General features: G+C 72.3%; 42 protein-coding genes, 1 tRNA gene and 2 rRNA genes (1 of these 45 running past the window's edge). 34 read left to right on the forward strand and 11 right to left on the reverse strand.

What is annotated here, in order from left to right:
* From AB0M29_RS21825 to AB0M29_RS21840, 4 genes are all read left to right on the forward strand, one after another.
* Window positions 1-1,028: ribosomal RNA gene (locus AB0M29_RS21825) — 23S ribosomal RNA — on the forward strand; the annotation flags it as partial.
* Between the two features lie 88 nt (window positions 1,029-1,116).
* A 5S ribosomal RNA gene (rrf, locus tag AB0M29_RS21830) occupies window positions 1,117-1,233 on the forward strand.
* Between the two features lie 128 nt (window positions 1,234-1,361).
* On the forward strand, window positions 1,362-2,081 hold the full coding sequence (locus AB0M29_RS21835) for a DegT/DnrJ/EryC1/StrS family aminotransferase (RefSeq protein ID WP_365384895.1): 720 nt from the start codon (window positions 1,362-1,364) through the stop codon (window positions 2,079-2,081).
* Between the two features lie 50 nt (window positions 2,082-2,131).
* Window positions 2,132-2,204: transfer RNA gene (locus AB0M29_RS21840), tRNA-Thr, on the forward strand.
* Between the two features lie 72 nt (window positions 2,205-2,276).
* On the opposite strand, the gene AB0M29_RS21845 is transcribed toward AB0M29_RS21840, so the two are convergent.
* On the reverse strand, window positions 2,277-4,940 hold the full coding sequence (locus AB0M29_RS21845; RefSeq protein WP_365385102.1) for a SpoIIE family protein phosphatase: 2,664 nt from the start codon (window positions 4,938-4,940) through the stop codon (window positions 2,277-2,279).
* Between the two features lie 321 nt (window positions 4,941-5,261).
* On the opposite strand from AB0M29_RS21845, the gene AB0M29_RS21850 reads away from it, so the two are divergent.
* The 10 genes from AB0M29_RS21850 (at window position 5,262) to AB0M29_RS21895 (ending at window position 20,498) form a co-directional block, all read left to right on the forward strand.
* A complete protein-coding gene (locus AB0M29_RS21850; RefSeq protein ID WP_365384897.1) occupies window positions 5,262-10,685 on the forward strand; it encodes a HAMP domain-containing protein in 5,424 nt (1,807 codons plus the stop codon).
* Window positions 10,686-10,951: 266 nt separating this feature from the next.
* The gene (locus AB0M29_RS21855; protein WP_365384899.1) at window positions 10,952-11,638 is read left to right on the forward strand and encodes a response regulator; all 687 of its coding nucleotides are present in this window, start codon (window positions 10,952-10,954) and stop codon (window positions 11,636-11,638) included.
* A 127-nt stretch (window positions 11,639-11,765) separates the two neighbouring features.
* Window positions 11,766-14,516 carry a DNA translocase FtsK gene (locus AB0M29_RS21860; protein WP_365384901.1) on the forward strand — a complete coding sequence of 917 codons (2,751 nt, stop codon included), beginning with the start codon at window positions 11,766-11,768 and terminating at the stop codon, window positions 14,514-14,516.
* Between the two features lie 295 nt (window positions 14,517-14,811).
* A complete protein-coding gene (locus AB0M29_RS21865) occupies window positions 14,812-15,618 on the forward strand; it encodes a RodZ domain-containing protein (RefSeq protein ID WP_365385104.1) in 807 nt (268 codons plus the stop codon).
* Between the two features lie 95 nt (window positions 15,619-15,713).
* On the forward strand, window positions 15,714-17,333 hold the full coding sequence (gene rimO, locus AB0M29_RS21870; protein WP_365384903.1) for a 30S ribosomal protein S12 methylthiotransferase RimO: 1,620 nt from the start codon (window positions 15,714-15,716) through the stop codon (window positions 17,331-17,333).
* Entirely contained in the window at window positions 17,330-18,313 is a 984-nt protein-coding gene (gene pgsA, locus AB0M29_RS21875; RefSeq protein ID WP_365384905.1) for a CDP-diacylglycerol--glycerol-3-phosphate 3-phosphatidyltransferase, read from the forward strand. The genes rimO and pgsA overlap by 4 nt, the downstream gene beginning before the upstream one ends.
* Window positions 18,310-18,846: a CinA family protein gene (locus AB0M29_RS21880; RefSeq protein ID WP_365384907.1), complete on the forward strand. Its 537-nt coding sequence runs from the start codon at window positions 18,310-18,312 to the stop codon at window positions 18,844-18,846. Before pgsA ends, AB0M29_RS21880 begins: the two co-directional genes overlap by 4 nt.
* A 112-nt stretch (window positions 18,847-18,958) precedes the next feature.
* A complete protein-coding gene (locus tag AB0M29_RS21885) occupies window positions 18,959-19,360 on the forward strand; it encodes a helix-turn-helix transcriptional regulator (protein WP_365384909.1) in 402 nt (133 codons plus the stop codon).
* A 225-nt stretch (window positions 19,361-19,585) separates the two neighbouring features.
* The gene (locus tag AB0M29_RS21890; protein WP_365384911.1) at window positions 19,586-20,056 is read left to right on the forward strand and encodes a DNA starvation/stationary phase protection protein; all 471 of its coding nucleotides are present in this window, start codon (window positions 19,586-19,588) and stop codon (window positions 20,054-20,056) included.
* Between the two features lie 142 nt (window positions 20,057-20,198).
* Window positions 20,199-20,498 carry a hypothetical protein gene (locus AB0M29_RS21895; RefSeq protein WP_365384913.1) on the forward strand — a complete coding sequence of 100 codons (300 nt, stop codon included), beginning with the start codon at window positions 20,199-20,201 and terminating at the stop codon, window positions 20,496-20,498.
* On the opposite strand, the gene AB0M29_RS21900 is transcribed toward AB0M29_RS21895, so the two are convergent.
* Genes AB0M29_RS21900 through AB0M29_RS21910 form a run of 3 tightly spaced genes read right to left on the reverse strand, consistent with a single transcriptional unit; the run spans window position 20,449 to window position 26,792 of the window.
* On the reverse strand, window positions 20,449-21,246 hold the full coding sequence (locus AB0M29_RS21900; RefSeq protein WP_365384915.1) for an SDR family NAD(P)-dependent oxidoreductase: 798 nt from the start codon (window positions 21,244-21,246) through the stop codon (window positions 20,449-20,451). The genes AB0M29_RS21895 and AB0M29_RS21900 overlap by 50 nt on opposite strands.
* Before the next feature lie 33 nt (window positions 21,247-21,279).
* Window positions 21,280-22,083: a DNA-formamidopyrimidine glycosylase family protein gene (locus AB0M29_RS21905; protein WP_365384917.1), complete on the reverse strand. Its 804-nt coding sequence runs from the start codon at window positions 22,081-22,083 to the stop codon at window positions 21,280-21,282.
* A 59-nt stretch (window positions 22,084-22,142) separates the two neighbouring features.
* Window positions 22,143-26,792, reverse strand: coding sequence for an ATP-dependent helicase (locus tag AB0M29_RS21910; protein ID WP_365384919.1), 4,650 nt, complete (start codon window positions 26,790-26,792; stop codon window positions 22,143-22,145).
* Window positions 26,793-26,920: 128 nt separating this feature from the next.
* Here AB0M29_RS21910 and AB0M29_RS21915 point away from each other — a divergent pair, with 128 nt between their 5' ends.
* The 4 genes from AB0M29_RS21915 (at window position 26,921) to AB0M29_RS21930 (ending at window position 29,115) form a co-directional block, all read left to right on the forward strand.
* The gene (locus tag AB0M29_RS21915; RefSeq protein ID WP_365384921.1) at window positions 26,921-27,772 is read left to right on the forward strand and encodes an AraC family transcriptional regulator; all 852 of its coding nucleotides are present in this window, start codon (window positions 26,921-26,923) and stop codon (window positions 27,770-27,772) included.
* 25 nt (window positions 27,773-27,797) lie between these two features.
* Window positions 27,798-28,532, forward strand: a complete 735-nt coding sequence (locus tag AB0M29_RS21920) for an AzlC family ABC transporter permease (RefSeq protein ID WP_365385106.1) — start codon at window positions 27,798-27,800, stop codon at window positions 28,530-28,532.
* Complete coding sequence (locus tag AB0M29_RS21925; RefSeq protein WP_365384923.1) at window positions 28,529-28,855, forward strand: AzlD domain-containing protein; 327 nt, start codon at window positions 28,529-28,531, stop codon at window positions 28,853-28,855. Before AB0M29_RS21920 ends, AB0M29_RS21925 begins: the two co-directional genes overlap by 4 nt.
* A 65-nt stretch (window positions 28,856-28,920) precedes the next feature.
* On the forward strand, window positions 28,921-29,115 hold the full coding sequence (locus tag AB0M29_RS21930; protein WP_033173851.1) for a DUF3046 domain-containing protein: 195 nt from the start codon (window positions 28,921-28,923) through the stop codon (window positions 29,113-29,115).
* Between the two features lie 10 nt (window positions 29,116-29,125).
* Here AB0M29_RS21930 and AB0M29_RS21935 read toward each other — a convergent pair whose 3' ends face one another.
* Window positions 29,126-29,530 carry a DUF5997 family protein gene (locus AB0M29_RS21935; protein ID WP_365384925.1) on the reverse strand — a complete coding sequence of 135 codons (405 nt, stop codon included), beginning with the start codon at window positions 29,528-29,530 and terminating at the stop codon, window positions 29,126-29,128.
* 58 nt (window positions 29,531-29,588) lie between these two features.
* Here AB0M29_RS21935 and AB0M29_RS21940 point away from each other — a divergent pair, with 58 nt between their 5' ends.
* The 3 genes from AB0M29_RS21940 (at window position 29,589) to recX (ending at window position 32,445) form a co-directional block, all read left to right on the forward strand.
* On the forward strand, window positions 29,589-30,419 hold the full coding sequence (locus AB0M29_RS21940) for a LysR family substrate-binding domain-containing protein (RefSeq protein ID WP_365384928.1): 831 nt from the start codon (window positions 29,589-29,591) through the stop codon (window positions 30,417-30,419).
* 285 nt (window positions 30,420-30,704) lie between these two features.
* A complete protein-coding gene (recA, locus tag AB0M29_RS21945) occupies window positions 30,705-31,856 on the forward strand; it encodes a recombinase RecA (protein WP_365384930.1) in 1,152 nt (383 codons plus the stop codon).
* Between the two features lie 4 nt (window positions 31,857-31,860).
* Window positions 31,861-32,445 carry a recombination regulator RecX gene (gene recX, locus AB0M29_RS21950; protein ID WP_365384932.1) on the forward strand — a complete coding sequence of 195 codons (585 nt, stop codon included), beginning with the start codon at window positions 31,861-31,863 and terminating at the stop codon, window positions 32,443-32,445.
* An 82-nt stretch (window positions 32,446-32,527) separates the two neighbouring features.
* On the opposite strand, the gene AB0M29_RS21955 is transcribed toward recX, so the two are convergent.
* Complete coding sequence (locus tag AB0M29_RS21955; protein ID WP_365384934.1) at window positions 32,528-34,225, reverse strand: FAD-dependent monooxygenase; 1,698 nt, start codon at window positions 34,223-34,225, stop codon at window positions 32,528-32,530.
* Between the two features lie 334 nt (window positions 34,226-34,559).
* Between AB0M29_RS21955 and AB0M29_RS21960 the strand changes: the two genes are divergently transcribed.
* Window positions 34,560-35,327, forward strand: coding sequence for a response regulator transcription factor (locus AB0M29_RS21960; RefSeq protein ID WP_365384936.1), 768 nt, complete (start codon window positions 34,560-34,562; stop codon window positions 35,325-35,327).
* An 18-nt stretch (window positions 35,328-35,345) separates the two neighbouring features.
* Complete coding sequence (locus tag AB0M29_RS21965; protein ID WP_365384938.1) at window positions 35,346-36,797, forward strand: HAMP domain-containing sensor histidine kinase; 1,452 nt, start codon at window positions 35,346-35,348, stop codon at window positions 36,795-36,797.
* Window positions 36,798-36,845: 48 nt separating this feature from the next.
* Here AB0M29_RS21965 and AB0M29_RS21970 read toward each other — a convergent pair whose 3' ends face one another.
* The 4 genes from AB0M29_RS21970 to AB0M29_RS21985 form a co-directional block, all read right to left on the reverse strand.
* Window positions 36,846-37,934 carry a TAXI family TRAP transporter solute-binding subunit gene (locus AB0M29_RS21970; protein ID WP_365384940.1) on the reverse strand — a complete coding sequence of 363 codons (1,089 nt, stop codon included), beginning with the start codon at window positions 37,932-37,934 and terminating at the stop codon, window positions 36,846-36,848.
* 100 nt (window positions 37,935-38,034) lie between these two features.
* Complete coding sequence (locus tag AB0M29_RS21975) at window positions 38,035-39,432, reverse strand: DUF3533 domain-containing protein (RefSeq protein WP_365384942.1); 1,398 nt, start codon at window positions 39,430-39,432, stop codon at window positions 38,035-38,037.
* Between the two features lie 134 nt (window positions 39,433-39,566).
* Window positions 39,567-40,562 carry a hypothetical protein gene (locus AB0M29_RS21980; protein ID WP_365384944.1) on the reverse strand — a complete coding sequence of 332 codons (996 nt, stop codon included), beginning with the start codon at window positions 40,560-40,562 and terminating at the stop codon, window positions 39,567-39,569.
* Window positions 40,563-40,620: 58 nt separating this feature from the next.
* The gene (locus AB0M29_RS21985; RefSeq protein ID WP_365384946.1) at window positions 40,621-41,346 is read right to left on the reverse strand and encodes a VC0807 family protein; all 726 of its coding nucleotides are present in this window, start codon (window positions 41,344-41,346) and stop codon (window positions 40,621-40,623) included.
* 478 nt (window positions 41,347-41,824) lie between these two features.
* Between AB0M29_RS21985 and AB0M29_RS21990 the strand changes: the two genes are divergently transcribed.
* The 3 genes from AB0M29_RS21990 (at window position 41,825) to AB0M29_RS22000 (ending at window position 46,161) form a co-directional block, all read left to right on the forward strand.
* Window positions 41,825-43,750 (forward strand): carbohydrate binding domain-containing protein, encoded by a 1,926-nt coding sequence (locus tag AB0M29_RS21990; RefSeq protein ID WP_365384948.1) that lies wholly within the window; start codon window positions 41,825-41,827, stop codon window positions 43,748-43,750.
* Window positions 43,751-43,831: 81 nt separating this feature from the next.
* The gene (gene miaB, locus AB0M29_RS21995; RefSeq protein WP_365385107.1) at window positions 43,832-45,340 is read left to right on the forward strand and encodes a tRNA (N6-isopentenyl adenosine(37)-C2)-methylthiotransferase MiaB; all 1,509 of its coding nucleotides are present in this window, start codon (window positions 43,832-43,834) and stop codon (window positions 45,338-45,340) included.
* Between the two features lie 83 nt (window positions 45,341-45,423).
* On the forward strand, window positions 45,424-46,161 hold the full coding sequence (locus tag AB0M29_RS22000) for a class III extradiol dioxygenase subunit B-like domain-containing protein (protein WP_365384950.1): 738 nt from the start codon (window positions 45,424-45,426) through the stop codon (window positions 46,159-46,161).
* 231 nt (window positions 46,162-46,392) lie between these two features.
* Here AB0M29_RS22000 and AB0M29_RS22005 read toward each other — a convergent pair whose 3' ends face one another.
* The gene (locus AB0M29_RS22005; protein ID WP_365384952.1) at window positions 46,393-46,608 is read right to left on the reverse strand and encodes an antitoxin; all 216 of its coding nucleotides are present in this window, start codon (window positions 46,606-46,608) and stop codon (window positions 46,393-46,395) included.
* Window positions 46,609-46,727: 119 nt separating this feature from the next.
* Here AB0M29_RS22005 and miaA point away from each other — a divergent pair, with 119 nt between their 5' ends.
* From miaA to AB0M29_RS22045, 8 genes are all read left to right on the forward strand, one after another.
* Entirely contained in the window at window positions 46,728-47,642 is a 915-nt protein-coding gene (gene miaA, locus AB0M29_RS22010) for a tRNA (adenosine(37)-N6)-dimethylallyltransferase MiaA (RefSeq protein ID WP_365384954.1), read from the forward strand.
* A gap of 105 nt (window positions 47,643-47,747) precedes the next feature.
* On the forward strand, window positions 47,748-48,371 hold the full coding sequence (locus AB0M29_RS22015; protein ID WP_365385110.1) for a hypothetical protein: 624 nt from the start codon (window positions 47,748-47,750) through the stop codon (window positions 48,369-48,371).
* A gap of 94 nt (window positions 48,372-48,465) precedes the next feature.
* Complete coding sequence (dapF, locus tag AB0M29_RS22020; protein WP_365384957.1) at window positions 48,466-49,374, forward strand: diaminopimelate epimerase; 909 nt, start codon at window positions 48,466-48,468, stop codon at window positions 49,372-49,374.
* A 230-nt stretch (window positions 49,375-49,604) separates the two neighbouring features.
* Window positions 49,605-51,794 (forward strand): HD domain-containing protein, encoded by a 2,190-nt coding sequence (locus AB0M29_RS22025; protein ID WP_365384959.1) that lies wholly within the window; start codon window positions 49,605-49,607, stop codon window positions 51,792-51,794.
* A 153-nt stretch (window positions 51,795-51,947) separates the two neighbouring features.
* Window positions 51,948-53,447, forward strand: a complete 1,500-nt coding sequence (gene hflX / locus AB0M29_RS22030; RefSeq protein WP_365384961.1) for a GTPase HflX — start codon at window positions 51,948-51,950, stop codon at window positions 53,445-53,447.
* A gap of 329 nt (window positions 53,448-53,776) precedes the next feature.
* A complete protein-coding gene (locus tag AB0M29_RS22035; RefSeq protein WP_365385111.1) occupies window positions 53,777-55,111 on the forward strand; it encodes a diaminobutyrate--2-oxoglutarate transaminase family protein in 1,335 nt (444 codons plus the stop codon).
* Between the two features lie 61 nt (window positions 55,112-55,172).
* Window positions 55,173-57,008 (forward strand): IucA/IucC family protein, encoded by a 1,836-nt coding sequence (locus AB0M29_RS22040; protein ID WP_365384963.1) that lies wholly within the window; start codon window positions 55,173-55,175, stop codon window positions 57,006-57,008.
* Window positions 57,009-57,042: 34 nt separating this feature from the next.
* Window positions 57,043-57,671, forward strand: partial view of a GNAT family N-acetyltransferase gene (locus AB0M29_RS22045; protein ID WP_365384965.1) — the 5' portion only. Its footprint extends 49 nt past the window's final position; 629 of the gene's 678 nt are visible here — the first part of the coding sequence; its start codon is at window positions 57,043-57,045; its stop codon lies beyond the right edge, outside the window.

A 57,671-nucleotide genomic window follows, 5' to 3' on the forward strand; every position in this document is an offset into this window, starting at 1 on the left:
GGCGAAGCTGAGAACTTAAGCGCCAGTAAACGGCGGTGGTAACTATAACCATCCTAAGGTAGCGAAATTCCTTGTCGGGTAAGTTCCGACCTGCACGAATGGCGTAACGACTTCTCGACTGTCTCAACCATAGGCCCGGTGAAATTGCACTACGAGTAAAGATGCTCGTTTCGCGCAGCAGGACGGAAAGACCCCGGGACCTTTACTATAGCTTGATATTGGTGTTCGGTTCGGCTTGTGTAGGATAGGTGGGAGACTGTGAAGCGGTGGCGCCAGCCATTGTGGAGTCGTCGTTGAAATACCACTCTGGTCGTGCTGGATGTCTAACCTCGGTCCGTGATCCGGATCAGGGACAGTGTCTGGTGGGTAGTTTAACTGGGGCGGTTGCCTCCTAAAGGGTAACGGAGGCGCCCAAAGGTTCCCTCAGCCTGGTTGGCAATCAGGTGTTGAGTGTAAGTGCACAAGGGAGCTTGACTGTGAGACTGACGGGTCGAGCAGGTACGAAAGTAGGGACTAGTGATCCGGCGGTGGCTTGTGGAAGCGCCGTCGCTCAACGGATAAAAGGTACCCCGGGGATAACAGGCTGATCTTCCCCAAGAGTCCATATCGACGGGATGGTTTGGCACCTCGATGTCGGCTCGTCGCATCCTGGGGCTGGAGTCGGTCCCAAGGGTTGGGCTGTTCGCCCATTAAAGCGGTACGCGAGCTGGGTTTAGAACGTCGTGAGACAGTTCGGTCCCTATCCGCTGTGCGCGTAGGAGTCTTGAGAAGGGCTGTCCCTAGTACGAGAGGACCGGGACGGACGAACCTCTGGTGTGCCAGTTGTCCTGCCAAGGGCATGGCTGGTTGGCTACGTTCGGGAGGGATAACCGCTGAAAGCATCTAAGCGGGAAGCCTGCTTCGAGATGAGGGCTCCCACCCACTTGATGGGTTAAGGCTCCCAGTAGACGACTGGGTTGATAGGCCAGATGTGGAAGCCTCGTAAGGGGTGGAGCTGACTGGTACTAATAGGCCGAGGGCTTGTCCATTGTTGCTCGCGTTCACTGTGTGGTTCTGAAACAACCAGCCCACCAAACACCCCGCTTCGTGCGGGGGTTGGTGTGTGTTTCATGGTGTTTCGGTGGTCATAGCGTTAGGGAAACGCCCGGTTACATTCCGAACCCGGAAGCTAAGCCTTTCAGCGCCGATGGTACTGCAGGGGGGACCCTGTGGGAGAGTAGGACGCCGCCGAACAATCTTTCGCCCCAACCCCCGAGCTTCGGCTCGGGGGTTGGGGCTTTTTTGTTTTCCGTTACCCCCCGTTCACGTCGTGCCGAGACTCTGGGCGCCCCGACAGGCGGAGGTGTGGAGACGTGCAGCAGATGACGACTGCCGGACGACGGCACAGGATCGCTTCGGACACGACAGCGGCCGCCCTGCGCGCGGCCCTGGTGGAGTTGGGGATCGGCACGGGTGACGAGGTCATCGTGCCGTCGTTCGGTCCCGGAGCGCCCGCCGACGCCGTACGGCTGGCCGGCGCGGTCCCCGTGTTCGCCGACATAGACGCTCGGACGTTCTGCCTCGACCCGGACGCCGTGGCCGCGGGCATCACCTCGCGGACGGCCGCGATCGTCCCCGTGCACGTCTTCGGGCATCCCGCGCCGATGGCGCGGCTCAACGAGCTGGCCGAGCGGTGTGCGCTGGCGCTCGTGGAAGAGGGCGGGGCCGCGGAGGACACCGGGGCGATCGCCCGGCGCAGGGCCCACGCGCGCTTCCTGGACTCGGCGTTGACCAGCGTCGTCGTGCCGTACACCGAGCCGGGGGCGCACCACCTCTACCAGCAGTACGCCGTACGGATTCCCGGCAACGGCCGGCCGGACCGGGACGCCTTCGCCGCCGCCCTGGCGAAGAAGGGCGTACGGGCGACCGTCAGCGTCCCCGTGCCGGTGCACCGGATGCCCGCGCACCGGTCCGGCGCCGTGCTGCCGCAGACCGAGCAGGTGGCCGCGGACAGCCTGTCGCTGCCGGTCCACCCCGGGATGTCGCAGCGGGAGTTGACGCACATCGCGGACGCCTGCAACGCACTCGGCGGACTCATCTGACCGGTTTCCCCGCACGGGCGTTCGTGGGTTAAGATCGTCCCGCCGAACGCGCCCCAATAGCTCAGTCGGTAGAGCGTCTCCATGGTAAGGAGAAGGTCTACGGTTCGATTCCGTATTGGGGCTCAGCACAGAAGAGGCCCCCGCCGCTGGCGGGGGCCTCTGTCGTGTCCGGACCTCGCGTACCGCTGCCCGTCCCTATTCCTTGGGGAGTTGCGGCACCCGCATCGCGAGGATGGCCATGTCGTCGGACGGGGCGTCCGAGGCGAAGCGTTCCACCGCCCGCTGGATCCGGGCGGCCACCGCGCCGGCGGTCAGTCCCGTACAGGTGCGCAGGACGTCGGCGAGGCCGTCGTCGCCCAGCATGCGGCTGCCCTCGCGGCGTTCGGTGACGCCGTCGGTGACGCAGAGCAGGACGTCGCCCGGGTCGAGGGTGACCGTCTGCTCGACCAGCTCGAGGTCGTCGAGCACGCCGAGCAGCGGCTGTGGTTCCGCGGCCGGTTCCACCGACCCGTCCGGGCGCAGTCGCAACGGCAGCGGGTGTCCCGCGCAGACCATGCGCAGGATGGCGCTGCCGTCGTGCTGCGGCCACAACTCGCCGTAGAGAAGGGTGAGGAAGCGGCTGCGGGCGCCCTCGTCGAGGATCGCGGCGTTGAGGCGCTCCAGGACCGCGGGGCCGCCGAAGCCCTCGCGGGCGAGCAGCCGCAGCGCGTGCCGGGCCAGGCCCGTGACGGCGGCGGCCTCCGGGCCCGTACCGCAGACGTCGCCGATGGCGAAGCCCCAGCAGCCGTCGCGGATCGGGAAGAGGTCGTAGAAGTCGCCGCCGACCTCGTTGCCCTCGCCTGCCGCGCGGTAGACCACCTCGACCTCGACGCCGGGCACGCGGGGCAGTTCCGGGGGCAGCAGGCTGCGCTGGAGGGCCTGGCTGATGGCGGTGCGCTCGCTGTAGAGGCGGGCGTTGTCCAGGGCCAGGGCGGCGCGGCGGGACAGGTCCTCGGCGAGTTCGAGGATCTCCTGGCGGAAGCGCTCGTCGGCGGGCTTGCCCAGGGTCAGCAGGCCGATCACACGGTTGCGCGCCACCAGGGGCAGCACCACGGTCTCGCCGCCGACCGCGGCCGCCGTCGCCAGCGCGACACCGGGGGCGCTCGCCGGGCGGCCGCCCTGGTTCGGGGCGGCCGAAGGGGCGGCGGAGGCGGCGGACTTCGCCCCGACGCCGAGGCTGCGCAGCGAGGCGCGCAGGGCGCTGGAGTGCGCCGCGTCGGACGGCGCGGTCCAGAACCGGGCGCCGGGCGTCGGGTCGGGCTCCGGGGGCCGCACCTGGGAGAGCAGCGCCTTGATGCCGTCGATACGGTCCTCGTCCTCGTGCAGGACGAAGGCCAGTTCGGGTTCCGACCGCTCGGCGATGGTGTAGACGGCGCACCAACTCGCCAGCGTCGGCACGGTCATCTGGGCCATCAGCGCCAGCGTCTGGTCCCGCTCCAGCGTTCCGGCGAGCAGGTCGGACGCCTCGACGAGGAAGGACAGCGAGCCGCGGCGCAGCCGCTCCAGCTCGGTGAGCCGGGCGCTCTCCACGGCCAGCGCGATCCGGTCGGCGGCGAACTGCAGCCGCAGCGCCTCCTGGTTCGAGTAGCGGCCCGGGGCCTCGGCGGCGACTCCGAGGGAGCCGGTGAGGCGGCCCTCGACCTTCAGGGGCACGGTGACGACCGACCGCATACCGGTGCCGGACAGCAGCGGTACGGCGCCGGGGACCGCGGTGAGGTCCTCGTGGACGGCCGGCATCCTGGCGCTGCCGTACCGCCCGGTGCCCGCCTCTACGGGGACCCGGGCGAAGCGCTGGCGGGCCGACGGCAGGCCGGTGGAGGCGCGTACCTCCAACTCGGTCTCGTCGTCCGTGGCGAGCAGCAGATACGCGGCGTCGCCGTCGAGCATGTCGCGGGCGCGTTCCACGGTGCGCTGCAGGAGGCTGTCGAGGTCGTCGGGGGCGGGGGAGCCGATGAAGACCTCGAAGGCGTCCGCGGTCTTGCCGCGGTGCACCAGCCCCGAGTCGTTGGCGGACGCGCCGCGGGCCGGGGTCTGCAGTACGGCCCGCTCCTCGGCGCGTACCAGCAGGATGACGGTGGACGGCTCGCCCGCGCTGTCGCGTACCCGCAGATGGGAGCCGTAGACCGGCAGCACCCTGCCGTCGGCGTCGCGCAGCCCGTAGGTGCCCTCCCAGCGGGAGAGCTGGAGCGCCTCGGCCAGGCCGATGCCGGTGCCGGGGGTCTGCGGCCAGGCGGTGAGGTCGGCCAGCGACCTGCCCAGCACGTCGGGGGCGGGGTGGCCAAAGAGGTCGGCGGCGTCGTCGTTCCAGCGGGTGATGCCGCCGCGGCGGTCGACCTGGACGACGGCGACGCGTACCCGCTCGTCGGCGACCGGCAGCTCCTCGGGGGGCAGCAGCGGGCCGGCGGAGCGGGTGCCCGCGGGGCGCTCGGGCAGGTCGAGCTGGAACCAGACGTGCTTGCCCGCGGGCGTGTACTCCACGCCCCAGCGGTTGGCCAGCGCCGAGCAGAGCAGCAGGCCGCGTCCGCCTTCGTTGTCCGGGTCGCGGAACTGCCGGCCGCGGCCCTGGATCGGGATCTCGCGGTCGGGGTAGTGGTCGGCGACCTCGACGCGCACCGCCGTCTCGAAGCGCAGGCACTGCACGTCCGCGGCGGTGCCCGCGTGGACGACAGCATTGGTGACCAGTTCGCTGGTGAGGACGACGGCGTCATCCACGACATCGGCGAACCCCCAGCCGTGCAGGGTGTCGCGGACGAAGGCACGCGCGACGGCCACCGACCGCCCCACCGGTTCGAAGCTGGCCGCTGCGCGCGCCGTGATCACCGGTCTCCTCGTTGCTCGAAGCTGGACGGGTCCGCTGACCGCGCCCGTGGCGGTGCCGCCGCGCTGTTCGACCTTCACCGGCGGCTCCCCAGAGGTGTACGCCCGACGAGGGCGGCCCCCCGAGGACACAGCCAGGTTACTGACCCGCACCCACGGCGCGTGCGCCGGTTGCGGGTGTTTCCACCCCGAACGTGCCACGAGGTCATATGCGATGCTGCCGAACTGTTATGGCCGGGTGGGGCCAGGGTGAAACACTGGGCATGCTCTCAGGGCAGCAATGTTGCACGTATGCAGGTCGATCGACCCTCCAGGAGGGACACGGTGGAGTCAGCCGCATCGGCGCGGGGCACGGCCGCGCGCACGAAGAACGGGCGTTCCCGCGCCAACGGGGCCGTAGAAGTCGATTCCGCCTCGCTGGTGAAGCTCCTGGGGGCGTTGGCCGCGATGCGGGACGGCAACTTCCGCAGGCGGCTCACCGTGTCCGGTGACGGCCCGATGGCGGAGATCGCCGCGGTGTTCAACGAGGTCGCGGACCGTAACCAGCACCTCACAGGGGAGCTGGCCCGGGTGCGGCGGGTGGTCGGCCGGGAGGGCAAGCTCACCGAGCGGCTGGAGACCGGCGCCTGCGAGGGGGCCTGGGCCGCCGCCATCGAGGCGTCGAACGCCCTGGTGGACGATCTCGTACGGCCCGTCTCCGAGGTCGGCAGGGTGCTGTCCGCGGTGGCCGAGGGCGACCTCGAACAGCGGATGGACCTGCGCGCCCAGAACGCGGACGGGTCGGCGCACCCGCTGCGCGGCGAGTTCCTCAAGGTGGGCCGGACCGTCAACGGGCTGGTCGACCAGCTCTCCGCGTTCACCGACGAGGTCACCCGGGTGGCCAGCGAGGTCGGCACCGAGGGCAAGCTCGGCGGCCAGGCGAAGGTGCGCGGCATGGCCGGGTCCTGGAAGGACCTCACCGACTCGGTGAACACCATGGCGTACCGGCTGACGGCCCAGGTGCGCGACATCGCGCTGGTGACGCAGGCGGTGCTCAAGGGCGACCTGTCACGCAAGGTCACCGTGCATGTCGCCGGTGAGATGCTGGAGCTGAAGAACACCGTCAACACGATGGTGGACCAGCTCTCCTCCTTCTCCTCCGAGGTGACCCGGGTCGCCCGCGAGGTGGGCACCGAGGGCGAACTGGGCGGCCAGGCGCAGGTGCCGGGGATGGCGGGGGTCTGGAAGGACCTCACCGACTCGGTGAACCTGATGGCCGGGAATCTCACCGCCCAGGTGCGCGACATCGCGCAGGTGACGACCGCCGTCGCCAACGGCGACCTGACGCAGAAGATCACCATCGGCGCGCGCGGCGAGGTCGCGCAGCTCGCCGAGACGATCAACGCGATGACCGAGACGCTGCGGACGTTCGCCGACGAGGTCACCCGCGTCGCCGGTGAGGTCGGCGCCGAGGGCCTGCTCGGCGGGCAGGCGCAGGTGCCGGGCGCGGCGGGCACCTGGAAGGACCTCACCGACTCGGTGAACACCGCCTTTCGCAACCTGACCGCCCAGGTGCGCGACATCGCGCAGGTGACCACCGCGGTCGCCAACGGCGACCTGTCGCAGAAGGTCACGGTCGACGTCTCCGGCGAGATGCTGGAACTCAAGAACACCGTGAACACCATGGTCGACCAGCTCTCCGCGTTCGGCGCGGAGGTGACCCGGGTGGCCCGCGAGGTCGGCGTCGAGGGCATCCTCGGCGGCCAGTCGCAGGTGCCGGGCGCGGCGGGTACGTGGAAGGACCTCACCGACTCGGTGAACACCGCCTTCCGCAACCTGACGGGCCAGGTCCGCAACATCGCGCAGGTGACCACCGCGGTCGCCAACGGCGACCTGTCGCAGAAGGTCACGGTCGACGTCTCCGGCGAGATGCTGGAACTCAAGAACACCGTGAACCGGATGGTCGACCAACTCGGCTCCTTCGCCGCCCAGGTGACCCGGATGGCGCGGGACGTGGGCACCGAGGGCCGCCTCGGCGGCCAGGCCCGGGTGGACGGCGTCGCGGGCACCTGGAAGGACCTCACGGACTCCGTCAACTTCATGGCGGGGAACCTGACGTCCCAGGTGCGGCAGATCGCCCAGGTGACCACGGCGGTCGCGCGCGGCGACCTGTCGCAGAAGATCGACGTGGACGCGCGCGGCGAGATCCTGGAGCTGAAGAACACCATCAACACGATGGTCGACCAGCTCTCGTCCTTCGCCGAGCAGGTCACCAGGGTGGCCCGCGACGTGGGTACGGAAGGGCGGCTCGGCGGTCAGGCGCAGGTGCCGGGCGTCGCCGGCGTGTGGCGCGACCTGACCGACTCGGTGAACGGCATGGCCGGGAACCTCACCAGCCAGGTGCGCAACATCGCCGAGGTCGCCACGGCGGTCGCCCGCGGCGACCTGTCGCAGAAGATCGACGTGGACGCGCGCGGCGAGATCCTGGAGTTGAAGAACACCCTCAACACGATGGTCGACCAGCTCTCGTCCTTCGCCGAGCAGGTCACCAGGGTGGCCCGCGAGGTCGGCACCGAGGGCATCCTGGGCGGCCAGGCCGAGGTGCAGGGCGTCAGCGGCACCTGGAAGGACCTCACCCAGTCCGTCAACTTCATGGCGAACAACCTGACATCGCAGGTGCGCAACATCGCCGACGTCACCTCCGCGGTCGCCCAGGGCGACCTGTCCAAGAAGATCACCGTCGACGCCAAGGGCGAGATCCTGGCGCTGGTCACCACGGTGAACACGATGGTGGACACGCTGTCCGCCTTCGGTGACGAGGTCACCCGCGTGTCCCGGGAGGTGGGCACCGACGGCCAGTTGGGCGGCCAGGCCCGTGTGCGCGACGCGCAGGGCCTGTGGAAGAACCTCACCGACAACGTCAACCTGATGGCCAACAACCTGACCAGCCAGGTGCGTTCGATCTCCTCGGTGGCCACGGCGGTCGCCAACGGCGACCTGACGAAGAAGATCACCGTCGACGCGCGCGGCGAGGTCGCGCAGCTCGCGGAGACCATCAACACCATGGTCGACACGCTGTCCGCGTTCGGTGACGAGGTCACCCGCGTGGCCCGCGAGGTGGGTACCGAGGGCATCCTCGGCGGCCAGGCCCGCGTGCCCGGCGTCGCGGGCACCTGGAAGGACCTCACCGAGTCGGTGAACGGCATGGCCTCCAACCTCACCGGCCAGGTGCGGCAGATCGCCCAGGTGACCACGGCGGTCGCCCGCGGTGACCTGTCCAAGAAGATCGACGTGGACGCGCGCGGCGAGATCCTGGAGCTGAAGACCACCATCAACACCATGGTCGGCCAGCTGTCGGCCTTCGGTGACGAGGTGACCCGGGTGGCCCGCGAGGTGGGTACGGAAGGGCGGCTGGGCGGCCAGGCCCGGGTGCCGGACGTCTCCGGCATCTGGAAGGACCTCACCGAGTCGGTGAACCTGATGGCCAACAACCTGACCAGCCAGGTCCGCAACATCGCCCAGGTCGCCACCGCGGTGACCCGCGGCGACCTCAACCTGCGGATCGACGTGGACGCGGCGGGCGAGATCCTGGAGCTCCAGGACTACATCAACACGATGATCGTCCGCCTGCGGGAGACGACGCACGCCAACCGCGAGCAGGACTGGCTCAAGGGCAACCTGGCCCGTATCTCCGGTGTGATGCAGGGCCGCCGCGACCTCGGCGACGTGGCCGCGCTGATCATGAGCGAGCTGACACCGGTGGTCTCCGCGCAGCACGGCGCGTTCTTCCTCGCCGAGGACACCACCGAGGTCGGCGAGGAGTACGAGCTGCGGCTGATCGGCAGCTACGGCTTCTCCCGGCGCAGCATGTCCACGGTGTTCCTGCCCGGGGAGGGACTGATCGGGCAGGCCGCGGTGGAGAAGCGTTCCATCCTGGTCGAGCACGTGCCGCCGGGCTATCTGAAGATCACCTCGGGTCTCGGTGAGGCACCGCCGTCGCATGTGATCGTGCTGCCGGTGCTCTTCGAGGGCCGCGTGCTGGGCGTGATCGAACTGGCCGCGTTCCAGCCGTTCACCCAGATCCAGAAGGACTTCCTCAACCAGATCACCGACATCATCGCTATCAGCGTCAACACCATCAGCGTCAACACCAAGACCGAGGGCCTGCTCAAGCAGTCCCAGGAGCTGACCGAACAGCTCCAGGAGCGGTCGGCGGAGCTGGAGAACCGGCAGCGCGCGCTGGAGCTGTCCAACGGCGAGCTGGAGGAGAAGGCAGAACTCCTCTTCCGGCAGAACCGCGACATCGAGGTGAAGAACACCGAGATCGAGGAGGCCCGGCAGGTCCTGGAGGAGCGCGCCGAGCAGCTCGCGGTCTCGATGCGCTACAAGTCGGAGTTCCTGGCCAACATGTCGCACGAGCTGCGCACCCCGCTCAACTCGCTGCTGATCCTGGCCAAGTTGCTCGCGGACAACGCCGACGGAAACCTGTCGCCGAAGCAGGTGGAGTTCGCCGAGACCATCCACGGCGCCGGTTCCGACCTGCTGCAGCTCATCAACGACATCCTCGACCTGTCCAAGGTCGAGGCGGGCAAGATGGACGTCTCCCCGACCCGTATCGCCCTGGTGCAGCTGGTGGACTACGTGGAGGCCACCTTCCGCCCGCTGACCGCGGAGAAGGGCCTGGACTTCTCGGTGCGGGTCTCGCCCGAACTGCCCGTCACCCTGCACACCGACGAGCAGCGGCTGCTCCAGGTGCTGCGCAATCTGCTGTCCAACGCGGTGAAGTTCACCGACAGCGGCTCGGTGGAGCTGGTGATCAGGCCGGCCGGCGCCGAGGTGCCGCAGTCCATCCGCGAGCAGTTGCTGGAGGCGGGCACCCTGCGCGACCCGGACCAGCCGCTGATCGCGTTCTCCGTGACCGACACGGGTATCGGTATCGCCGCCAGCAAGATGCGGGTGATCTTCGAGGCGTTCAAGCAGGCCGACGGCACCACCAGCCGCAAGTACGGCGGTACGGGCCTGGGGCTGTCGATCAGCCGCGAGATCGCCCGGCTGCTCGGCGGTGAGATCCACGCCGACAGCCAGCCGGGCCGCGGCTCCACCTTCACGCTGTATCTGCCGCTCAGCCTGGGCGACTTCCCGCAGGCGCTGCCGCAACTCCCGGCCGGGGGCCACGGCATCGAGTCGGAGTCGGGCACCGGGGGCCGCACCCGCAGTCCTGGCAGCAGCCTGGCACGGCTGCGCCGCCGCTCGGCCCAGCCCACCCCGCTGCCGCCCTCCTCGGGGCTGCCCGGGATGTCGGGGAACGGCAACGGCGCCGGCGCGGCCGGCCACGGCGACTCCTGGCTGGACGCGGCGCACCCGGACGCGTACACGGGCTTCTCCGGCGGCTTCAGCGGCGAGAAGGTGCTGATCGTCGACGACGACATCCGCAACGTCTTCGCCCTCACCAGCGTCCTGGAACAGCACGGGCTGACCGTGCTGTACGCCGAGAACGGCCGGGAGGGCATCGAGGTGCTCGAACAGCACGACGACATCGCGGTCGTGCTGATGGACATCATGATGCCGGAGATGGACGGCTACGCGACGACGACGGCGATCCGCAAGATGCCGCAGTTCGCCGGGCTGCCGATCATCGCGCTGACGGCGAAGGCCATGAAGGGCGACCGGGAGAAGAGCATCGAGTCCGGGGCGTCGGACTACGTGACCAAGCCCGTCGACACCGACCACCTGCTGACGCTGATGGAGGAGTGGATGCACGCCCGGTGACCGGGGCGGGCCCGCATTCCGCGGGCAGCCCCTTGACCGGCGCGGGGACGGGAAGACTCGTGCGCACGATGAGGTGTGAGAGCCCCCGATCCAGGGAACCTTCTGGTCTCCGCCTACGTTTCCGGTGTGTGTTGAGTGACCTGGCGGTGACAGGGTGTGGCGAACGGCGGGGTGCGGCTACCATGACCGGCACAAGTACGGGCGGCGTGACGGAGTCGTCCCCGGGGGCGGCGACCGGTGTAGTGCCGGGGCGAGGAGGGCGGGCCATGGTGCAGAAGGCCAAGATCCTCCTGGTCGATGACCGGCCGGAGAATCTGCTGGCGCTTGAGGCGATCCTCTCTGCGCTCGATCAGACCCTGGTGCGGGCATCGTCCGGGGAGGAAGCGCTGAAGGCGCTGCTCACCGATGACTTCGCGGTGATCCTGCTCGATGTCCAGATGCCGGGCATGGACGGGTTCGAGACCGCGGCGCACATCAAGCGGCGGGAGCGGACGCGGGACATCCCGATCATCTTCCTGACCGCGATCAACCACGGGCCGCACCACACCTTCCGCGGTTACGCCGCGGGTGCGGTCGACTACATCTCCAAGCCCTTCGACCCCTGGGTGCTGCGCGCCAAGGTGTCGGTCTTCGTCGACCTCTACACCAAGAACTGCCAGCTCAGGGAGCAGGCGGCACTGCTGCGACTGCAGTTGGAGCAGGGTGTGCACGTCGGCGCCGGGTCGAACGGCTCCAAGGAGCCCGCCGGGCTGCTCGCCGAACTCTCCGCCCGGCTCGCCGCGGTGGAGGAGCAGGCCGAGGCGCTCAGCAAGCAGCTCAACGAGTCGGCGGACGCCGCGGCGGTGGCCACCGCCGCCCATCTGGAGCGCAAACTCACCGGGTTGCGGCGGGCGCTGGACGCCCTGGAACCGGGCACCAGCGACTCCAACGTCAAACTGCCGACCCAGGACTAACCCGTACGGCGGAGGCCATGCGGCACGGTTGACGCTGCGTCAGCCTCGCGCCTGGGGCCGGGCGACACGAACGGGCGTACTCTCAGGCACGCGTGTCCCCGATGACAAGGGCGGTAACCTCGGCACCATGGCCTCACGTACGTCCGGCACCGCCAGGAAAGCCACGGCGAAGCCTGCGGCCAAGAAGGCCGCGGCAAAGAAGCCGGCGCCGAAGAGCGCCGCCAGACCGCCCGCCAAGACCGCCAAGTCCGCCAAGAAGGCCGCGGCGGCCAAACCCGCGCCCAGACCCGCCCCTTCACCCACCGGCGGCCTCTACCGGATGGTCAGGGCGCTGTGGCTGGGCCTCGCCCACACCGTCGGCGCGATCCTGCGCGGTATAGGGCGCGGCGCGCGCGGACTCGACCCGGCGCACCGCAAGGACGGTCTGGCACTGCTGCTGCTCGGCCTCACCCTGGTGGTGGCCGCGGGCACCTGGTCGAATCTGCACGGCCCCGTGGGCGATCTGGTCGAGATGCTGGTCACCGGCGCCTTCGGCCGCCTCGACCTGCTCGTGCCGCTGCTGCTGGGCGCCGTCGCCGTACGCCTGATGCGCCACCCCGAGCAGCCCGAGGCCAACGGCCGCATCGTGATCGGCCTGTCCGCCCTGGTGATCGGCGCGCTCGGCCTGGTCCACATGGCGTGCGGCTCCCCGCAGCGCGACGCCGGGGCGACCGCCCTGCGCGACGCGGGCGGCCTCATCGGCTGGGCCGCCGCCTCCCCGCTGCTCTACACCGTCGGCTCGGCGCTCGCCTTCCCGCTGCTGCTGCTCTTCACCGTCTTCGGCCTGCTGGTGGTCACCGCCACCCCGGTCAACGCGATCCCGCAGCGGCTGCGCCACGCGGGCACCAGGCTGGGCCTGTACGCCCCGCCGCCGGACCCCGACGCCGTACCCCTGGAGGACTTCTTCTCCGAGGACGACGAGGCCGCCGCCGAGGACGAGGACGAGTCGCCGGTACGCCGGGTGCCGCTGCGGTTCAGCAAGTCGGCCGCGGAGCCGTACGACGTCGACCGCGACGCGTCGCTGGACGAGCCCGCGGAGGAGCCCAAGCCGCGCCGCCGCCCCCGGCGCCGCGCCGAGCCGCTGCCCGGTGCGCAGGGCCAGGACGGTCCGGACGCGGTGGACGTGGCCGCCGCGGCGGCCGCCGCGCTCGACGGCGCCGTGCTGCACGGCGTGCAGCCCTCCCCGCTGGTCGCCGACCTGACCAGCCGGATCAGGAAGCCGGTGCCCGCGGCGCGTGCCGAGGACGAGCAGCCGGAGCAGGAGCCCGGGGCCGACGCCTCCGGCGGCGTACCCGACCTCACCAAGAAGGCGGTGGAGACCGGCCCGCCGCTGCCGCCGCGCGCCGAGCAGCTCCAGCTCTCCGGCGACATCACCTACGCGCTGCCCTCGCTCGACCTGCTGGAGCGCGGCGGCCCCGGACGCACCCGCAGCGCCGCCAACGACGCGGTGGTCGCCTCGCTCGGCCAGGTCTTCAAGGAGTTCAAGGTCGACGCGGTCGTCACCGGCTTCACCCGCGGCCCGACGGTCACCCGCTACGAGATCGAGCTGGGCCCCGCGGTCAAGGTCGAGCGGATCACCGCGCTCGCCAAGAACATCGCCTACTCGGTGGCCAGCCCCGACGTGCGGATCATCAGCCCGATCCCCGGCAAGTCCGCGGTCGGCATCGAGATCCCCAACAGCGACCGCGAGATGGTCAATCTCGGCGACGTGCTGCGCTCGGCGGAGGCCGCGGGCGAGGACCACCCGATGACGGTCGCGCTCGGCAAGGACGTCGAGGGCGGCTATGTGATGGCCAACCTCGCCAAGATGCCGCACGTCCTGGTGGCCGGCGCCACCGGCTCCGGCAAGTCGTCCAACATCAACTGCCTGATCACCTCGATCATGGCCCGTGCCACCCCCGACGAGGTGCGGATGGTGCTGGTCGACCCCAAGCGGGTCGAGCTGACCGCGTACGAGGGCATCCCGCACCTGATCACCCCGATCATCACCAACCCCAAGCGGGCCGCCGAGGCCCTGCAGTGGGTGGTGCGCGAGATGGACCTGCGCTACGACGACCTCGCCGCGTACGGCTTCCGGCACATCGACGACTTCAACGCCGCGGTGCGTTCCGGCAAGGCCAAGACGCCCGAGGGCAGCGAGCGCGAGCTGGCGCCGTACCCGTACCTGCTGGTGATCGTGGACGAGCTGGCCGACCTGATGATGGTCGCGCCCCGCGACGTGGAGGACTCCATCGTCCGCATCACCCAGCTCGCCCGCGCCGCCGGTATCCACCTGGTGCTGGCCACGCAGCGCCCGAGCGTCGACGTGGTGACCGGTCTGATCAAGGCGAACGTCCCGTCGCGGCTGGCCTTCGCCACCTCCTCGCTCGCCGACAGCCGGGTCATCCTCGACCAGCCGGGCGCGGAGAAGCTGATCGGCAAGGGCGACGGGCTCTTCCTGCCGATGGGCGCGAACAAGCCGATCCGCATGCAGGGCGCCTTCGTGACCGAGGACGAGGTCGCCAAGGTCGTCGAGCACTGCAAGGCGCAGCTCACGCCCTCCTACCGCTCGGACGTCACCGTCGGCAGCGGTCCCAAGAAGGAGATCGACGAGGAGATCGGCGACGATCTCGACCTGTTGTGCCAGGCCGCCGAGCTGGTGGTCTCCACGCAGTTCGGCTCGACCTCGATGCTCCAGCGCAAGTTGCGTGTCGGCTTCGCCAAGGCGGGCAGGCTCATGGACCTCATGGAGTCGCGCGGCATCGTCGGCCCGAGCGAGGGCTCCAAGGCGCGCGACGTCCTGGTGAAGGCGGACGAGTTGGACGGTGTCCTGATGGTGATCCGCGGCGACGCTTCCTAGCTCCGGCGGAGCCAGAAGGGCCCATTCTGGCCCCGGGAAGGCGTAAGTCCCGGGACAGTGGGAAAGTTCTGGGGCAACCGTTTCTCCTGTTCGTACGTCAAGTTGTGCAGGAGGGCGAACCCGTCTGACTGTCCGTCGTCTCCGGATCCGTCCGGTGCCACCGGGACCCGCGGACCCGGTCTCCGGCTGGCGATCCCGTTGCCGGAAACAAACACGTCATCCGCATGATCCCGCGTTCCACAACCCCCCTAGACTGATCCCACAGCAGGTGGCTGCACCCTCGAAAGGCGCCCTCGTGTCCGTCGGCAACTCGCCATCCGAAGACCGGCCTTCGGTCGGCCACGCCCTCGCCCAGGCCCGTATCGCGGCGGGGCTCTCCATCGACGAGGTCAGCACCAGCACCCGGGTGCGTGTGCCGATCCTGCAGGCCATCGAGCAGGACGACTTCTCCCGGTGCGGCGGCGACGTGTACGCGCGCGGCCATATCCGTACCCTGGCGCGCGCGGTCGGCGTCGACCCGGAACCGCTGGTGGAGCAGTACGCGGCGGAGCATGTCGGCGAGACCCCCAAGGTAGCCGTCGCGCCGATGTACGAGGCGCAGAAGATCCGCTCCGAGCCGCGCCGGGCCAACTGGACCGCCGCGATGATCGCGGCGATCGTCGCCGTCATCGGCTTCGTCGGCTACACCGTCGCCACCAGCGGCGGCGACAGCGGCAAGACCACGGCCGACTCCGGCACCCCGACGCCGTCCGCGACCACCCCCTCGACCTCCCCGTCCCCGCAGCGCAACGGCGCGGACCCGAAGCCCAACCCGTCCAACAGCGCCATCGCCGCCGCGCCGCCCGGCAAGGTGACGGTGAAGATCAGCGCCGAGGGCACCAGCTGGGTCCAGGCCACCGACCACAACGGCAAGCAGCTGTTCCAGGGCTCGCTGAAGAAGGACCAGTCCGAGACCTTCACCGACGACAAGAAGATCAAACTGGTCGTCGGCAACGCGGGCGCGGTCAAGCTCTTCGTGAACGGCAAGGACCTCGGCGCCGCGGGCACCGACGGCCAGGTGGTCCGGCTGACCTACACCCCGGGCGACCCCACCCAGGGCTGACGCACCACCGATCCGATCGCTGAGGGCGTCATCCGGGGCCACGCTTCCGGGTCGGCGCGGAAGGGCGGCGGATACGGGCCGGGTACGCTGAGCGTATGCCCGAACCCCGTACCGTCGCCCTTGTCACGCTCGGCTGCGCCCGCAATGAGGTGGACTCCGAGGAACTCGCTGGACGACTCGCGGCGGACGGCTGGCAGCTGGTCGACGACGCCTCCGACGCCGATGTGGCCGTCGTGAACACCTGCGGGTTCGTCGAGGCCGCCAAGAAGGACTCCGTGGACGCCCTGCTGGAGGCCAACGACCTCAAGGGCCAGTCCCGCACCCAGGCCGTGGTCGCGGTGGGCTGCATGGCCGAGCGGTACGGCAAGGAGCTGGCCGAGGCGCTGCCCGAGGCGGACGGCGTGCTCGGCTTCGACGACTACGCCGACATCTCCGACCGGCTGCGCACCATCCTGGCCGGTGGCGTCCACGCCTCCCACACCCCGCGCGACCGCCGCAAGCTGCTGCCGATCAGCCCGGCCGAGCGCCAGACGGCGTCGGTGGCGCTGCCCGGCCACGCGCAGGCGCCCGCCGCGGACTCCGCCATCGGCGGGGACACCCCGGCCGCCACGGGCACCACTGGGGTCGCAGAGGCCCCTGAGGCGCCCGGTGAGGTCCCCGCGGACCTCCCGGAGGGTCTGGCGCCCGCCTCGGGCCCGCGGGCGCCGCTGCGCCGCCGTCTGGACTCCGGACCGGTCGCCTCCGTGAAGCTGGCCTCCGGCTGCGACCGGCGCTGCACCTTCTGCGCGATCCCGTCCTTCCGCGGCTCCTTCATCTCCCGGCGGCCCTCCGACGTGCTCGGCGAGACCCGCTGGCTGGCCGCGCAGGGCGTCAAGGAGGTGATGCTCGTCAGCGAGAACAACACCTCCTACGGCAAGGACCTCGGCGACATCCGGCTGCTGGAGACCCTGCTGCCCGAGCTGGCGGCGGTCGACGGCATCGAGCGGGTGCGGGTCAGCTACCTGCAGCCCGCCGAGATGCGCCCGGGGCTGATCGACGCGCTCACCGGCACGCCCGGCGTGGTGCCGTACTTCGACCTGTCCTTCCAGCACTCCGCGCCCGGTGTGCTGCGCGCGATGCGCCGCTTCGGCGACACCGACAGGTTCCTGGAACTGCTGGACACCATCCGCGCCAAGGCCCCCGAGGCGGGCGTCCGCTCCAACTTCATCGTCGGCTTCCCCGGCGAGACCGAGGCCGACCTCGCGGAGCTGGAGCGCTTCCTCGGCTCCGCCAGGCTCGACGCCATCGGCGTCTTCGGCTACTCCGACGAGGACGGCACCGAGGCGGCCACGTACGGGGACAAGGTCGACGAGGAGGTGGTCGCCGCCCGTCTCGCCCGTGTCTCGCGGCTCGCCGAGGAGCTCACCGCGCAGCGCGCCGAGGAGCGGCTGGGCGCCACCGTGCGGGTGCTGGTCGAGTCGGTGGACGAGGAGACCGGCGAGATCACCGGCCGGGCCGACCACCAGGCTCCCGAGACCGACGGCCAGGTCGTCCTGGTGACGGCCGACGGCGAGCCGTTCGCGCCGGACGCGCCGCGGCCCGGGATGTTCGTCACGGCGAAGGTCACCGCGACCGAGGGCGTCGACCTGATCGCCGAGCCGCTGCCCGCCGACCTGCCGGCGGCGGCCGTGCCGGGCTCCCGTCACGCGCACAGCCTGGAGGAGGTGGCCAGATGACCGGAGTCCCCGCGCACGCCGCACCCGCCGCCTCGGCCCCCGACCATCTGGGCGACCCGGTGCAGCCCAAGGCCGGTCTGTGGAACATCGCGAATCTGCTCACCATGGCGCGGCTCGTGCTGGTGCCCGGCTTCGTGCTGCTCCTGCTGCACGGCGACGGGCACGACCCTGCCTGGCGCTCGTTCGCCTGGGCGGCGTTCGCCATCGCGATGATCACCGACCTCTTCGACGGGGAACTGGCCAGGCGGTACGGCCTCGTCACCGACTTCGGCAAGATCGCCGACCCCATCGCCGACAAGGCGATCATGGGCGCGGCGCTCGTCGGCCTGTCGGCCCTGGGCGACCTGCCCTGGTGGGTGACGGTCGTCATCCTCGTCCGCGAGCTGGGCATCACCCTGCTGCGCTTCTGGGTCATCCGGCACGCGGTGATCCCGGCCAGCCGCGGCGGCAAGATGAAGACCCTCGCGCAGGGCATCGCCGTCGGCATGTACATCCTCATGCTCACCGGCCCACTGGCCACCGTCCGCGCCTGGATGATGGCCATCGCCGTCATCCTCACCGTCGCCACCGGCCTCGACTACGTCCGGCAGGCGATCGTCCTGCGCCGGGCGGGCCTCGCGGCGGAGCGGGCCGCGGCGGTGGCGGCGGCAGCGGCGGTGCCGGACGGCGCGGAAGCGGGCGCGAGCGCGGGGGCGAAGGCGATCGGGGTCGGCGCGGTGCCTGGCGCGGCTCCTCCGGTGGCCACGGCGGCGGCTACGGCGGCGGCTGGGACCGCGGCTGCTGCGGCCGCGGAGTCCGGTGCGGGCGCCGGCGCGGGTGGCGCGGGAACGGCCGCCGGTGCGGACGACTCCGACGCGGATGACCTCGACTCAGGTGTGAGCGCCGAGCTGAGCGCCGGTGCGGGCGCGGGCGCGGGCGTCGGCGCGGACGCCGACTTCGCCGCCGAGACCCCGGCCGCCGAGCGGCAGCACGGCGTATGACCGGCTCCGGCGCCGCGGACGTCCTGCGGCTGCTGGACGAGCGCGGCTGGACGCTGGCCGTCGCGGAGTCCCTGACCGGCGGCCTGGTGGCCGCGGAGCTGACCGGGGTTCCCGGCGCCTCGCGGACCTTCCGCGGCTCCGTCACCGCCTACGCGACCGGGATCAAGCACGAACTGCTCGGCGTGGACGCCGCCCTGCTGGCCGCCCGTGGTGCCGTCGACCCTGACGTGGCCCGGGCGATGGCCGAGGGCGTACGGGACCGGCTGGGCGCCGACTGGGGTGTGGCGACCACCGGGGTGGCTGGGCCCGATCCGCAGGACGGCCGGCCGGTCGGCACGGTTTTCGTGGCCGTCGCCGGACCGGCGGGAGCCGCCGTCAGCCCGCTGCTGCTGTCCGGAGGGCGGGCGGAGATCCGCGCCGCCTCCGTCACCGCCGTACTGGCCCTGCTGGCGGCACAGCTGCAGGACAGCCCGGCGACAGGCGGCCCCGGGAGGGGTCCGGAGGCGCCGGAGAGGGAAGAAGACGGGGAGTAGGGATGTTTGCAGCCCTGAGTGAACACGTCATCGCTCCCCGCACGGCCGGTGCCCGAGGCGGTACGGTGGGGCGAGAAGGATGCGGTTTCGCGGTCCGAGGAGGGAGCCACCGATGATCCTGCTCCGTCGCCTGCTTGGTGACGTGCTGCGTCGGCAGCGCCAGCGCCAGGGCCGCACCCTGCGTGAGGTCTCTTCGTCCGCCCGGGTTTCCCTGGGCTATCTGTCGGAGGTCGAACGGGGGCAGAAAGAGGCGTCGTCCGAGCTGCTCTCGGCGATCTGCGATGCCTTGGACGTACCGATGTCCGAGGTGATGCGCGAGGTCAGCGATGATCTGTCGCTCGCCGAGCTGGCAGATTCCGCGGCGTCCGAGACCACTGCCGCGCCGATGCGGCCCCTGCTGGGCGCGGTCACGTCTGTCACATCCGTCACATCCGTGGCTTCCAGTCCGGACGAACGGATCACCATCAAGGCGCCCAAGAAATCGGCGGAAGCGGTCGACGTCGTCGCCGCCTGACCGCCCACGAGTCCGACCGCGGCCCCCGCCGGGATTTCCCGGCGGGGGCCGCGTTTTTCCCGTGGCGGCGGTCGCGTTCCCGCCCGCCGTCCCGTGCGCATTTCTGCCGGGTTCGCACGTCAGTCGTCGCTTTGCCATGTGTACGACGCCGGGAGAGGGTAGGCGGAGAAGGGCCGACGGGGGAGAAACGATTCTGATGGTGTCTATCCGCTAGGAGAGAACCGCATGACTGTCGTGAAGAGCCCGCTGTCCGACCAGGACCGCAAGACCACGGGCGACGCCCTGCAGGGCGCGCTGGTGGACCTGATCGACCTCTCACTGCTCGCCAAGCAGGTGCACTGGAACGTGATCGGGCCGCGCTTCCGCTCGATCCACCTGCAGCTCGACGAGGTCGTGGACACCGCTCGGCTGCACTCCGACACCGTCGCGGAGCGCGCCTCGGCGATCGGCGTGACCCCTGACGGGCGGCCGGGCACCGTGGCCAGCACGAGCGGCATCGACACCGTGACCGACGGCTGGGTCAAGGACACCGAGGTGGTCGAGATCATGGTCGCCGCCCTCGACGCCACGATCACCCGGATGCGTGAACGCATCGGGGCCACCGAGCAGCCGGACCCGGTCAGCCAGGACATCATCATCGGGATCACCGCGGATCTGGAGAAGTTCCACTGGATGTTCCAGGCGGAGAACGCCTGACCGCCCAGAATTCCCCCATTCGGGTGAACGTCGTCCGGGCCCAGACCCGAGTGATCACACGGCCGGGGCATCGCACCTGAGTACGGGAGTCCCCCCGGGGCTTCCGCGGCGATCTGGGAGTCCGAAGGAGGAGGCGGCGGTCATGCGTGCACTCCGGAATCCTCGGGGCCCGAAGAACGGGCAAGGCGTGCGGGGTGCGCGGCGGGCGGTCCGCTGGGGCGGGGCGTGCTTCGCGCTCGCCGCCGGCGCCCTGTGGTGGTGGGCGGTGCTGCGGCTCGCGGTGCGGCCGGACGGTACGGGCGCCTGGGAAGGCGCGGTGGCCGCGGGCGGCTGGGGCCTCGGGCTCATACCCCTGCACGCCGTACCGAAGGGCGGGCTCGCCCGCATACGCCCTACCAGGGCATGGACACTCCGCCGTTGGGCCGGACGATCTGGCCGGTGACGAACGCCGACGCGTCGGAGGCGAGGAAGAGCACCGCGGGCGCCACGTCCTCGGGCAGCCCGACCCGGCCGAGCGGGGACATCCGCGCCAGCGACTCCTCCGCCCGGGCCTGCGCCAACTCGTCGAACACCCCGTCCGCGCCGGTGCCGTAGTGCTGGGTCATCGGGGTGCGGATGAAGCCGGGCGCGACGGTGTTGGCCCGGATGCCGAGCGGCCCCAGTTCGGTGGCCAGCGTCTTGGTGAGCTGTACGACGGCCGCCTTGGAGACGCTGTAGCAGAGCAGGCCGCGCGCGCCGGTGTCGATGGCGCCCGAGGCCATGGTGATGATGCTGCCGCCACCGCGGTCGGCCATCGCGCGGGCCGCCTCCTGGGCGCAGTGCAGCACACCGCGGAAGTTGACGGCGAGCACCCGGTCCAGATCCTCGTCGGCGGTGTCGAGCACACCGCTGCTGTGCATGATCCCCGCCACCGCGGCTAGTACGTCCAGGCCGCCGTGGTCCTGGACGATGTCCGCCACCGTCCGCGCGATGGCCGCCTTGTCGGTGACGTCGAGGGTCCTCGCCTCCGCGCTGCCGCCCGCCTTCTCGATCAGCGCGACCGTCTCGCGCGCGCCCGGCCCGTCCCGGTCGGCGCACACCACCAACGCGCCTGCCCCCGCCAGTGACCGCGCGCTGGCCCGGCCGATCCCGCTGGCCGCTCCGGTGACCAGGGCGACCCGCCCACTGAGGTCGTACGCCGTGGTGGTCATGGACCTGACCGTACGACCACTTCTGACGGTGCGTCAATTGCCGTGCGGGGAAGGACCTTTCTGGCAGCGCGGGCACCAGTACGCCACCCGGGCCTGCTCCGGCGCGCCGTGCTCGCCGGTCCTGACCGGGGTCCCGCAGCGCAGGCACGGCCGGTGCGCCCGGTCGTACACCCAGTGCGTACGGCCGCGCCGCGTGTCGCCGGTGGTGATGTGGCCGGGGCGCGCCTTGTTGGCCTTCAGCAGCCGCTTGGCCAGCGCCACCAGCCGCTCCGGCGCCGCCACCTCCCCGTACGGCGTCCAGGGCGTCACCCCGCGCAGGAAGCACAGCTCCGCCACATAGACGTTGCCGATCCCGGCGAGATTGCGCTGGTCGAGCAGCGCCTCGCCGACCGGGCGGCCGGGGTCGGCGGCCAGCCGCTCCAGCGCCGCGACCGGGTCCCATCCGGGACCGAGCAGGTCAGGGCCGAGATGCCCGACCACATCCTGCTCCTCGGCGGTCGGCAGCAGCGCGAGCACCGGCAGCCGGTACCCGACAGCGGTCCGCTCCGCCGTCTCCAGCACCGCCCTGACCTGGTGCGGGGGCCCTCCGCGCCAGCGCTCGCCGGGCGCGTAGAGATGCCAGGAGCCGTCCATCCGCAGATGCGAGTGCAGCGTCAGACCGCCCTCGATCCGGGTCAGCAGATGCTTGCCCCGCGGTGCCACCTCCAGCACCTGCCGCCCCGCCAGATCGACCGTCGCCAACCGCGGCACCCGCAGATCCGCCCGCACCAGCGCCCGCCCCGCCAGGGCCTCGTTCAACCGGTGCGCGGTCAGCCAGACCGTGTCTCCTTCAGGCACCCCTCCATCATGCCGCCCCGGCAGCCGGGCAACCGCCGGAGGGGCCCGGCCGCCAGGCCCTATCCGCCGTCGCGCAGGCGGAGGCCGCGCGGGGTGGGGTGGAAGCCCGCGGCTTCCAGGGCGGTGCCGAGGGGGGAGGTCAGGGCGGACTCGCCGTTGGTGCGCTCCACCGTCAGGCGGCCGAGCGCGCCCTCCCGGACCGCCAGGGCGAGAGCGTCTACAGCCGCCTGCAGGCGTATCTCGTCCACGGGCCAGGCCAGCAGCGTCTTGCCGCCGCGCTCGACGTAGAGCGCGGGCTCGCCGTCGCTCAGGACGACCAGGGCGCCCGCCTTGCGCCCCGGCCTGTGGGTGACGCCCGCGGGCTGCTCGGGCCAGGGCAGCGCGGCGCCGTACGGGTTGGCCGGGTCGGCGGCGGCGAGCACCACCGCGCGGCTGCGGTGGGTGTGCTCCTCCTCGCGCTCGCGGGCGGTGCTCAGCGCGCGCAGCCGGTCCACGGCGCCGTCCATCGCGAACTGCGCCGCTCCCAGCCCCTCCACCACATAGCCGCGCCGCGCCTGCCCCGTCTCCTCGAACGCGGCCAGCACCCGATACGCCGCCGAGAAGCCGCCCGAGACCCCCTCGGCGGCCACCGCGCCCCGGGTGACCACGCCGTGCCGGTCCAGCAGGGTGTGGGTGAGCGCGTGCGCCCGCAGTGTGGGATCGGGCTCGGACACCGGGACCAGCGACCAGCGCCCCGCGGTGGTCGGCGGGCCGGTACGCGACGCCGTGGCCCGCGGCGCCCGCGCCAGCGAGCTGTACCTGCCGCGGGGGACCGCACGCGGCGCCCGATGCGCGGTCGACCCCGCGGTGCGGCCGGAACCGAGCAGCGCCCTGAGCGGCGACAGGGTGTCGTTGGTGAGCCTGCCCGACCAGGCCAGATCCCATACGGTGTCGGCCAGTTGGGGATCGCCGGCCTCCAGCCCGGCGGCCCGCACCTGCTCGGCGATCTGCCGGAAGAAGAGCCCGTACCCCCCGGACAGCGCCGACAGCACCGCCTCGTGCAGCGGCGACAACTCCAGCGGCTGCGGCGCGGGAAGCAGCAGCGGGGCGCTGTCGGCGAGATAGAGCGAGACCCAGCCGTCCTTGCCCGGCAGGGCGCCCGCACCCGCCCACAGCACCTCCCCGGACGCCGTCAACTCGTCCAGCATCGCCGGCGCGTACCCCGTCACCCGCGACGGGAGCACCAGCTTCTCCAGGGCCGACGCGGGCACCGCGGCGCCCTGCAACTGCTCGATCGCCCGCGCCAGCCCGTCCATGCCGCGCAGCGAATGGGTGCCCACATGCTGCCACTGGGGCAGGAAGACCCCCAGCGTGGCGGGCGGCACCGGCTCCAGCTCCTGCCGCAGCGCGGCCAGCGAACGCCGCCGCAGCCTGCGCAGCACCCCCGCGTCGCACCACTCCTGGCCCGCCCCGCCGGGCCGGAATTCACCCTGCACGGTGCGGCCCGCCGCCGTCAGCCGGTGCAGCGTCCCGTCCACCACCGCGGACCCCAGACCGAACCGCGCCGCCGCCTCACCCGTGGTGAACGGGCCGTGCGTCCGGGCATACCGCGCCAGCAGGTCGCCCAGCGGGTCCTTGACCGGCTCGGTGAACGCCACCGGCACACCCACCGGCAGCGCCGTACCGAGCGCGTCCCGCAGCCGCCCGGCGTCCTCCACCGCCGCCCAGTGCTCCGCCCCGGCCAGCCGCACCCGGATCGCCCGCCGCGCCGACTCCAGCTCCGCCGCCCACTCCGGCCGCGCCCCGCGCACCGCCAACTCGGCGTCGGTGAGCGGACCGAGCAGCCGCAGCAGGTCCGCGACCCCCTCGGCGTCCTTGATGTGGCGGTCCTCGGTCAGCCACTGCAGCTCGGTGTCCAGTCCGGCGAGCACCCCGGCGTCCAGCAGCTCCCGCAGCTCCGCCTGGCCCAGCAGCTCCGCCAGCAGCCGCGAGTCCAGCGACAGCGCCGCGGCCCGCCGCTCCGCCAGCGGCGAGTCGCCCTCGTACAGGAACTGCGCCACATAGCCGAAGAGCAGGGAGCGGGCGAAGGGCGACGGCTCCGGGGTGGTGACCTCCACCAGCCGGACCCGGCGGGCCTCGATGTCCCCCATGAGCTCGACCAGACCCGGCACGTCGAAGACGTCTTGCAGGCACTCGCGGACGGCTTCCAGGACGATCGGGAACGAGCCGTACTCGGAGGCGACCTGCAGCAGTTGGGAAGCGCGCTGGCGCTGCTGCCACAGCGGGGTGCGCTTGCCGGGGTTGCGGCGCGGCAGCAGCAGCGCGCGGGCGGCGCACTCGCGGAACCGGGAGGCGAACAGCGCAGAGCCGCCCACCTGGTCGGTGACGAGCTGCTCGACCTCGCCCTTGTCGAAGGCGACGTCGGCGGCCCCGACCGGCGACTGCTCGGGGTCGAACTCCGCGCCGCGCAGCGCCGGATCGGAGTCCAGCAGATCCAGGCCCATCAGCTCGGCGTCGGGCAGCCGCAGCACTATCCCGTCGTCGGCGTGCATCGCCTGGGCGTCCAGGCCGTACCGCTCCTGGAGCCTGGCCCCCAGCGCCAGCGCCCACGGGGCGTGCACCTGGGCGCCGAAGGGGGAGTGGATGACCACCCGCCAGTCGCCCAGCTCGTCACGGAACCGCTCCACCACGATCGTCCGGTCGTCCGGCACATGGCCGCACGCCTGCCGCTGCTCGGCCAGATACGCCAGCACATTGTCCGTGGCCCAGGTGTCGAGCCCGGCCGCCGACAGCCGCTCCCTGGCCCGCTCGGGTGCCAGCGCGCCCACCTCGCGCAGGAACGCGCCCAGCGCCCGGCCGAGTTCGAGCGGACGCCCGAGCTGGTCGCCCTTCCAGAACGGCAGCCTGCCCGGGACGCCGGGCGCGGGCGACACCAGCACCCGGTCCCTGGTGATGTCCTCGATCCGCCACGAGGTGGTGCCCAGGGTGAAGACGTCCCCGACCCGGGACTCATAGACCATCTCCTCGTCCAGCTCCCCGACCCGGCCGCCGCCCTTCTTGGGGTCGGCCCCCGCGAGGAAGACGCCGAACAGCCCGCGGTCGGGAATGGTGCCGCCCGAGGTGACGGCCAACCGCTGGGCGCCGGGCCGCCCGGCGACCGTGTTCGCCACCCGGTCCCACACCAGGCGCGGCCGCAGCTCCGCGAAGGCGTCCGACGGGTAGCGCCCCGCCAGCATGTCGAGCACCGCGGTGTACGCCGAGTGCGGCAGCGCGGCGAAGGGCGCCGCGCGGCGCACCACGGCGAGCAGCTCGTCCACGTCCCAGGTGTCCAGCGCGGTCATCGCCACGATCTGCTGGGCCAGCACGTCCAGCGGGTTCGCGGGCACCCGCAGTGCCTCGATCGCCCCCTGGCGCATCCGCTCGGTGACCACCGCGGACTGCACCAGGTCGCCGCGGTACTTGGGGAAGACGATCCCCTTGGAGACCGCCCCCACCTGGTGCCCGGCCCGGCCGACGCGCTGCAGCCCGGAGGCGACCGACGGCGGTGACTCCACCTGCACCACCAGGTCGACCGCGCCCATGTCGATGCCCAGTTCGAGACTGGAGGTGGCCACGACCGCGGGCAGCCGTCCCGCCTTGAGGTCCTCCTCGACCAGGGCGCGCTGCTCCTTCGACACCGAACCGTGGTGCGCGCGGGCCAGCACCGGCGGGGCGCCGCGGGCCGCCCCCGACTCGGCCATGATCTCGGCGGGGGAGTGCGCCTCCGGCAGCGCCTCGCCCTCCGCCCGCTCGTACCCGATCTCGTTGAGCCGGTTGCACAGCCGCTCCGCCAGGCGGCGGGAGTTGGCGAACACGATGGTCGAGCGGTGCGCCTGCACCAGGTCGGCGACCCGCTCCTCGACATGCGGCCAGATCGACGGGCGCTCCGCCGGCCCGGCCGCCGGTCCGCTGTGCTCGGCGACCGGGGAGCCGCCCAGCTCGCCCAGATCCTCCACGGGCACGACCACCGACAGGTCGAACTCCTTCTGCGACGGCGGCTGCACGATCGTCACCTTGCGGCGCGGCGACAGATAGCGGGCGATCTCCTCCACCGGCCGCACGGTCGCCGACAGCCCGATCCGGCGGGCGGGCCGGTCCAGGATCTCGTCGAGCCGCTCCAGCGACAGCGCCAGGTGCGCGCCGCGCTTGGTGCCCGCCACCGCGTGCACCTCGTCGAGGATCACCGTCTCCACCCCGCTCAGCGCCTCCCGGGCGGCGGAGGTGAGCATCAGGAAGAGCGACTCGGGGGTGGTGATGAGGATGTCCGGCGGCCGGGTGACCAGGGCCCGCCGCTCGGCCGGGGGAGTGTCCCCCGACCTGATCCCGACCCGCACCTCCGGCTCCGGCAGCCCGAGGCGCACCGACTCCTGCCGCAATCCCGCGAGCGGCCCGCGCAGATTGCGCTCCACGTCCACCGCCAGCGCCTTCAGCGGCGAGATGTAGAGGACCCGGCAGCGGCGCCTGGACTCGGCCGGCGGCGGGGTGCTCGCCAGCCGGTCCAGCGAGGCCAGGAACGCCGCAAGCGTCTTGCCCGATCCGGTCGGCGCCACGACCAGGACGTCCGACTCCTCGGCGATGGCCGTCCACGCCCCGTCCTGGGCCGCGGTGGGCTCGCTGAACGCCCCCGTGAACCACGCGCGGGTGGCGGGGGTGAACGTGTCGAGGCTGCTTCGTCGAGACATGCCATCCATCCTGCCTCGCCCCACCGACATCGCCGGGCAGCCTGTGGATAACTCGCCTGAGGCGGTCCCGACCAGTCCCGACGCCGGGGCGGAAAACCCGGCCGCGTGACACCGCGTCGCCGGGTCACAATAGGCCCATGGCGGCACGTGAGCAGGCGAGACACTGGGAGCACCCCGGGCTGCCGGGCGTCGACCTGCTGCGGGCCCGCTACGTATGGCACACCTTCACCCGGCACGCCCACGACGGCTACGTCATCGCGGCGGTCACCTCCGGCGTCGAGGGCATCGGGCTGCCGGACGGGGCGACCCGCGCGGGACCGGGCGACGTCGTCCTGATCAACCCCGAGACACCGCACACCGCCTACGCGGGCGCCGAGGAGGGCTGGAGCTACCGGGTGCTCTACCCGGCCCCCGAAGTCGTCGCGGCCGTGGCCGCCGAGACCTCGTCACTGCGCGGCACCCCCTGGTTCAACGCCTCCGTCCTCGACGACCCCGCCACCGCGGGCATGATCGCCGACGTCCACCGCGCCGCGGAACACGACAACGCGCTCGCCGCCGACACGTTTCTGCGCATGGTCGTCGCCCGGCTGCTGGCCCGGCACGGCTCCTCGCCCGCGGCGCCCGGCCGGGCCGCCGGCGGCGGACCCGGCGCCGCGGCCCGGGCCCGCGACCTGCTGGCGGCACGGCTCACCGACCCGCCCAGCCTGGAACAGCTCGCAGCCGAGGTCGGCACCACACCGTTCGCGCTGCTGCGCGCCTTCAAGAACGCCTACGGCCTGCCGCCGCACGCCTGGCTCACCGGCGCGCGCGTCCGGACCGCCCGCCGCCTCCTGGAACAGGGCGTCACCCCCGCCGACACCGCGGCCACCGTCGGCTTCACCGACCAGCCGCACCTCAACCGGCACTTCACCCGTATCGTCGGCGTCCCGCCGGGTGCCTACCAGCGCGAGCGCAAGAACGTACAAGACCCGCCGCCCGCCGCTCCCTAGCCTCGTCCGTGTGACCGCACCAGCGATACCTCCTCCGACCACCGACCGGGACGCCCCCGGCGCCCGCTCCCAGGTCGTCCGCGACGCCCTCGGTGTGGGCGTGGCCGTCGGGCTCTCCGGCTTCGCCTTCGGCGTGACCTCGGCGGGCGCCGGACTCGGACTCCTGCAGACCTGCGCCCTGTCCCTGCTGGTCTTCACCGGCGCCTCGCAGTTCGCCCTGGTCAGCGCGCTCGGCTCGGGCGGCAACCCCTTCGCCGCGGCGGCCGGCGCCTTCTTCCTGGGCACGCGCAACGCCTTCTACGGGCTGCGGCTCTCGCAGCTCCTGCGGCTGCCCGCGCCGCTGCGGCCGCTGGCCGCGCAATGGGTGATCGACGAGACCTCCGCCGTCGCACTGGCGCACAAGGACACCCGCAGCGCCCGGCTGGGGTTCACCGTCACCGGGGCGAGCCTCTACGCGCTGTGGAACCTCACCACCCTGCTCGGCGCGCTGGGCGCCTCCGCGCTCGGCGACCCGGCGGCCTGGGGCCTCGACGCGGCGGGCCCCGCGGTCTTCCTGGCACTGCTGGCCCCGATGGTCAAGGGCCGCACCGAGCGCGTGGTGGCCGCCCTCGCGGTGCTGCTCGCCCTGGTCTGCCTGCCCCTGCTGCCCGCGGGGGTCCCCGTACTGGTCGCGGCCCTGGCGGCGCCGCTCGCCCTGGCCGCCACCAGGAACCGCCCGGCGAAGGACGCACCGGACCCACGACAAGGAGTGACGAAATGAGCGGCGGCGCGAGCACCTGGGTGGCGATCGGCGTCACCGCGATCGGCTGCTACGGGGTCAAACTGCTGGGCCTGTCCGTCCCCGCGGGGCTGCTGGAACGCCCCCTGGTCAAGCGGCTCGCGGCCCTGGTGCCGATCGCGCTGCTCGCCGCGCTCACCGCACTGCAGACGTTCGGCACCAGCGGGCTGCGCCTGGCGGTCGACGCGAGGTCGGCGGGTCTGGCGGCGGCTGCCGTGGCCCTGCTGCTGCGGGCACCCTTCCTGGTGGTGATCGCGGCGGCGGTGCTGGTGACAGCGGCCGTACGGGCATTCGCCGGGATGTGAGGCGCGGTCCCGGAAGGCGCCTCCCGCGCGACGGCTCGCCCCACCGGCGCGGGATACTTGCCGTCATGCGGTTGACGATTTTCTGGGAGCGGATGCGCGCGCACTTCGGCGACGCCTATGCCGACTCCTTCGCACGTGACCATGTGATGGCCGAACTCGGCGGCCGTACGGTGCACCAGGCGCTGGACGACGGCTGGGAGGCCAAGGACGTCTGGCGCGCCGTCTGCGCCGCGATGGACGTCCCCGCCGCCCGGCGCTGAGCCGGCCGGATCAGGAACGCGGGCCGCGGCCCTGCTCGGCGCGGGCTGCGTTCCGCTCCTTGATGCGCACCGCTTCCTTGCGGACCTCGGCCTGGGTGGCGCGCTCCTTCTGCAGCCACTCCGGGGACTCCTGCTTCAGCTCCTCGATCTGCTCCGTGGTGAGGGCGTCGGCGACCCCGCCGCGCGCGAGCCCGGCGATGGAGACACCCAGCTTCGCCGCGACCACGGGCCGGGGGTGCGGGCCGTTGCGGCGCAGCTCCTGCAGCCACTCGGGCGGATCGGCCTGCAGGGCGTTCAGCTCGGCGCGCGAGACCACGCCCTCCCGGAACTCGGCGGGGGTGGCCTCGAGGTACACACCCAGCTTCTTCGCCGCGGTAGCGGGCTTCATCGTCTGGGTGGTCTGGTGCGACGTCATGACGTCAAGGGTATCGAGCGTGTGCGCGCCTCCCGACCACGGTCGGTAACCTGGCCGCGTGACAGACTCCGAAACGCCCCCGTCGTTCCGGCTCGCGTACGTGCCGGGAGTGACACCCGCCAAATGGGTGCGGATCTGGAACGAGCGGCTGCCAGAGGTCCCGCTGACCCTTGTCGCGGTGCCCGCCGGTGAGGCCTCCGACCTGCTGCGGGACGGCGCCGCCGACGCCGGGTTCGTCCGGCTGCCGATCGACCGGACGGACCTCAGCGCGATCCCGCTCTACGTGGAGACGACCGTCGTCGTGGTCCCGAAGGACCACCTCGTGGCGGCGGCCGAGGAGGTGTCGGCGGCGGACCTGGCCGACGAGATCGTGCTGCATCCCCTCGACGACACCCTGGACTGGGAACGGCCGCCGGGCCTGCCCGCGAACGAGCGCCCCGCCACGACGGCGGACGCCGTCGAGCTGGTGGCCGCCGGGATCGGGCTGCTCGTGGTCCCGCAGTCGCTCGCCCGCCTGCACCACCGCAGGGACCTCACCTACCGCCCGGTCGCGGACGCCCCCGGGTCGCGCGTGGCGCTGTCGTGGCCCGAGGAGAAGACCACCGACCTGGTGGAGGAGTTCATCGGGATCGTCCGCGGGCGCACCGTCAACAGCACGCGGGGCCGCCCGCCGACCCCGCCGCAGCCGAAGGGCAAGCGCGCGGACAAGGCGGGCGGCGCACAGCGCAAGCCCGCACCCGGGAAGTCGTCGGGCAAGGCGTCCGCCTCGTCCGGCAAGACCTCGGGGAAGTCGTCCGGCAAACCGACCGGCAGGAACCCGCGGAGCGGCTCCGGCGGCTCGGGCAGCCCCAAGGGCGGCAGGCGCGGCAAGCCCCGCGGGCGGTCGTAGGACGGTGTCGGCCGCGTCCCGTCCGGCTCGCCCCACCGCGTCCTGAGGCCCCCATACCACCCTCGTACCCGCCGCGCCGGTGCTTCGGCGGGTCGCTTGACACAAAAATCGAACATCCATTCTTATGGGGGTATCGGGCGGATTTCCGCGGCGGAAGCACCGGCGGAAGCGCGGTCTCCCGCCCGAGTTATCCACAGCCCGGGACGACGTCCGGGCGCATTGTCAGTGGCACGCGCTAGCGTCGTGGACGTGAAGCGATCGAACCAGACATCCCGGGTGGAACCCATGGCAGCAAACGACCGCGACAAGGCGCTCGACGCCGCGCTCGCGCAGATTGAACGGCAGTTCGGCAAGGGCGCGGTCATGCGCCTGGGCGACCGGCCGAACGACCCCATCGAAGTCATCCCCACCGGGTCGACCGCTCTGGACGTGGCGCTCGGCGTCGGCGGACTGCCGCGCGGCCGTGTGGTGGAGGTCTACGGACCGGAGTCCTCCGGTAAGACCACCCTCACCCTGCACGCGGTGGCCAACGCGCAGAAGGCGGGCGGCACGGTCGCGTTCGTGGACGCCGAGCACGCGCTCGACCCCGACTACGCCAAGGCGCTCGGCGTCGACACCGACAACCTCCTGCTCTCCCAGCCGGACACCGGCGAACAGGCGCTGGAGATCGTGGACATGCTGGTCCGCTCCGGCGCGATCGACCTGATCGTGATCGACTCCGTGGCAGCCCTCGTGCCGCGGGCCGAGATCGAGGGCGAGATGGGCGACTCGCACGTGGGTCTGCAGGCCCGTCTGATGAGCCAGGCGCTCCGCAAGATCACCAGCGCGCTCAACCAGTCGAAGACCACCGCGATCTTCATCAACCAGCTCCGCGAGAAGATCGGCGTGATGTTCGGCTCGCCGGAGACCACCACCGGTGGCCGCGCGCTGAAGTTCTACGCCTCCGTCCGGCTCGACATCCGCCGGATCGAGACGCTCAAGGACGGCACGGACGCGGTCGGCAACCGCACCCGCGTCAAGGTCGTCAAGAACAAGGTCGCGCCGCCCTTCAAGCAGGCCGAGTTCGACATCCTCTACGGCCACGGCATCAGCCGCGAGGGCGGCCTGATCGACATGGGCGTCGAGCACGGCTTCGTCCGCAAGTCCGGCGCCTGGTACACCTACGAGGGCGACCAGCTCGGCCAGGGCAAGGAAAACGTCCGCAATTTCCTCAAGGACAACCCCGACCTGGCCGACGAGATCGAGAAGCGGATCAAGGAGAAGCTCGGCGTCGGCGTGCCGAAGGCCGTCGAGGCTCCCGGAGCGGAGCCCGGCGCTGACGCGGCCGGTGCGGCAGGGGCGGCCAAGACCGACGCCCCGAAGACCGACGCCCCCAAGGCCGAGGTCCCGGCGCCGAAGGGCGCGAAGGCGGCCAAGGTCACTGCCGCCAAGGCCTGACGCCATGGCGCGCAGGTCCCAGGAGCGCGGCGGCTCTTCCGAGTCGAGGGCCTCGCGAGAGCCGCCGCTCGATCCCGAGGAGCAGGCGCGGGCGTTGTGCCTGCGCCTGCTCACCGGGACTCCGCGCACCCGCAGACAGCTCGCCGACGCGATGCGCAAGCGGGAGATCCCGGAGGAAGTCGCCGAGCACGTCCTGGAGCGGTTCCAGGACGTGGGGCTGATCGACGACCAGGCGTTCGCCAACTCATGGGTGGAGTCCAGGCACCGCGGCCGGGGCCTGGCCCGCCGGGCACTCGCCCAGGAGCTGCGCCATCGCGGTGTGGAGCCCGAGTTGGTGAACGAAGCGGTGGGCCTGCTCGACCATGAGCAGGAGGAGGAGACGGCCCGCGACCTGGTACGCCGCAAGCTCCCCGGCACCCGCGGCCTGGAGCGCGACAAGCGGATCCGCCGCCTCGCCGGAATGCTCGCCCGCAAGGGCTACTCGGAGGGCCTCGCCCTCAGGGTGGTCCGGGACGCCCTCGCCGCCGAAGCCACCGATGCGGACTCCGACGATGACGCCTACCCGGCCCTCGACGACCCCTGGCAGTGAGACCAAGGGCCACCGCGGCCGCCACCGGCACGGCCACCGCCACCGCACGGGCGGCACCCGCGCGCCACGCCACCGCCCCGCGTCAGCGGGTGCGACCGCTGACCGGTGCCTCCGCCGGACCGCCACCCGGTTCGGCATCGGCGTCGTTCACACCGTCGTCGGCTCCCGCGGGCACCGGGGGACCGCCGCGGGCCAGGTCGGCGTAGGAGTAGAGCTCTGCCGGGCGGCAGCCGACCATGGCGGTCACCAGGCGCCCGTCGGGGCGGATGAGCAGCACACTGTGCGCGGTCGCGCCCGGATAGGTCTCGGCGACGAGCAGTTCCGCCGGGGTCGGGAGCGCGGCGACCGCCGAGGCCAGCCGGGGCATCAGCCCGGCCGTCAGCCAGTGGCGGCTGTCCCACACACCGGTCCCCGGGGCGATCAGCACCACCACCAGCCCACGCCCGAGCCGGTCGCGCAGCCGTCCGACGGTGCCGTCCAGCGCCGTGACCCGCACATCGGAGACCGACCCGCCGGGCGGGGTGTCGCACCCGGCGACCAGGGGCGACGCCCCGGTCTTGCCGCCGCCCGTACGCGGCGCGGGCAGGGTGAGCGGGGAGCGGCCGTAGACGGACGAGGCGGCCGCGGAGCCCAGGCCGAGGTGGCTGTCGGTCAGCAGCTCCGCCTGGCCGCGCCCCGAGCCGGACAGCACCACCTGCCGTACGGTCTGCCACGCGCCGGTGGCCCGCAGCAGCGGCAGGGCCTGGTCGGTGGCGCGCAACCGGGCGCCGACCGCGCCGCGCCGTTCGGCTTCGTAGCTGTCGAGCAGGGTCTTCGAGGCCCCGTCGTGCCAGGCGAGGGACAGCTTCCAGGACAGGTTCTCGGCGTCCCGCAGCCCTTCCTCGACGCTCTGCGTGCCGAGCGCGCCCATCAGGTGCGCGGCGTCACCGGCGAGGAAGACCCGGCGGAAGCGCCACTGCCTGGCGAGGCGCTGGTGCACCGGGTAGTCGGCCGAGCCCACCAGCTCGTACGGCACGACGCTGCCACACCAGGCGGTCAGCGCGCCCCGCAGCCGCTCCACGAGGGCGTCGGAGGTGAGCAGGCGTCCCTGGGTGGGCAGCAGCCAGTCGAGCCGCCACAGCCCGTCGGGCAGCGGCCTGGCGGTCAGTTCCTGCCCGGCCGGCGCACCCGGCGGATCACGGTGCAGCAGCGCCACGCCCGGTTCCGGCAGTTCGGTCCTGAGTACCGCCACCGCGTGCCGGTCGACCGAGGTGCGGCCGGGGAAGCGGACGCCCAGGAGTTTGCGTACCGTCGACCGCGGACCGTCGCAGCCCACCAGATAGCTGCCACGCCACCAGGTGTCGTGCGCGCCGCGGGTGTGCACGGTGACCCCGCGCTCGTCCTGCTCGAAGGCGTCCACCCGGCAGCCCGCGACCATCCGGACCGCCCCGCAGGCCAGCAGCGCCTCCCGCAAGCCGTGCTCCAGCCGGTGCTGGGCGATGTGCACCGGGGACATCGGCCCGGAACCGCCGAAGTCGACCCGCAGCACCTCGGAGCGGCGGCGCAGGGTGCGCCAGGCCGTCCAGGAGGCGCCGTCCTCATGGATCCCGGAGTAGCCCAGGCGCTCCACGAGCGCGGCCGTGTCGGGGCCGAGAACGGCGGTGCGGGGGCGTCGCAGTTCCTCGGAGTCGGTGAGGGTCTCGGCCTCGTCGAGGACGATGACGGGGACGTCGCGGCGGGCCAGAGCGAGAGCGAGGGCCAGGCCCACGGGACCCGCCCCCGCGACGATCACCGGGTCCATCGTGCGGCTCCCGGAAGAATTGCGGTCACAAAGCGTATGCAACCCACTGCGCCTGCCCACGTCAAGCGACGGACCTTCCTCGGCGCGGTGCGCCGGTCCGCGCGCCCCACCCGTGCGCCCCGCCCGGGTCGCACGCCCGGCCCGCGCCCCCGCGCCTGTCCGGACGGCACCCGTCCACCACGCCCCGTGCGACGCCTGGCGCCACCGATGCGTACCGGGTAGATAACGGTCCGGCGTGCGGGCCGGTACGCACTTGACGCACGCCGTGCCGATCGGCGTGGATTCGGTCGACAGGATCCGGAGAACTTCATCGGGGACACAGAGGAGGTTACGCATGCGACTGCTGCTCGTGGAGGACGACGACCGGGTCGCCGCCGCCCTCTCCGCCGTTCTCGGCAAGCACGGCTTCGAGGTCAGGCACGCCCGCAGCGGCGAGGAGGCGATCCAGGCGCTGCTGCCCGCGGAGGGCCCCGGCTTCGACTGTGTACTGCTCGATCTCGGCCTGCCGGATCAGGACGGTTTCGAGGTGTGCAGCCGCATCCGGCGCCGTACCGCCACGCCCGTGATCATGGTCACCGCGCGGTCCGACGTACGCTCCCGCATCCACGGCCTCAATCTGGGCGCCGACGACTACGTGGTGAAGCCGTACGACACCGGGGAGCTGCTGGCGCGCATCCACGCGGTCAGCCGCCGCCCGCCGCTGCAGCCGCCCCGCCCCGCCGGGCAGCCCGCCGCCGGGCCCACGGTCACCGGGACCGGCGTGCTCACCGCCCCGCCCGCCCCGGAGCCGGTCCCGCCGGAGAGCGCCCAACTGATGCTCGGCCCGGTCGCCATAGAGCTGTCCACCCGCCGCGTCACCGTCGGCGGCGACCTGATCGCGCTCACCCGCAAGGAGTTCGATCTGCTGGCCCTGCTCGCCAAGCGGCCGGGCGTTGTCTTCCGGCGCGAGCAGATCATCAGCGAGGTGTGGCGTACGGCGTGGGAAGGTACGGGGCGCACCCTGGAAGTGCATGTCGCGTCACTGCGCTCCAAACTGCGGACCCCGGCCATGATCGAGACGGTGCGGGGAGTCGGCTACCGGCTCGTCGTCCCGGTCGGCTGACCCGCCAGGGCCCGCGTCTTGCGCTCTCGACTGCTCCCGCTGCTCATCGTGCTGATGGCCGGCGTCCTGCTGGCCCTCGGCTTCCCGCTGGCCGCCAGTCAGGCCGCGGCCCAGCAGCAGCGTGTCGTCGTCGACCGGATCGACGACACCACCCGCTTCGCGGCGCTCGCGCAGTACGTCACCGCCCGGGACGAGAAGACCGCGGTCGACAGCGAGGACGACGAGCGGCTGCACACCCTGCGCACCGAACTCGCCCGCTACCAGCAGCTCTACGGCATCAGCGCGGGTGTCTTCTACCGCGACCGTACCGCCATGGCCGCGTCCCCCGCGGGCTGGGGCGTACCCAAGGAGGGCGAGCTGTACGACGCCTACCTTTCCGCCCTGCTCGGCCGCCGCACCCATGACCCGCAGCAGGTGTGGCCCTGGCAGCGGCGCAAGCTCGCCATCGCCTCGCCGATCGTGCGGGATGGCGACGTCGTCGCGGTGGTCGTCACCGAGTCGCCGACCGGCGCGCTGCGCTCGCGCATCCTGCACGGCTGGCTGCTGCTGGCGGCGGGCGAGTTCGCCGCGATGGCGATCGCCGTGCTGTGCGCGGTACGGCTGACCGGCTGGGTGCTGCTGCCGGTCGCCACCCTGGACCGGGTCACGCACGACATCGCCACCGGCCGGATGAAGTCCCGGGTCGGCACGGCAGGGGGGCCGCCGGAACTACGGCGCCTGGTGCGGTCCTTCAACGAGATGGCCGACAACGTCGAGGAAGTGCTGGAACAGCAGCGGGCCTTCGTCGCCGACGCCTCCCACCAATTGCGCAACCCGCTGGCGGCGCTGCTGCTGCGGATCGAACTGCTCGGCCTGGAGCTGCCCGACGGCCACACCGAGGCCGAGTCGGTGAAGGAGGAGGGCCACCGGCTGGCCCAGGTGCTCGACGACCTGCTCGGCCTGGCGCTGGCCGAGCACGCGGGCACGCACCTCGCGCTCACCGACATCGCGGCGCTGGCCCGTACCCGCGCCGCATCCTGGCGCCCGGTCGCCGAGCGGGCGGGCACCGTCGTGGAGTTCACCGAGCCCGCGCCCGGCCTCGGTGACCCGGTGGACGAACCCGTGGAGGTCGTGGCGTGGGCGGACGCGGTCGCCCTTTCCAGTGCCCTGGACGCGGTGATCGACAACGCGATCAAATTCACGCCCCATGGTGAGGTCGTCCATGTGCGGGTCGGCGTGGACGCGGAGCACGCGGTGATCACCGTCGCCGACAGCGGCCCCGGACTCACCGAGGACGAGCTGGCCAGGATCGGCGACCGCTTCTGGCGCAGTAACCGGCACCAGAATGTGCACGGTTCCGGGCTCGGCCTCTCCATCGCCCGCGCACTGCTCAGCCAGGGCGGCGGCGCCATCACCTACAGCCACCGCGAACCGCACGGCCTGGAGGTCACGCTCGCCGTGCCGAGCAGCGCGTCCGCCGCCTACAGGTGATGCCCGCGCGGAGGGCGCCCGCCGTTTTCGTACGCCAAGAGGTGCGGCTCAGGGCTTGACCGAGCGGTAGTAGCGCGCCGCGCCCGCGTGCAACGGCAGCGGGTCGGTGAACACCGCGGTACGCAGGTCCACCAGCTGCGCCGCGTGCACCTTCTTGCCGATCGCGTCCCGGCTGTCGATGACGGCTCGGGTCAGCCGCTCCACCAGGTTGTTGTCGGCCCGGTCGGTGGTGACCAGCAGGTTCGCCACGGCGATGGTCGCCACCGCCTGCCCGTTCTGAGCCTTTGGATAGGCGTCGGCGGGCATCACGGCCTGCCGGTAGTACGCCATCTGCGGACCCATGCTGTGCAGTTTCGCCACCAGGTCACCGAGCTGCACCAGCTTGATCCGCGCCACGGGGGTGGCCATCGCGGCCACCGCGGCGGTGGGCAGGCCGCCGGACCAGAAGAAGGCGTCGAGCTGGCCGCTGAGCAGCATCCGGGGCGCCTTGTCGATGCCGACCTGCACCGCCGTGACGTCCTTGCTCATGTTCAGCCCGGCGGCGGCGAACAGCCGCCGGGTGATGAGGTTGACGCCGGAGTCCGCCTGCCCCACACCGACCCGCAGCCCGCGCAGGTCGCGCGCCGAGGCCACCTTGGAGTCGCTCGGTACGACGAGCTGCATGTAGTCGTCGTAGAGGCGGGCGCAGGCCCGCAGGTCGGACTTGCCCGGCCCGTTGTAGTTGGCCACCGCGTCCGCCGCCGCGATCGTGAAATCGGACCGGCCGGACACGACCCTCTTGATGTTGTCGACGGACCCCTGGGTGTGCACCAGATTCACCGGCACACCGGGCAGCGCGGTCCGCAGGTCGCTCTTCAGCAGGAGCCCGTACTTCTCGTAGACGCCGTTGGCCACGCCGGTGGCCAGCGAGAGCGGTGCCTTGGGGTACGACGACCCGCCGGTGGGGACCAGCCACCACACGAGCAGCGCCAGCGCGGACACCGCGGCGAGCAGCACCTGGACCAGGCGCCGCCGCCCGCCGGGCGCGTCGGCGTTCAGCCGGCTCAGGGCGCCGCGCACACCGACCGCGCCGACGAGGCCGGCCAGCCGGCGTCGCAGGCGGGCGGCGAGGCGTCTGCCGAGGTGGGACAGGTCCATGCGAGGGGATCCTGCCAGCCTGCGGCGATCCGGGGAAGGGCGGTCCACAGCAGGTGACGGCGGGGGGACGGTCAGTGGGCGGGGTGCGCGGCGCCCGCGCTCACGCGGCTGGGGGATTCGCCCGGTGCAGGCCGCGGCGGTCGTACCAGTGGGTGACGCCGAAGCCGAGGACCAGGGAGATCACCAGGCCGATGGCGAGCATCACCCAGGCCCGGGCGAGCCCGGCGTCGGCCCGCGCGTCGAAGTAGATGATCGCCCGCACTCCGCCGCTGATCTGCCGCATCGGCTCGAACCTGGCCAGCCAGCGGTAGAAGCCGGGCACGGCCTCCAGCGGGACGGTGGCGCCCGCGGAGGGGATGGCGAGGGCGACGAAGAAGAACATGCTCACGATCTGCCCGAGGCCGCCGAAGGCCGCGAGGAGGGCCTGTACGCCCAGCCCCACGATCGCGCTGGCGCACACCGAGAACACCCAGAGCTGCCAGAGGTGCGGCAGGTCCAGGCGGATGATCACCGCGGTGGCCAGCACCACCACCGAGGCCGACACCACCGACAGGACGGCCGACATCACCATCTTCGCCAGCAGCGTCTGGGTGCGGCTGATGGCCACCGCGGACCGCATGCGCCACCAGGGGCCCAGCTCGCTCGGCGCGTGCCCCAGCGCGGCGTCCACACCGTTGCTGATGATGTTCGCGCCCAGGAAGCCGGACATCACGATCAGCAGCGTGAAGTAGAAGGCGGTCAGCCCCAGCCCGGTCCGCGCGCCGATCGGGTGGCCCGGCGCCGTCACCGAGGAGACCGGGTCGGCCAGCAGCATCCGCTGGGCGGTGGTCGGCTGCGCCCCCGTGGAGCGGAGCTGCCCGGCCAGATCCGCTCCGAGCTGCCTGGAGGCGGCGCGCTGCGCCTTCTGCTCGACGCCGGCGGCCAGCGAGGACGCCAGGCTGCCCGCTCCGGGGTTCGTCAGCAGCCGGACGTACGGCCGGGGGACGGCGGCGCTCCCGCTCCCCGACGCGGCCGCGGGCGGGCTGATGATGGCCGTCAGGGAGGCGGTGAAGCCCGGGGGGACCTCGATGGCGCCGTAGACCTTGCCGGAGTCCAGGGCGTCCTGGGCGCCGGCCGGGGTCAGCACCTTCCATGCCACGCGGTGCTGGGGGTCGGGCGCATGGGCGATGCCCTGCACGAACTGGGCGCCGAGCTGCCCGGCGTCCTGGTTGACCAGCGCCACCGGCAGATTGCGCACCGACCCCTGGGGGTCGGCGATACCGCCGGCGTACACCAGCGCCAGCACGAAGGCGACCAGTGTCGACAGGACCGCGGGGAACGCCCACACCGGCCACTTGCCGAGCAGTTGGCGGGCGGTGATCGTCCGCGTCCCGCCCGGCGGCCCGGGGGACTCCGGCGCGCTCCCGGCCGCGTCCCTGGGCGCCTCCTCCGATGAGCCCTTCCTCGGGCCCTTCGACGCGTCCCCGGACCCGTCCTCGGGTGTGTCCTCCGGCGACATGGATGCGTCCCTTCACGTCGGCGGATATGCCGCGGTATCGCCATGAATGTGCGGTCACTGTAATGCGCCGCGCACACCGTGGCGCCGACATGGGCAGCGGTCGGCGCGGCGCAGGTCGCGGCCTGCCCCCGCCCTCACGTGCGATAGGCGTCCGCGAGGGCGTGGAAGACCTCCTTGGGCTCCTGGCCGCCGTCCGCCAGCACCTTCATGACGCCGTACGCGGCCATGTCCAGGTCCAGCTCCGGGTCCGTGGGGTGGTGGGGGAGCCCGAACCCGGCGAAGGTGAACCAGAAGGCGCTGTCCACGCCCGCTTCCTCGAACACCGCGAGCAGCTCCCGCAGATAGCGCACCTGCTCGCCCTCGTCGCGCACATAGGCGCCGTCGATCCGGCCGTCCTTGGTGATGGCCCAGCCCAGACCGCCGCGGTCACCGGCGCCCTGGTAGGTGCAGCAGCCGAACTCGGACACCACCAGCGGCTTGCCGTGCCGCACATGGGCACGTATCTCGTCACCATAGGTGCCGGCGTTGTGCGCGTCGCGGTAGGCGTCGACGGCGACGTAGTCGAAGGGCGTCCAGTCCACGTGCTCCCAGACACCGGAGGCGTACGTGAGCGGCCCGCCGAACTCCTCGCGGGCGTCGGCCGCGCAGCGCGCGAGGAAGGCCCCGAGCGCGGCGCCGATCTCCGGGATACGCCGGTAGAGGTCCTGGTCGCCTGAGGTCAGCGCGGCGATCCGGTCGTATCCGGTGGCCCCGGGGATGAACCCGTGGGCGAAGAGGGTCAGTTCGCAGCCGAGGACGAGGACGACCTCGGACCCGGCGCGGCGCACCGCCTCGCTGCGGCGGATCTCCTCAGCGCGCCGCGCGCAGTCGGCGAAGAAGGGCCGCAGCTCGTCGGTGTCCAGCTCGCAGGGGAACGGCGAGAACCACACGTCGAGTCCGGCCTCGGCGGCGGCCCGCGCCGCCGCCGACAGCCGCTCGGGAACGCCGCCGGAGATCCGTACGGCCGTGCAGTGCAGCTCCTCGGCGATCACCCGCATCTCCTCGCGGGCGGCCTGGGCGGTGAAGCCGGGGCGGGAGTCCTTGCCGCCGGGGGAGAAGCCGGTGTCGTAGTTGATGCCTTTGCCTCGCATGGCGATCCCTTCGGTGGTGGCCGCTCTGGCGCTGCTGCCTGGGGTGGGCCGGCGCGGGTCAGGCGGTGGCGGCCGAGGTGGCGTCGGGCGTGGCGTTTGCCTGGGCGTCGAGTGCGGTGGCCCCGTCGGCGATCATCTGCTCCATGCGGTTGGCGGCCAGGATTCCGCCGAGGACGATGCCGAGACCGATCGCGGCCAGCAGGAAGAGCGTCCCCATCCAGACCATCGTGGAGACCGGCAGCGTGTAGGCGCCGATGATCCTGGCCACGCACTCGGCGAGCAGCACGCTGCCCCATACCCCGCTGAACACCCGCTCCAGGCGCTGGAATCCGGTGTCGTCCGCGGTCAGCCGGTCCCAGGCGGCCGTGCGGTCCGGCTTCCCCTTGGTGAGCATCGGCTTGAGCCCGGCGGACATCATGGGTGTGCCGCGGAAGGCCGAGGCGAGGATCACCAGCCCGACCACACTGCTGATCCCGGAGTCCTTGGCGATCATCAGCCGCGGGTCGCCGGTCAGGAAGCTGAGCGCGATACCGACCAGGTTGACCACGAGCATCAGCCCGGCGAGGCCGTTGAACGAGCGGTCGCGCAGCGCGGCGGTGATCGTACGGACGGCCGGGACGACGCTGCTCAGCGCCAGCGACATCACCAGGCCCACGCCGAATCCGGCGTGCAGCAGGTAGTAGCCGCCGACCGGGATGGCGATGTCCAGCAGCAGCGGCTTGAAGGTGGCCACCAGCGGCGACTCCTGACCGGCCGCCGCGGCTGTCGGAGCCGCCTTCGCCACGGCCGCACCCTTTGTCGCCGTTTCCGCTGTGGCGGTGGTCCCGGTGTCTTCTGCCGCTACTGCGCCGACTGCCCGCGTCATGTCCGTCTCCCCGTGGTGATCGTCCGTCCTTGTGGTCTCCAGCTTTCCTGATCAGCGGGTCCACGCAGCAGAGCGGTTGGTCCACTCCTGGCCATGACAAATGTCATGGCCAGGAGGTACGCCAAGCAGCCAGGACGGAGGGACGGCCTGACCCGGTGTCACGGCAGGAGGCGCCGCGGGACCTCCGGACGGGCGGGCCACGAACATTCCTCCCGGTAAAGGGAGTTCGCGGGGAGCGGTCCCGGTGGCGGCTCCACGGCCACTCCTTGACAGCCCGCATTGGTCTGTACCATTTTTGTCGTGAGCAGAACATCGGCACCTTCCCCCCACACCGCCGTGCGTGCGACCCGCCACCTTGTGACCGGCCGCCGCCCCGGCACCCACTGGAGTCGCATTCATGTCAGCTCACCGGCATCGCCTTCGCGCACCCCATAGAGCGGCCGCCCTGCTCGGGACCGCGGCACTCGGCATCGGCGGCCTCGTCGCCATCAGCGGCGGCGCGCACGCGGCCGACACCAACCTCGTCGTCAACGGCGGATTCGAGAGCGGGTCACTGTCCAACTGGACCTGCGACGCGGGTACCGGAAGCGTGGTGGGGTCACCGGCGCACTCCGGCACGCACTCCCTGGCGGGCGCCGCCACCGCCTCCGACACCGCCCAGTGCACCCAGACCGTGAGCGTGCAGCCCAACTCGGCGTACTCCCTGTCCGCCTACGTCCAGGGCAGCTACGTCTACCTGGGCGCCAACGGCTACAACTCCACCTGGACGCCGTCCGCGACGAGTTGGCAGCAGCTCTCCACGTCCTTCACCACCGGCGCGTCCACCACCTCGGTCACGCTCTATGTGCACGGCTGGTACGCGCAGGGCACGTACCACGCGGACGACGTCACCCTGACCGGCCCCGGCGGCGGCACCTCCACGCCGACCGCCACGCCCACCCAGACGCCCACGGCAACCCCCACGGCCACGCCCACCGGCACTCCCACCGCGACGGCCACCCCCACTCCCACCCCGACCCAGACCGGGCCGGGCGGCGGCACCTCCTGGCACCCGCCGTATCTGTCCATCGGGAGCGTCTACACCCCCGGCGGCACCGTCGACTCCTTCTTCACCACGCTCAAGTCGCACGGGAAGCTGCCCGACTACGGATACGAGTACCTGATCGGCAGCGACTTCCCGAACTGGGCCGCCACGACCACCACCATGGTCACGCACTCCGAGCAGTTCGGCATGACGCCGGTCATGGTCGAGTACGGCATGAACGGCAACATCGACGGCACCAGCGTCGACTTCACCAACATGCAGAGCGCGAGCTGGCTCACCTCGTACTTCCAGGCGCTGAAGAACTCCGCCGCGGCGGCCAACGCGGCGGCTCCCGGCAAGCCCGTCGGCTGGGTCGTCGAACCCGACATGCTCGGCTACCTGCAGCAGAACTACGCCGCGACCTACGGCAACGACGCCGCGCGCATGCCCGCCGCCACCAGTGCCGCCTACTCCTCGGGCGTGCTCGCCAGTGGCAGCGACCCGGCCTTCGGGAACAACCTCAAGGGCCTGGTCGAGGCGATCGACTTCACCATCAAGAAGTACGACCCCACGGCGTTCCTGGGCTGGCAGATCAACACCTGGGGCGTACGCGACGCGCTCAAGGACACCGACACCCAGGGCTGGACCGCGGGCCGCCAGTCGGTGGTCGCCAACGCGACCCAGGTGGCGAATTTCGCCAAGACCGCCGACATCGGCTACCGCGCCGACTTCGCCGCCTTCGACCAGTGGGGCCAGGACTTCGGCATTCTGCGCGACCCCAACCCGGCGGCGGACATCCGCTACCTGAACGCCGCGCACTGGAGCAACTACCTGCTCTATGTGCAGACGATTCGGCAGTCACTCGGCCTGCCCGCGGTGCTGTGGCAGATCCCGGCCGGCCATCTGAACTCCACCAGGACGGCCAGCCCCACCTACTGGAACGCCTCGGGCACCTTCCCCGACCTCGACGACGTGACCGCCAACCAGGACGAGGACTCCGCCGCCACCTTCTTCTACGGCGACTCCTTCACCTCCAGCGGGAACAACCTGTCCTTCTACGCCAGCAACCCGGGCGCCGACCCCAAGATCACCACGAGCGGCTCCACCGTCACCTGGGGCTCCCACCTGCCGGAAGCCGCCTCGGCCGGTGTGGTCGCCATCCTCTTTGGTGCGGGGACCGGAACCGGCACCTATGGGGTGCCGGAAATGGTCGGCGCCAACCAGACGCACCCGGCCGACTTCGACTACTGGGTCACCCGCACCCAGTCCTACCTGGCCCACCCGACGCCGCTGCCCTGACGCCCGCGGCGCCCGCTCCGCCCGGCCCCCCCGGCCGTGATCGGGAGGGCCGGGCGGAGCGCTTACCCTGGACGGGTGAGCGTGAGCGAGGTCGGCGGTTTGAGAACGTACGAGGTGCGTACCTACGGGTGCCAGATGAACGTCCACGACTCCGAGCGGCTGTCCGGGCTGCTGGAGGACGCGGGCTATGTACGGGCGACCGCGGACGCCGACGGGTCGGTGTCCGCGGACGTGGTCGTGTTCAACACGTGCGCCGTCCGGGAGAACGCCGACAACCGGCTCTACGGAAACCTCGGCCAGCTGGTGCCGCGCAAGGCCGCGCGCCCCGGTATGCAGATCGCCGTCGGCGGCTGCCTGGCGCAGAAGGACCGCGACACCATCGTGAAGCGCGCGCCCTGGGTGGACGTCGTCTTCGGCACCCACAACATCGGGCAGCTTCCCGTCCTCCTGGAACGCGCCAGGATCGCCGAAGAGGCGCAGGTCGAGATCGTCGAGTCGCTGGAGACCTTCCCCTCGACGCTGCCGTCCCGACGGGAGTCCGCGTACGCCGCCTGGGTCGCGATCTCGGTGGGCTGCAACAACACCTGCACCTTCTGCATCGTGCCCGCGCTGCGCGGCAAGGAAAAGGACCGGCGCCCCGGTGACCTGCTCGCCGAGGTCGAGGCCCTGGTCGCCGAGGGCGTCATCGAGGTCACCCTGCTCGGCCAGAACGTGAACGCGTACGGCTCGGACATCGGCGACCGCGAGGCGTTCAGCAAGCTGCTGCGTGCCGCAGGCAATATCGACGGCCTGGAGCGGGTTCGCTTCACCTCGCCGCACCCGCGCGACTTCACCGACGACGTGATCGCCGCCATGGCGCAGACGCCGAACGTGATGCACCAGCTCCACATGCCGCTGCAGTCCGGCTCCGACACCGTGCTGAAGGCGATGCGCCGGTCGTACCGGCAGGACCGCTACCTCGGGATCATCGAGAAGGTGCGCGCCGCGATGCCGGACGCCGCCATCACCACTGACATCATCGTGGGCTTCCCCGGCGAGACCGAGGAGGACTTCGAGCAGACCCTGCGGGTGGTCCGCGAGGCCCGCTTCGCGCAGGCCTTCACCTTCCAGTACAGCAAGCGGCCCGGCACCCCGGCCGCCGAGATGGACGGCCAGATCCCGAAGGCCGTCGTCCAGGAGCGGTACGAGCGGCTGGTCGCCCTCCAGGAGGAGATCTCCTGGGAGGAGAACAAGAAGCAGGTCGGCCGCACCCTGGAGGTGCTGGTCGCCGAGGGCGAGGGCCGCAAGGACGACGCCACCCGGCGGCTGTCCGGCCGCGCCCCCGACAACCGCCTCGTGCACTTCGAGCGTCCCGCGGAGCCGGTCAGGCCCGGTGACATGGTGATTGTCGAGATCACCTACGCCGCCCCGCACCACCTGCTCGCCGAGCGGCCCGCCCTCGGGGTGCGCCGCACCCGGGCGGGCGACGCCTGGGAGCGCCGCAACGCCGCCCCGGCCGCCCCGGCGGGCGTGATGCTCGGGCTGCCGACGATCGGCGCTCCGGCCGCCGCGGCGGCACCCGCGGGCGCGAGCGGCTGCGGCTGCGACTGAGGTCCCGCTTCGCCCCGGCCCGCCCCCTTCTTGTCCGGCGGGCGGGCAGCGGCGCGTACGGCGGCGCCGGTAGGGTCTCGATCATGCTGGTCGCCGCTGCCGTCTGTCCCTGCCCGCCGCTGCTGGTCCCCGAGGTGGCCGCGGGCGCCGCTCCCGAGCTGGACGATCTGCGGGCCGCCTGCGCGGACGCGGTCGGTGTGCTCGCCGCTTCCCGCCCGGACCGGCTGGTGGTGGTCGGCCCGGCCGAGCGCTCCGGCCGGGGCGCCTACGCCGAGGGCACGCCGGGTTCCTTCCGGCCGTTCGGCGTCGCGCTCGACGTACGCCTCGGCAGGAGCGCCGCCGATGACGGCACCAAAGGTGCGGCCGCCGAGGCCGGACCCGTACGCGCGCTGCCGCCGTCCCTCGCGGTCGGTGCCTGGCTGCTGCGCGGGTGGAGTGCCTCGCCCGTGACCGCGCTCGCCGTGGGGGAGCCGCTGGAGCAGGAGCGCTGCGCGGCGGCCGGACGTCAGCTCGCGGCCGCCGAGGGACGGCTCGCCCTGCTGGTCATGGGGGACGGCAGCGCCTGCCGCACCCTGAAGGCGCCCGGCTATCTCGACGCGCGCGCCGAACCCTTCGACGCCGCCGTGGCGGCGGCTCTCGCGGCGGCCGACACTGCCGCCCTGGCCGCCCTGGACGCCGAACTCGCGGAGGCTCTTAAGGTGTCGGGGCGGGCTCCCTGGCAGGTGCTCGCCGGGGCGGCGCAGGACGCGGCGCTCAGCGGCGAACTGCTCCACGAGACGGCCCCGTACGGCGTCGGCTACTACGTGGCGACCTGGACGTAGCACGGGGCGGCGGCGTAACCCGGCCTCTGGACGTAGCACCGCCTCTGGACGTAGCACCGCCTCTGGACGTAGCACCGCCTCTGGACGTAGCACCGCCTCTGGACGTAGCACCGCCTCTGGACGTAGCCCCGCCTCCGGACGCCGCACCGGACCCGGACGCGGACGAGCCGCGGATGGTGGGGTCCGCGGCTGTCCCGTCTTCGATGCCGGCTCAGGCCGGTCGCGCGTACGTCAGTCGCCCTTGTCCTTGAGGTTCCCCAGGGCGCCCGTCGCCTTGTGCACGCCGGTGCCGATCTTGTCGCTGTACTTGCCGTGGGTCTTCGAGTCGACCGTGTGGGCGGCCTTGAGGATTCCGGACTCGATCTTGCCGCCGTGCTGCTGCGCGAGATTGCCCGCCTTGGTCTTCGCCAGGCCGAGCTTGTCCTTGAACGTGTCCTTGAAGCTCATCCGACACCTACCAAACCCTCGGAAATCGCTCTCCTGCTTCAGACGATACTCGTGCCCCCGCCGTCGCGCGTCATGCCGATCGATCGAGGTCAGCCGCCAATGTTTGCGAGACTGATCTCGTGAAGAACCGTGTGATCGCCGTCGTCGGCCCGACCGCTGCGGGCAAGTCCGACCTGGGTGTCGCCCTGGCCAGGCGACTGGGCGGCGAGGTGATCAACGCCGACTCCATGCAGCTCTACCGCGGTATGGACATCGGCACCGCGAAGCTCACCGAGGAGGAGCGGCAGGGCGTTCCGCACCGGCTGCTGGACATCTGGGACGTCACCGAGGCGGCCAATGTCGCCGACTACCAGCGGCTGGCCCGCGCCGAGATCGACCGGATGCACACCGCCGGCCTCGTCCCCGTCCTGGTCGGCGGCTCCGGGCTGTACGTACGCGCCGCGCTCGACGCGCTGGAGTTCCCGGGCACGGACGCGGAGGTACGGGCCCGGCTGGAGGCCGAACTCGACATGCGGGGCTCCGGCGCGCTGCACGCCCGGCTGGCCGCCGTCGACCCCGAGGCGGCCCGCGCCATCCTGCCCAGCAACGGCCGCCGCATCGTCCGGGCCCTGGAGGTCGTGGAGATCACCGGGCGCCCCTTCGTCGCCAATCTGCCGGGACCCGAGGCGGTCTACGACACCGTGCAGATCGGCGTCGACGTACCGCGCGCCGAACTCGACGAGCGGATCGCCCAGCGCGTCGACCGGATGTGGGAGGCGGGTCTGGTCGCGGAGGTCCGCGAACTGGAGGCCGTCGGACTGCGCGAGGGCCGTACCGCCTCGCGCGCGCTCGGCTACCAGCAGATTCTCGCCGCCTTCGCGGGGGAGTGCTCGCACGAGGAGGCGCGCGCCGCCACCGTGCGCGCCACCAAACGCTTCGCGCGCCGCCAGGATTCGTGGTTCCGCCGTGACGAGCGTGTGCACTGGCTCACTGCCAGGGGTACGGAACTCGCAGACCAGGCGCTGACGTTGCTCGAAGAAGCGGTTACAGCCTGATCACGTGATGGCATCGGGACGCGCAGGCGTCCCGGAGCTGCCCCTGGACCGTGCCATCATCGACCATCGAGCTACGGTGACGGAGAAACGGGAGGGCGCGTGGCGATGGAAGCCGGCCCACGCGACAACCCGCCCCGACGCGACACCGCGGCGGAACCGGAACTTCCGTCGGAACTCTCGTCGGAGCTTCCGGCCGAGCTGCTGGAGAGCGCGTCGGTCCCCGAATCGCGCGGCTCCCTGGAGCCTTTCGACGAGCTGGTGCCCGGGGATCCCCTCGACTCACTGGACTCGCTCGACCGCCTCGAACCGCTCACCTCCCTCGAGCCCTTCGACCCGCTCGAGCCGCTCGGCACACTGGCGTCGGCCGAGTCGATCCCGCCCATGGAGGACGGCCAGTCCTTCCGCGAACTGCGGCCGCAACGGCGGCTGCGCGTCTGGCAACTGGCGCCGATCATCGCCCTGGCCGTGAGCGGCTCGCTGATGTTCGCCTTCCCCCTGGCGTTCGAGTCCGGCGACGCGGGACCCGTCGTCGCCATGCTCGGCCTGCTGCTGTGCAGCTGCTCCGCGGGCTGGGGCCTGATGGCCGCCCGCCGGGTCGGCCACACCTGGCCCGGTCTGCCCGCCCGCGGCTCCGGCGCCCGCGCCGACTGGCGCTTCGTGGTCGGCTACACCGCCGTGATCGCGGTGCTGGCCGTGCTCGCGGTCTGGCGCGTCGCCCGGCTGCGCTGATCCGTACGGCGGCCGCGGCCGCCACGGCGGACCGCTGATCCGCGCGCGGGTCCCCGTACCGCTCCCGCCCCGCCGCCCGCGTACGATCGAATACGTGACTGACGCGCACCACGGGACCACTGCCCCGCTCGCCTTCCTCAAGGGACACGGGACCGAGAACGACTTCGTGATCGTCCACGACCCGGACGGTCTGGTCGAGCTGTCCGCGGCGGACGTCGCCCGGCTGTGCGACCGGCGCGCCGGGATCGGCGCCGACGGTCTGCTGCGCGCGGTCAGGTCCGCCGCCCACCCGGAGGCGGCCGGGCAGGCCGCCGAGGCCGAGTGGTTCATGGACTACCGCAACAGCGACGGCAGCATCGCCGAGATGTGCGGCAACGGGGTACGCGTCTTCGCCCGCCACCTGCAGCGCGCCGGGCTCACCGGTGCCGGCGACCTGGCCGTCGCCACCCGTGCCGGAGTCCGGCACGCGCACATCGCCAAGGACGGCGACGACGGGACCCCCGGCGACGTGACCGTCCGGATGGGCCGCGCCGAGGTGCCCGAGGGCGCCGTCACCGTCACCGTGGGCGCCCACAGCTGGCCCGCCGTGCACGTGAGCATGGGCAATCCGCACGCCGTCGCCTTCGTGGACGACCTCGACCAGGCGGGCGATCTGCTGCGCGCCCCCGGCGTCGCCCCCGCGTCCGCCTACCCCAACGGCACCAACGTCGAGTTCGTCGTCGACCGCGGCCCCCGGCACGTGGCCCTGCGCGTCCACGAGCGCGGCTCCGGCGAGACCCGCTCCTGCGGCACCGGCGCCTGCGCCGTGATGGCCGCCGCGGCACGGCGGGACGGCGCCGACCCGGCCGTCACCGGCCACCCCGTCACCTACACGGTCGACGTCCCCGGCGGCCGCCTGGTGATCACCGAGCGCACCGACGGCCAGATCGAAATGACCGGCCCCGCCGTGATCGTCGCCGAGGGCGTCATCGACCCCGCCTGGCTGGCGGCCGCCGGCCGCTGAGCGGCACCGCCCGCCTCCGCTCCTGCGCACTTCCGCTTACGCGAGAAGCGGAGGTTTCGGGCGGTATCCGACCGCGATTCCCGCACACGTTCCCTCGAACGGGTGATGGGGATCACTCTCGGCGAGAGTGTGACTGCCGCACGTGGTGGGCTCGGTAGCATCAATCACCGGCGCGGCCCCACGATTCGTGGAGAGCGTCAGCAGCCGGTCCACGCTGCTGGAGGTGCCCGATGAGCGCAGACAACGCACTGGACGCCGCCCTCGCGGCCGGGACTCCCGGGACCACCCCCCGACGCGGACTGCGCCGCATCGATCTGCGCCGGCTGGGCCGCGCGGCACTGCTCGGCCCCAGCGCCAGGGACCGCGTGCCCGACGCCATCGAACACCTCACCAAAGTGCATCGCGCCCGCCATCCCAAAGCGGGACCCGAGGCGATCGAGACCCTGCGGCGGGCGTACGTCCTCGCCGAGTCCTCGCATCGCGGACAAATGCGCAAGAGCGGTGAGCCGTACATCACGCACCCGCTGGCCGTCACCCTGATCCTGGCCGAACTGGGCGCGGAGACAACGACATTGACGGCCTCTCTGCTGCACGACACCGTCGAGGACACCGAGGTGACCCTCGATCAGGTACGGGCCGAGTTCGGCGAGGCCGTCGCCTATCTGGTCGACGGCGTCACCAAACTGGAGAAGGTCGACTACGGTGCCGCGGCGGAGCCCGAGACCTTCCGGAAGATGCTGGTCGCCACCGGCAGCGACGTCCGGGTGATGTCGATCAAGCTCGCCGACCGGCTGCACAATATGCGCACGCTCGGGGTGATGCGCCCGGAGAAGCAGGCGCGGATCGCGAATGTCACCCGCGACGTCCTCATCCCGCTCGCCGAGCGCCTGGGCGTCCAGGCGCTCAAGACCGAGCTGGAGGACCTGGTCTTCGCGATCCTGCACCCCGAGGAGCACGCCCGCACCCGCGAGATGATCGCCCGCAACGCCGAGGGGCCCGACGTGCTCGCGGGCGTCGCCGAGGACCTGCGGGGCGTGCTGCGCGAGGCGGGGATCGCCGCCGAGGTCGCCATCCGGCCCCGCCACGCCGTCTCCGTCCACCGGGTGCTGCTCAAGCGCGGCGGCGAGGAGCTCGGCAGCTGCGACTTCGGCCGGCTGCTCGTCCTGGTCGGCGAGGACGCCGACTGCTACGCGGTCCTCGGCGAGCTGCACACCTGCTTCACCCCCGTCATCGCGGAGTTCAAGGACTTCATCGCCGCCCCCAAGTTCAACCTCTACCAGTCGCTGCACACCGCCATCGCCGACGACCACGGCCGGATCGCCGAAGTCCTGGTCCGTACCCGGCAGATGCACCGTGTCGCGGAGGCCGGAGTGATCGCGCTGGGCGACCCCGACGCCGTGCCGGAGGCCGCCCAGGGCGCCGACGGAAGACGTGGGGAGGCCGCCGTGCCCACCGCCGAGGGGGAGCGCGTCGACCCCACACAGCCGGGCTGGCTGGCACGGCTGCTGGAGTGGCAGCGCGAGGCGCCCGACCCCGACACCTTCTGGACGGCGCTGCGGGCCGACCTCGCCCAGGACCGCGAGATCACCGTCTTCGCCGAGGAGGCGGGCGACGCCTCGGGCACCATCAGGCTGCCCGCGGGCGCCAGCTGTGTGGACGCCGCCTACGCGGTGCACGGCGAGGCCGGGCACAACTGCGTCGGCGCCCGCGTCAACGGCCGGCTGGCGCCGCTGGGCACCCGGCTGCGCGACGGCGACACCCTCCAGCTCCTGATGGACGACACCGCCACCTCGGGCCCGGGCACCGACTGGCTGGAGCACGCCACCACCCCCGCCGCCCGGCTCGCCGTCACCCGCTGGCTCGCCCAGCACCCGGGCGCGGCCGCCGAGGACCAGCCCGCCGCCCCCACCGTCCGGCCCACGCCCTCCGCCGGGACCGCGCCCGCCGCGGAGCCCGTCGCGGTCACCGACCTGCCCGGCGCGGCCGTACGCCTGGCCCGCTGCTGTACGCCGGTGCCGCCGGACGGTGTGACGGGTTTCGTCATCCGCGGCGGCACCGTGGCCGTACACCGCACCGAGTGCCCGAGCACCGCCAGGATGACCGCCGCCGGCCGCACCCCCGTACCCGTCCGCTGGCGCGACGGCACGCCCGCCAACGCCTACCGCGCCACCGTCCTGGCCGAGGCGCTGAGCCGCCCCCGCTTGCTCGCCGACCTCACCGAGGCGATCGCCGCACAGGGCATCGGCATCGTCTCGGCCGCCGTGGAACCGCCGCAGGAGCACCGCGTCCGGCACACCTACACCGTGGAACTGCCCCACCCGAAGGCGCTCGGGGACCTGATGCGCGCGATGCGGGCGGTGCCGGGCGTCTACGACGTCTACCGCGCCCAGCTCGCGGTGACCGCCGCTCTCCGCCCGTAGCGGTTCTCTACCCGCCCTCCCCGTCGATTACACACAGTGACCGCCGGTGATTTCAGGGCGAAACTCGCGTGACCATGCGTGGCGGGCGTGCGACCATCGTAGTGACGGCGCGACACGCCCCGTCCCTCGCTGACCGTACGAACAAAGGATCCAATGACCTCCTCCACTTCTTCTTCCTCTTCGAACGACCGCCAGCGCCTCCCCGAGAGCCTGCGGGCCGACGCCCTGATGGAAGAGGACGTCGCCTGGAGTCATGAGATCGACGGGATCAGGGACGGCGATCAGTTCGACCGATCGGAAAGGGCCTCGCTGCGGCGGGTCGCGGGGCTGTCCACCGAGCTGGAGGACGTCACCGAGGTCGAGTACCGGCAGCTCCGTCTGGAGCGCGTGGTACTCGTCGGCGTGTGGACCTCCGGCACCATGGACGACGCCGAGAACTCGCTGGCGGAGCTGGCCGCGCTCGCCGAGACCGCGGGCGCCCTGGTCCTCGACGGTGTTATCCAGCGCCGCGACAAGCCGGACCCGGCCACGTACATCGGCTCGGGCAAGGCCCAGGAGCTGCGGGAAATCGTCGTCGAGACCGGCGCCGACACCGTGGTGTGCGACGGTGAGCTGAGCCCCGGCCAGCTCATCCACCTCGAGGACGTCGTCAAGGTGAAGGTGGTCGACCGGACCGCCCTGATCCTCGACATCTTCGCCCAGCACGCCAAGTCCCGTGAGGGCAAGGCGCAGGTCTCGCTCGCCCAGATGCAGTACATGCTGCCCAGGCTGCGCGGCTGGGGCCAGTCGTTGTCCCGGCAGATGGGTGGCGGTGGCTCCGGCTCCTCGGGCGGCGGCATGGCCACCCGTGGTCCCGGTGAGACCAAGATCGAGACCGACCGGCGCCGTATCCGCGAGAAGATGGCGAAGATGCGCCGGGAGATCGCGGAGATGAAGACCAGCCGCGACCTCAAGCGCCAGGAACGCAAGCGCCACAAGGTGCCCTCGGTCGCCATCGCCGGGTACACCAACGCGGGCAAGTCCTCGCTGCTCAACCGGCTCACCGGTGCGGGTGTCCTGGTGGAGAACTCGCTGTTCGCCACCCTGGACCCGACCGTGCGCCGGGCCGAGACACCCAGTGGGCGGCTCTACACCCTCGCCGACACCGTCGGGTTCGTCCGGCACCTGCCGCACCACCTGGTGGAGGCGTTCCGCTCCACCATGGAGGAGGTCGCCGACGCCGACCTCATCGTGCACGTGGTGGACGGCTCGCATCCGGTTCCCGAAGAGCAACTCGCGGCGGTCCGCGAAGTGTTCCGCGATGTCGGCGCGCTGGACGTGCCCGAGATCGTCGTCGTCAACAAGGCCGACGTGGCCGACCCGCTGGTCCTCCAGCGGCTGCTGCGCAACGAGAAGCACGCCATCGCCGTCTCCGCGCGCAGCGGGCAGGGCATCGACGAGCTGCTGGAGCTGATCGACGAGGAACTGCCGCGTCCCGAGGTCGAGATCGAGGCCCTGGTGCCGTACACCCACGGCGGGCTCGTCTCCAGGGTGCACGCGGGCGGCGAGGTGCTCTCCGAGGAGCACACCGGCGAGGGCACGCTCCTCAAGGTGCGCGTCCACGAGGAACTGGCCGCGGAACTGGCACCGTTCACGCTGGTCGCCCGGCACTGAGCGACGGCGCGGCGCTCGCGCGCCGCGCCGCACTGCCAGGCGCCACGAAGCGCCACGAAGCACCACGGTAAGAACCCGCCTCCTGGAGGCGGGTCCTTACGCGTTTCCGTTCGCCGCACCAGGTGCGGTCGAAGCCGGATCGCTCCCGTCGGCCGTTCCGCCCGGAAAGTCTGGTCGCAGCCCGTGATCGGGCCGTCACCGCGTCGTTAGTACGCACGGGGGACGACCGCCCCGAGCCGACCTGGAGGAGTGCAGACGTGGCCGCCATTTCGCGCGCGCCGGAGCAGCAACGGACTGCGGCAGCCGACGAGTTCGCCAGGGGAGAGGCGATCCTGCGCAGACAGGCGCAGCGCGAGTCGGCGGCGCGCACCTACGCCCGCTCGCTGCCCGTCGTGCCCGTGCGGGCCCGCGGGATGACGGTGGAGGGCGCCGACGGCCGCCGCTACCTCGACTGCCTCTCCGGCGCCGGGACGCTCGCCCTCGGCCACAACCACCCGGTCGTGCTGGAGGCCATCCGCGGCGTCCTGGACTCCGGCGCCCCGCTGCACGTCCTGGATCTCGCCACCCCGGTCAAGGACGAGTTCACCACCGCCCTCTTCGAGACGCTGCCACCGCCGCTCGCCGAGCACGGCAGGATCCAGTTCTGCGGCCCGGCCGGGACCGACGCGGTCGAGGCGGCCATCAAACTGGCCCGCACCGCCACCGGCCGCGGCGGGCTGCTGGCCTTCACCGGCGCCTACCACGGCATGACCGCCGCGGCGCTCGCCGCGACCGGCGACACCGCGGTGCGCGGCACCGTGGGCGAGGCGGACGCGCGGATCACCCGGCTGCCGTACCCGTACGACTACCGCTGCCCGTTCGGCACCGGCGGCGACCGCGGCGCCGAACTCTCCGCGCGCTGGACCGCGAGTCTGCTCGACGACCCCAAGGGCGGGGTGCAGCCGCCCGCCGCGATGCTGCTCGAACCCGTACAGGGCGAGGGCGGAGTGATCCCGGCGCCCGACGCGTGGCTGCGCCGGATGCGGGAGATCACCGCGGACCGCGGCATCCCGCTAATCGTCGACGAGGTGCAGACCGGCGTCGGCCGCACCGGCACCTTCTGGGCGGTCGAGCGCAGCGGCATCGTGCCCGACGTCATGGTGCTGTCCAAGGCCATCGGCGGCAGTCTGCCGCTGGCCGTCATCGTCTACCGCGACGAGCTCGACGCCTGGCGGCCCGGCGCCCACGCCGGCACCTTCCGCGGCAACCAGCTCGCCATGGCCGCGGGCACCGCCACCCTGCGCTTCGTACGGCAGAACGCCCTCCACGAACGCGCCGAGACGATCGGCTCCCGCATGCTGTGCCGACTGCGGGGACTCGCCGCGCACCACGCCTGTATCGGCGACGTGCGCGGCCGCGGCCTCATGATCGGAGTCGAACTCGTCTCCACCGAGGCGGAACCCGACGACTACGGCTCCCTGCCCGCCGCCCCCCTGCTGGCCGCCCGCGTGCAGCAGGAGGCGCTGCGCCGCGGACTGATCGTGGAGCTGGGCGGCAGGCACGGCAGCGTCGTCCGGCTGCTGCCACCGCTGACCATCACCGACGAGCAGGCCGAAGCCGTACTCGACCGGCTCGCCGCGGCAGTCGAAGCCGCGCAGACCGCAGTGCGGGGGGCGCTGGCATGACTGCGGCGACCGACCGTCAACACCCTCGCCGCCACGCGGCGACGCCGAGTGGAGCCCAGGCATGACCGCACCCGTGGAACCCTGCGCCGACGCCCCCGCCGAGACCGAGGCGGCACCGGGCGGCGTACCGCTGCAACGGCCGCGCGCCGCCCGCCCGGTACCGGCGCCCGACCCCCTGGAGCGCACCGAGCCGTATGCCGTCGCCGACGCCGCGGGCACCGAGAACCTGCTGCGCTGCTGGGTACGCGAGACCGGCCTGTCGCAGCCGCCCGGCGGACTGCTGCGGATCCCGCTGCCCGCCAGCGGCACCGAGGCGCAGACCACCGTCCTGCACTGGTCGGCCACCGGACACCACCGCTTCGGCCCGGTCCGGCTCGCCACCGCCGAGAGCACCCCGCTGACCGCCGTCGCGCTGGCCGCGCTGCTGGCCAGGGAGGGCGGCGGCGACCGCGCCGAGGGCGACGACCTGGTGGCCAGGGTGGCCGATTCCGTACGCCGTACCGCCGTCTTCGTCGCCGCCCGGCGTGAGCGCCCCGGCCCCGCCGAGCCGGAACTGCCCTTCCTCGACTCGGAGCAGGCCCTGCTGTTCGGCCACCCGACGCACCCCACGCCCAAGGGCCGCGAAGGGCTGAGCGACACCGAGGGCGCGGTGTACTCCCCGGAACTGCGCGGCGCCTTCCCGCTGCACTGGCTCGCCGTCGACGCCTCCCTGCTGGCCACCGACTCCGCCTGGACCGAACGCGGGCGTACGGTTCCGGCCGCCGATCTGCTGACCGGCCTCGCCGGTCCCGGCCTGGGCTGCCCCGACGGCGCGGTGCCGCTTCCGCTGCACCCCTGGCAGGCGCGCGACATCAGGCACCGGCCGGCGGTGCGGGCGCTGTTCGACGCGGGACTGCTGCGCGACCTGGGCCCGTGCGGCGAGCCCTGGCGCCCCACCTCGTCGGTGCGCACCGTCTTCCGCCCCGGCGCCCCCGCGATGCTCAAGCTCTCGCTGGGCCTGCGGATCACCAACTCCCGCCGGGAGAACCTGCGCAAGGAGCTGCGCCGCGGCACCGAGGTGCACCGGTTGCTGCGCAGCGGCCTCGCCGCGCAGTGGCACGCCGCCCACCCCGGCTTCGACATCGTGCGCGACCCGGCCTGGTTGGGCGTGGACACCGCCGAGGGCGAACCGATCCCGGGACTGGACGTCGTCCTGCGGCACAGCCCCTTCGGCCACGGCGACCAGGCCCACTGCCTCGCCGGACTCACCTCGCCCAGGCCCTGGCCCGGCGTCCCGGCGCCCGCGCTGCGCTCCCGGCTCGCGGTGCTGGTCGCCCGCCTCGCCGAGCGCACCGGACGGCCCTCGGCGGCGGTCGCCACCGAGTGGTTCCTGCGCTATCTCGGCGCGGTGGTCAGCCCGGTGCTGTGGCTCGACGGGGAGGCGGGTGTCGCGCTGGAGGCCCACCAGCAGAACACCCTCGTCCTGCTCGACGCCGACGGCTGGCCCACCGGCGGCCGGTACCGCGACAACCAGGGCTACTACTTCCGGCAGTCGCACCGCGCTGCCCTGGAACAGCGGCTGCCGGGGATCGGGGCCGACAGCGACACCTTCGTCGGCGACGAGGTCGCGGACGAACGCTTCGCCTACTACCTCGGGATCAACAACATCCTCGGCCTCATCGGCGCCTTCGGCTCCCAGCGGCTGGCCGACGAGCGGGTGCTGCTCGCCGCCCTGCGCCGTTTCCTGGCGGGCTCGGCGGCGAGCGGCCGCAGCACCCTCCCCGAGCGGCTGCTGAACAGCCCGGTCCTGCGCTGCAAGGCCAACATGCTCACCCGGCTGCACGGAATGGACGAACTCGTCGGCCCGGTCGACACCCAGTCCGTCTACGTCACCATGCCCAACCCGCTGGCCGTCTGAGCGGCGGCCCCGTCCAGGAGAGGGAGGAGCCCCGTTGCCACCAGCCGACTCCAGCACCGAGGACACACTCGACCTGAAGCTGCCACCCGAGGTCCTCGCCCTCTTCGCCGCCACCGCCACCGAACCGGACGCCGCGTACTGCGCGCTCCTCGGCGAGATCGACCGCTGGTCCGCCGCGGGCACCCCGTTCGGCTCCTTCCGGCTCGTACCGGTCAGCATCGCGCGTGATCTGCCGCTGATCACCCGCTGGATGAACGACCCCGCGGTCGCCGAGTTCTGGGAGCTGGCCGGGGAGGCCCGGGTCACCGAGGAGCATCTGCGGCCGCAGACCGAGGGGGACGGCCGCAGCGTTCCGTGCCTGGGCGTGCTGGAGGGCACGCCGATGAGCTACTGGGAGATCTACCGCGCCGACCTCGACCCGGTCGCCCGCTGCTATCCGGCCCGGCCGCACGACACCGGCGTCCACCTGCTCATCGGCGGCGTCGCGGACCGCGCCCGCGGGCTCGGCAGCACCTTGCTGCGTGCCGTCTCCGATCTGGTCCTCGACCACCGTCCCGGCTGCACCCGGGTGATCGCCGAGCCGGACCTGCGCAACACCCCCTCCGTCGCCGCCTTCCTCGCCGCGGGCTTCCGCCTCTCCGCCGAGGTCGAACTCCCCGGCAA

The organism is Streptomyces sp. NPDC051976 (assembly GCF_040680795.1).
Lineage (GTDB): Bacteria > Actinomycetota > Actinomycetes > Streptomycetales > Streptomycetaceae > Actinacidiphila.

Bases quoted from the DNA above. Each gene is read 5' to 3' on its own strand.
- AB0M29_RS21835 (WP_365384895.1), top strand. From the start codon at position 1,362: ATGACGACTGCCGGACGACGGCACAGGATCGCTTCGGACACGACAGCG.
- AB0M29_RS21855 (WP_365384899.1), top strand. From the start codon at position 10,952: ATGGTGCAGAAGGCCAAGATCCTCCTGGTCGATGACCGGCCGGAGAAT.
- AB0M29_RS21860 (WP_365384901.1), top strand. From the start codon at position 11,766: ATGGCCTCACGTACGTCCGGCACCGCCAGGAAAGCCACGGCGAAGCCT.
- rimO (WP_365384903.1), top strand. From the start codon at position 15,714: ATGCCCGAACCCCGTACCGTCGCCCTTGTCACGCTCGGCTGCGCCCGC.
- pgsA (WP_365384905.1), top strand. From the start codon at position 17,330: ATGACCGGAGTCCCCGCGCACGCCGCACCCGCCGCCTCGGCCCCCGAC.
- AB0M29_RS21880 (WP_365384907.1), top strand. From the start codon at position 18,310: ATGACCGGCTCCGGCGCCGCGGACGTCCTGCGGCTGCTGGACGAGCGC.
- AB0M29_RS21885 (WP_365384909.1), top strand. From the start codon at position 18,959: ATGATCCTGCTCCGTCGCCTGCTTGGTGACGTGCTGCGTCGGCAGCGC.
- AB0M29_RS21890 (WP_365384911.1), top strand. From the start codon at position 19,586: ATGACTGTCGTGAAGAGCCCGCTGTCCGACCAGGACCGCAAGACCACG.
- AB0M29_RS21895 (WP_365384913.1), top strand. From the start codon at position 20,199: ATGCGTGCACTCCGGAATCCTCGGGGCCCGAAGAACGGGCAAGGCGTG.
- AB0M29_RS21900 (WP_365384915.1), bottom strand. From the start codon at position 21,246: ATGACCACCACGGCGTACGACCTCAGTGGGCGGGTCGCCCTGGTCACC.
- AB0M29_RS21910 (WP_365384919.1), bottom strand. From the start codon at position 26,792: ATGGATGGCATGTCTCGACGAAGCAGCCTCGACACGTTCACCCCCGCC.
- AB0M29_RS21915 (WP_365384921.1), top strand. From the start codon at position 26,921: ATGGCGGCACGTGAGCAGGCGAGACACTGGGAGCACCCCGGGCTGCCG.
- AB0M29_RS21925 (WP_365384923.1), top strand. From the start codon at position 28,529: ATGAGCGGCGGCGCGAGCACCTGGGTGGCGATCGGCGTCACCGCGATC.
- AB0M29_RS21930 (WP_033173851.1), top strand. From the start codon at position 28,921: ATGCGGTTGACGATTTTCTGGGAGCGGATGCGCGCGCACTTCGGCGAC.
- AB0M29_RS21935 (WP_365384925.1), bottom strand. From the start codon at position 29,530: ATGACGTCGCACCAGACCACCCAGACGATGAAGCCCGCTACCGCGGCG.
- recA (WP_365384930.1), top strand. From the start codon at position 30,705: ATGGCAGCAAACGACCGCGACAAGGCGCTCGACGCCGCGCTCGCGCAG.
- recX (WP_365384932.1), top strand. From the start codon at position 31,861: ATGGCGCGCAGGTCCCAGGAGCGCGGCGGCTCTTCCGAGTCGAGGGCC.
- AB0M29_RS21955 (WP_365384934.1), bottom strand. From the start codon at position 34,225: ATGGACCCGGTGATCGTCGCGGGGGCGGGTCCCGTGGGCCTGGCCCTC.
- AB0M29_RS21960 (WP_365384936.1), top strand. From the start codon at position 34,560: ATGCGACTGCTGCTCGTGGAGGACGACGACCGGGTCGCCGCCGCCCTC.
- AB0M29_RS21970 (WP_365384940.1), bottom strand. From the start codon at position 37,934: ATGGACCTGTCCCACCTCGGCAGACGCCTCGCCGCCCGCCTGCGACGC.
- AB0M29_RS21975 (WP_365384942.1), bottom strand. From the start codon at position 39,432: ATGTCGCCGGAGGACACACCCGAGGACGGGTCCGGGGACGCGTCGAAG.
- AB0M29_RS21980 (WP_365384944.1), bottom strand. From the start codon at position 40,562: ATGCGAGGCAAAGGCATCAACTACGACACCGGCTTCTCCCCCGGCGGC.
- AB0M29_RS21990 (WP_365384948.1), top strand. From the start codon at position 41,825: ATGTCAGCTCACCGGCATCGCCTTCGCGCACCCCATAGAGCGGCCGCC.
- AB0M29_RS22000 (WP_365384950.1), top strand. From the start codon at position 45,424: ATGCTGGTCGCCGCTGCCGTCTGTCCCTGCCCGCCGCTGCTGGTCCCC.
- AB0M29_RS22005 (WP_365384952.1), bottom strand. From the start codon at position 46,608: ATGAGCTTCAAGGACACGTTCAAGGACAAGCTCGGCCTGGCGAAGACC.
- AB0M29_RS22015 (WP_365385110.1), top strand. From the start codon at position 47,748: ATGGAAGCCGGCCCACGCGACAACCCGCCCCGACGCGACACCGCGGCG.
- AB0M29_RS22025 (WP_365384959.1), top strand. From the start codon at position 49,605: ATGAGCGCAGACAACGCACTGGACGCCGCCCTCGCGGCCGGGACTCCC.
- hflX (WP_365384961.1), top strand. From the start codon at position 51,948: ATGACCTCCTCCACTTCTTCTTCCTCTTCGAACGACCGCCAGCGCCTC.
- AB0M29_RS22040 (WP_365384963.1), top strand. From the start codon at position 55,173: ATGACCGCACCCGTGGAACCCTGCGCCGACGCCCCCGCCGAGACCGAG.